This window comes from Paraburkholderia unamae (assembly GCF_003096875.1).
In the GTDB taxonomy this organism is placed as follows: domain Bacteria; phylum Pseudomonadota; class Gammaproteobacteria; order Burkholderiales; family Burkholderiaceae; genus Paraburkholderia; species Paraburkholderia unamae.
The window spans coordinates 396,985-450,523 of sequence record NZ_QEOB01000005.1 but is presented as its reverse complement, the minus strand read 5'-3'; the positions used below and the strand labels follow the sequence as shown (position 1 = coordinate 450,523).

The window sequence follows — 53,539 nt, the reverse complement described above, 5'->3', positions numbered from 1 at the left end:
CGCGCGGCGCGGCCAATGCCGCCGTACACCACGAGCGCATGCGGGTGCTCGGCCACTTCGGGGTCCAGATTATTCTGGATCATCCGGTAGGCGGCCTCCGCGAGCCAGGTCTTGCAGACTTTCTCCGGACCGCGCGGCGCGCGGATCGTGCGGGTCGGGTCGAGGCGGGGATCGGTGAAGTTCGGGTGGTTCATGGCGTTCGTTCGAGTCGGAATGGCTTAAAGGACGGCGCTCGCACCCGCGTATTGCCCCTGAGGCGATGAGCGCTGCAACGTGGGCTAAGTCTAACGCCGCCAAGTTGTATATACAACTCGTTTCGACCAAAGCAGGGTTAGTAGTTACCCTGGACGAATTTCGGGGATTTTCCCGGCTAACGCGATGCGTTTGGGAACATGACGCACGAAATCTTGACTAGACAAGAAAGCGCCAATCGAGCAAAGGCGTGACGAACCGCGCGCACGTGCGCGCGGGCTCAAGGGACGGGGGAATCGGGGAAGGGAAACGAAACGTTTCGCGCTACGCGGCGAAACGCCCGCCAGAGGCAGGAGGCAAAACGTGGATCGAGGCAACGAGCGGCGCGCGCGCCGTCAAACCGTGCCCGCCAGGTGAAACCGCGAAGCCGGATGCCACAGGCGCACCGACGTCGCCACATGACGCCCCACCCACGTGCGCCGCAGCAACAGCAGGCACGGCTCGCCGATCTCCATCTCCAGATATTGCCGCACCCGGGCGTCGGGCTTTTGGGCGTAGATGCGGAACTCCGCGCGCTGGATCGGCGCGAGTCGCACCATGTAGTGATTGGGCGTTTCGGCCGTGAAATCCTGCGCGAGATACTCCGGAAACACCTCGGGGTTCACATAGCGGTCTTCGTACTGGATCGGCTCGCCTTCTTCGCTATGCACGATACGCGAGTGAAACACCGGGCCCGTGCCCAGCTCCAGCGCGGCAATCGCGTTCGGATCGTCGCTCGCCTCCAGCGCCAGCACGCGCGCCGAGTGGCGATGGCCGCGCGCCGCGATTTCGTCGGCGATATTGCGGATTTGCAGCACGGTGGATTCGTATTGACGCGGCGCCACGTAGGTGCCCGAGCCGCGCACGCGGTTGAGCACGCCTTCGGCCATCAGTTCGCGCAGCGCGCGCGACACGGTCATGCGCGCCACGCCGAACTCCTTCACCAGCTCCGTTTCGGACGGCACCACGTCGCCGGGCCGCAAGGCGCCGCTTTCGATCTGCGCGAGCACGTGGCGCTTGATCTGCTCATAGGCCGGCATCGGGGCACTGCGGACCGTCTTCTTTTGCATGGTCTCGATCTTCGAATGAACGGGAAGTTGCCGAAGCGACGCCCGCCTGGCGCCGCGCGGCCGTCCGCCTTGGCGGCGGCCCACATTGTACCGCCCCTTAAAGCGCGTCCGGACCGGGGCCTTGCGCAGGTCACCCGTCACAGGCCGAGTCCGCCCCGATGCGGCGAACGCACAAGGCTCGCGCGTGAGCCTCGAAAACGGCGGCGCGCGCGACCTCGCCGTCATGCACGCGAGCACACCGCTTTCAGGCGGCCAAGCGCACGAACGGGTTCGGACTCGTGGGCATCGAAGCGGAATCGCAAGGCTATACCGCGGGAAAGGCACAGGTCGGCGTGAAGCAACGCGGATAGGCGCGTCGCACCGAAGCCCACACCGGGGCGCTCACGCCAGGGCCGCGGCCTCGGCAAGCGCGCCTTGCCAGCGCGCGAGCGCCACGCACGCGCGCACGCCCCGCCCATCCGCGCCGGGGCTCAGGCTCACCACGCCGCGATGCGACTGCGCGATCTCGCGCACGATCGCGAGGCCCAGGCCCGTGCCTTCGGTGTCGACGGCAGCGCGGAAAAACGGCTCGAACACGCGCGCGCGCGTTTCCGCGGGAATGCCGCGGCCGTTGTCGAGCACTTCGAGCGTGACCGCCTCGTCGCTCGCCCGCACCGACACCGTCACGTGGCCGCCGGCCGGCGTATAGCGCAGCGCGTTGTCCACGAGGTTGCTGACCATCGCGCGCAGCAGTTCGCGATGCCCCGCCACGACCGCCACGCCCTGCTCCTCCGGCAGTTCCGCACCGAGATCGATGCCGCGCGTCTGCGCGAGCAGCGCGAGCGCCTCGACCACTTCGCGCGCGAGTTGCGCCATATCGATGGGCGCGGCCGGCACGCGCGCCGGGTCGAGCGCTTCGGCCTGCGCGAGCAGCAGCAACTGGTTCGTGAGCGCGACCATCGAGCGGTTGCTCACATGCATGGCCGCCAGCACTTCGTCGAGCAGGGGATCGACGGCCTTTTGCTGGCGCGCGTACTGGAGTTGCGTGCCGAGCAGCGTGAGCGGCGTGCGTAGCTGGTGCGCGGCATCCGCGATAAAGCGGCGCTGCGCCGCCGCCTGCGCCGAGAGCCGCGCAATGCATTGATTGATGGCCTCCACCACGGGCCGCAGTTCGGCGTGCAGCCCTTCGGCGCGAACGGGTTCGAGGTGCGAAGGATCGCGGTCGGCCACGTCGTTCTTGAGCTTCATGAGCGGACGCAGCTCGAACGTCAGGCCGATGCACGCCAGCGCCACCGCGAGCATGACCATGCCGATCTGGCGCAGCAGTTGCGGGCGCCACAGCGCCGTGGCCATCGCGTCGCGCGAGCGCTCGGTCTTGCCCACCGACACGCGCACGCGCCATACGCGGCCGTTGTCGTACATGGAGCGCACCACGCTCCCGACGCGCACGGCCTGGTCGCGCAGCGCGGCGTCATACCACACGGGCGCATCGACGGCGGGCGGCGAGCCCACATGCGGGAAATCGGGCATGCCTGCGAGCAGCGAGCCACCCTCCACGCGCACGTTGTAGAACACCTGGTCCTGTTGCGGCGAGGCGAAGAGTTCGAGCGCCGCGGGCGGCACGTCGGCGCGCAACGCGCCGTCGGCCCATTGCACGGAACCGGCGATCATGCGCGCGGACGACAGCAGCAGCCCGTCCTGCACGAGATCGGCGGTATGGCGCGCAGCGCGATACTCGGAGGTCGCCGTGAAGCTCACATAGAGCGCGAGCGGCACGAGCATCCACCACAGCAGGCGAATCCGCAGGCTACCCGTCATGGCGGCACGCGCTCGTCGTCATAGCGTTTCGTCCTTGCGGCGCAAAAGATAACCCAGGCCGCGCAACGTGACGATCACGGCCGAACTGCCCTCCAGCTTCTTGCGCAGCCGCGAGACGTAGATCTCGATGGCGTCCTCGCTCGGTTCGTCGGCGAGCGTGAAGATCGCATCGACGAGCGCGGCCTTCGAAACCGTCTGCCCGAGGCGCAGCGCCAGCGTTTCGAGCACCGTGCGCTCGCGCGGCGTCACGTTCAGCGGCGCGCCCTTGAGCGCGAACTGGCGCGTGTTCAGATCGAACACGAGGTCGCCGCAACCGATTTCGTTCGCGCGCGCGGGAGTCTGCCGCCGGATCAGCACCTTGATGCGCGCCACCAGTTCGCGCACCTCGAAGGGCTTGACGAGATAGTCGTCGGCGCCCGCGCCGAGCAGTTCCACCTTCTCGTCGATCGAGCCGCTCGCCGTGAGCACCATCACGGGCGTCGCGTCGCCGCGCTGGCGCAGCCGGCGCAGCACGTTCTTGCCCGAGAGCTTCGGCAGATTGAGGTCGAGCAGCACAACGTCGTAACGACTGGCTTGCAGCAACTGGTCGGCGGCCTCGCCGTCCTGCACGGCGTCGAAGGCGAACGCCTGCTCCTCCAGCGTCTTGACGAGCCAGTGCGCGAGCGTGGGATTGTCTTCGATCAGCAGCAACTTCATGGGCGGTGCGCGGGGCCGGTGTGCGGCCAGTATGGGGCGAAGGTTTCGGGGAGTCGATTGTGCCGTCGCAAACGTGACGCCGCCCTGCGGGTTAACACGGACGATTTTGCAAGGTGTTAGAAGGCTGGCAGAAGGCTTACGGTTTTTATAATCGGCTCCATTCACCAAAAAGCGCCCGCATGCACGGCGCACCACCTTCAGGAGACTCCACCATGCCTACCCTGCGCCAGATCGCCGCTGTATCGAGTGTCGCGTTCGCCCTTGCCGCCGGTTCCACGGCCGCTCACGCGGAAAAGATCACGATCATGGTTGGCGGCGCCACCAAGATCATCTATCTCCCCGCCAAACTGACCGAACAGCTCGGCTACTTCAAGGACGAAGGCCTCGACGTCGAAATCCAGTCGCAGCCGGCCGGCGTGGACGCGGAGAACGAGCTGCTCGCGGGCGCGGTGCAAGGCGTGGTGGGCTTCTACGATCACACCATCGACCTTCAGAGCAAGGGCAAGGAAATCCAGACGCTCGTGGTGTTCGGCCAGGTGCCGGGCGAAGTGGAAATGGTGTCGAACGCGACGGCGGCCACGGTGAAGAGCATGGCCGACGTGAAGGGCAAGACGCTCGGCGTGACGGGCCTCGGCTCCTCCACGAGCTTCCTCACGCAATACCTCGCGCAGCGCGCGGGCGTGCCTTCGAACCAGTACACGCTGCTGCCCGTGGGCGCGGACAACACCTTTATCGCGGCGATCAAGCAGAACCGCATCGACGCGGGCATGACCACGGAGCCGACCGTCTCGCGCCTGCTGCAAACCGGCGACGCCAAGGTGCTCGTGGACATGCGCACGCTCGAAGGCACGCGCGCGGCGCTCGGCGGCACCTACCCCGCTTCGAGCTTCTACGTGCAGCGCGCCTGGGCGCAGTCGCACAAGGACGATGCGACGAAACTGGCGCACGCGTTCTCGCGCACGCTCAATTTCATCGCCACGCATAGCGCCGAGGAAATCGCCGCGAAGATGCCGAAGGACTACTACGGCAACAACAAGGATCTCTACGTGGCCGCGCTGAAGTCCTCGCTGCCGATGTTCACGAAGGACGGCCGCATGCCCGCGGACGGCCCGGATACGGTGCTCAAGGTGCTCTCGGCGTTCAATCCTTCGGTGAAGGGCAAGCACATCGACCTCGCCAAGACGTACTCGAACGACTACTTGCCGGCCGCGACCGCCACAGCGTCGAAGTAAGCATCTGGATCGGCCCCACGTTCAGCCCAACGAGACCATGACTTCCTCCTACACCCAAGGCACGCCGGCCATCGAGCTGCGCAACGTTTCGTGCCGCTTCATCTCGCCCGACGGCAAGGCGACCGTCGCCCTGCGCGACTTCAGCATGTCGGTCGCGCGCGGCGAGTTCGTCGCAATCGTCGGGCCCACGGGCTGCGGCAAATCCACCACGCTCAGCATGATCACGGGCCTGCTCAAACCCACCACGGGCGAAGTGCGTGTGATGGGCGCGCCCGTGAACGGCATCGACCCGCGCATCGGCTTCGTGTTCCAGGCCGATGCCGTGTTCCCGTGGCGTTCGGTTCTCGACAACGTGGCGGCCGGTCCGCTCTATCGCGGCCGCTCGAAGTCGGCGGCCTACGACGAAGCCAACGAATGGCTGCGCCGCGTGGGCCTCGCCAACTTCGGCAAGCATTATCCGCATCAGCTTTCGGGCGGCATGCGCAAGCGCGTGGCGCTCGCGCAGACCTTCATCAACAAGCCCGAAATCCTGTTGATGGACGAGCCGTTCTCGGCGCTCGACATGCAAACGCGCACGCTCATGCAGGACGAGTTGCTGCAACTGTGGGGCGGCACCGGGTCGGTCGTGTTCGTCACGCACGATCTCGAAGAAGCCATTGCGCTCGCCGACCGCGTGTTCGTCCTCACCGCGCGCCCGGCCACGCTCAAGAAGGTCTACGAGATCGATCTGCCGCGCCCGCGCGTGACGTCCGAAATCCGCTATGCACCGCACTTCGTCGAACTGTCGCGCCAGATCTGGCACGACCTGCGCGAAGAAGTGCAGATCGCCTGACACCGGAGTTGAATATGTCCACCCCGCAACAAACCTTGCCGCAAGGCCTCGATACCGCCTCGCTCGACGCCGTCGAGCGCGCCGCGCAAAAGCGCATTCGTCAGCGCAATCTGCTCGTCATCGCGCTGCGCATTCTCGTGCTCGTCGTCGTGCTCGGCGGCTGGGAACTCGCCGCGCGCCTCAAATGGATCGACCCGTTCTTCTTCTCGATGCCCACGGCCATCTTCGACCAGATCATCGACTGGTTCGTGAACGGCACCTCGCAAGGGCCGCTGCTCACGCAGGTGTGGGTCACGCTGGAGGAAACCGGCCTCGGCTTCATCATCGGTTCGGTGGCCGGCGTGTTCTGCGGCATCGTGCTCGGCCGCAACAAGCTGCTCTCCGACGTGTTCAGCCTCTACATCAAGATCGCCAACTCGATTCCGCGCGTGGTGCTCGGCTCGGTGTTCGTGATCGCGCTGGGTCTCGGCATGGCGTCGAAAGTGGCGCTCGCCGTGGTGATGGTGTTCTTCGTGGTGTTCGCCAATGCGTTCCAGGGCGTGCGCGAAGCCGACCGCTACATGATCGCCAATGCGCAGATTCTCGGCGCGTCGCGCCGCCAGGTGACCACTTCGGTCGTGATTCCCTCGGCGCTTTCGTGGATTCTCGCAAGCCTGCACGTGAGCTTCGGCTTCGCGCTGGTCGGCGCCGTGGTGGGCGAATTCCTCGGCTCGAAGCAAGGCATCGGACTCTTGATCTCGACGGCGCAAGGCGCGTTCAACGCGAGCGGCGTATTCGCCGCGATGATCGTGCTGGCCGTGGTCGCGCTCGCCGCCGACTATCTGCTCACGGCGCTCGAGCATCGTCTGCTCAAGTGGCGGCCCACGCCTTCGAACTGATTCAGCCGGCTTCCCCTGTCCGGACCGCGTGAGACGCGAGAGCTTGCCTGGTCCGTGATCCGCGGCGCACTGCCAGTGCGCCGCGTTTTTTTTGCCTGGCGCGCCAGAATTTACTTCGGCTGCTCGACCGTGCGCAGATACGGCTTGAGCGTCTTGAAGCCCTGCGGATACTTCTGCTTCGCCGCCTCGTCGGAAACCGAAGTCGGGATAATGACGTCGTCGCCCGGCTTCCAGTTCACCGGCGTCGCCACCGTGTGCTTCGCGGTGAGTTGCAACGAATCGAGCAGGCGCAGCACCTCGTCGAAGTTACGGCCCGAACTCATCGGGTAGACGAACATCGCCTTCACCTTCTTGTCCGGCCCGATGAGGAACACCGCACGTATCGTGGCGTTGTCGACCGCCGTGCGCGGGCTCGCGCCGCTCGCGTTCGGGTGAATCATGTCGTAGAGCTTGGCGACGTTCAGGTCCTTGTCCCCAATCATCGGATAGTTGACAGCGCTACCCTGCGTTTCCTCGATGTCCTTCGCCCACCTCGCATGATCGTCCACCGGGTCGATGCTCAGGCCGATGATCTTCGTGTTGCGCTTGTCGAATTCCGGCTTGAGCTTCGCCATATAGCCGAGTTCCGTCGTGCAGACGGGCGTGAAGTCTTTCGGGTGCGAAAACAGAATGGCCCAGTGGTCGCCAATCCATTCGTGGAAGTTGATCTTGCCTTCGGTGGTCTCCGCGGTGAAATCGGGTGCCTCTTCTCCAATTCGAATCGTCATCTTCAGTCTCCTGAATGCAGTGATTTACAGATCGAGAGGGTCTGCGTGCGTGCGAAAAGTGCGACTCGCTTTTGCATTTTAGGTAGTTCGCGTGAAGCTTTCGGTATTTCTTTCTGATTTCATAAAAATTACAAATATCATACATACCACCCTTATTTTCTGCGAAAAGGCCGGCATCGCCGCGCTATTGCATCCTTGACATCCACGGAGCATGAAGCGAATAATGCGTCGTTCGATAAACGAAACCGTGTTCGTGTATAGAACACGAGAATAATGAGAACGGGCTGGCCGTCCGAGCACGCAAGCTGCGCGCGAGGGCGTGATATGAACCCGCTGCGCCGGGGCGGCACCGCCTCTCGCACATGGAGGAGCGCCGCACCTGCCTTCCCGTGCCCTGCTCGAGCTGCCCGCCAGCCGCGCGACGCCGGGCGCATTCGCAAGCCACGCCTCCTGTCCGCTCCGGCCAGCCCGTAGCCGCACGCTACGAACACGCTGAAAGAGCATGAAAAGAGACCTCCAGAATCAAGCGCACGACTCCCGCCAGGGCGTCGTCGGCGCCCTCGTGTATGTGTTCGAACGGGTCATGCCCGACCCCTTCGTCCTGTCCATCTGCCTCACCTTCTTCGTTGCGGTGCTCGCGCTGCTGATCGCGCCGCACGGCAACATCCCCACGGTGCTCAGTTCCTGGTACGAGGGCACCTTCGGCATTCTCGGCTTCGCGCTGCAAATGATCCTGATCCTCGCCACCGGCTACGCCATTGCCGAGGCGCCCGTGATCCAGCGCGTGCTGCGCGCGCTCGCGGCCAAGGCGCAAACGCCGGCGCGCGCCGCGCTGCTGGTGTTTCCCGTGGTTGCCGTCGCCGCGTGGCTGAACTGGGGCCTGGGCCTGATCGTGGGCGCGCTGCTCTCGCGCGAAATCGCGCGGCGCGTGAACGTGGATTTCGCATGGCTCGTGGCGGGCAGCTATTCGGCGTGGTCGATCTGCAATAGCGGGCTCTCCAGCTCCATCGCCCTCTCGCAGGCTTCGCCCGGCAATGCGCTCAATCTCGTGGAAAAAGCCACCGGCCACGTGATCCCGCTCAGCCAGACCGTGTTCGCGCCGTTCGTCTTTATCCCCACCGTGCTCGTGGTGGTCGTGATGACGTTCATCTTCATCCGCATGCATCCGAAGCCGGAGCACGTGGCGGCCTTCAGCCAGGCGGCCGAAGCCGAAGCCAGCGACGCCGGCGCCGGCGACGACCCGCACGCGCGCATCGGCGACGGCTCGCCCTCGTTCGCCTCGCGCCTCGAACAATCGATGCTCGGCACGCTGTTGCTGATCGTGCTCGGCGCGGGCTACCTCGCGATGGAATGGAGCGAAAAGGGTTTCGATCTCGACATCAACACGACGATCCTGATCTTCCTGCTGATCGGCCTCGCGCTCCAGCGCACGCCCATCGCCTACGCGAACGCCATTCGCCGCGCCGCGCGCCAGACCGGCTCCATGCTGCTCCAGTACCCCGTGTACGGCGGCATCATGGGCATGATGAAGGGCACCGGCCTCGCCTCGATGATCGCCAAGGCCTTCGTGACGATCGCCACGCCGCTCTCGCTGCCGATCTGGAGCTATCTGAGCTCGCTCATCATCACGCTGCTGGTGCCGAGCGCGGGCGGCCACTGGGCCGTGCAGGGGCCGTTCGTGCTGCCCGCCGCGCTGAGCCTGCACGCCTCCGTGCCGCGCACCGCCATGGGCGTGGCGATGGCCGAGAACGTCTCGAACATGCTGCAACCGTTCTGGGCCGTGCCGATCGTCGCGATCGCGGGCATCCGCATTCAACGCGTAATGGGTTATACGGCCGTCACGTTCGCCGTTTCGCTCGTGATCTACGCCGTCGCGCTCTGGCTCGTGCCCTGAGCGTCCGCACATTCGCGATCGGGAAAGGCGCTGCTCAGGCAGCGCTTTTTTTTGCCCGGCACGCAACAGCGCACTAAGCTCGCGATTCACGAAGATCGGCGACAATGAGCGGGCCTCGACGGCGGCACGCCGCCCCGATTCTGTGTGCGATTCCAATCCGGAGACTGCCATGACCGCCAGCGCGCCGCCTTCCTCATCCTCTTCTTCGTCGTTTTCCGCATCGTCCGGAAGCGGCGGCGACGACGTCGATCCGCGCCTCGTCGAATTCGCGCGCCAGGTGTTCGACACCGCGCGCCGCGGCGAAGCGGCCACGCTCGCCACGCTCATCGACCAGGGCCTGCCGCCCAACCTGCGCAACGAAAAAGGCGACAGCCTCGTGATGCTCGCGAGCTATCACGGCCACGCCGCCGCCGTGCGCGCGCTCGTGCAGCGCGGCGCGGACCCCAACCTGCGCAACGACAACGGCCAGACGCCGCTCGCGGGCGCGGCGTTCAAGGGCTACGCCGAGGTGGTCGCCGCCCTGCTCGAAAACGGCGCCGATGTGGAAGGCGCCTCGCCCGACGGCCGCACGGCGCTGATGGTCGCCGCCATGTTCAATCGCGGCGACATCGTGGAACTGCTGCTCGCGCGAGGCGCGAACGCCGCGGCGCGCGACGCCTCGGGCAACAGCGCACTCGACGTGGCCCACGCCATGGGCGCGGCCGACACGGCCGACCGCCTCGCCCAACTCGCTGGCGGCAAAGGCGCGTAGTTCACACGCCCCTTCACACGCCCCTTCGCACGCCCCCGCGAACGCCCACCCGAACAGGGCGCGATCCGCGCCCTCGTTTCCGCAAAGCGCATAACAACGGGCGCCTTCCTGGTGTCACTCCTGGTTTGCATACGACGCGCCGCCAGGCGACTCTATTCATGCAGGTATGACTTGTGCGTGCAACGCCGCTGCGGGGCAGGCGGTTTTCCGCAAGGCGTGATATCGTTTTGTCATCGGATTCGAAGCCTGCGAGCACCCGTCAATCGAACTCTGTTACTTTCGCGAGCGTCGCCATGAGTGATGTACGCCACCATCTGAGTCCGCGCGATCGCGTGGAAATGCTTTGCTGGCTCACCTGCGGGAGCCTCGGAGCCTACTATCTGAACGAGTCCTGGCCCAACGCGGCCTTTCACGTGCAGGCCGCGCACAAGTGGCTGGACCGTCACGCGCGCGAGGCCGACTGGCTTGCGATCGCGCGGCTCGCGGCCATGGCGCAGGACATCGCGCAGCAGCACGCGTGGTTCGTCGACGCCGTGTGGGCGCGCGACGCGGTGGAAGAGATTCTCGACACCGACGACCTGAACTACCAGGCCAAGCTCGTCCTGCAAGTGCTCAAGGACTGCGAACGAGCGCTCGCCGACCGTCGCCCCGCCGACTAATCACGCAACCGGTCGCCGTCGGTCGCGTTCGATTGCATTCGTGAATAGCGCGCGCGCCGCTTTGAACCGGCGCACGTTTCTCCATCACTTGATGGATGCGGCGCGCGTTTCATCCGAACATACTTCCGCTTGCAGCGCTGGCGCTTTGCCGGCCGCTCGTCCATGCGGGAGAGTTACGATGACTCGTTACCACGCCCTGACGTTCGCCGCCGCGCTGCTTGCGTTCGCGTCGGCGAGCCCCGTCGCGCTGGCGCAAGCCGGTGGCCATGCAACCGCCCTCAATGCCGCCCGGCCCATGCAGATGCAGAAAGTCGCGAAGAGCAATCAAAAAGGTGTGCAAACCGCGAAAGCCACGAAACCGGCGCCGCAATCGCTGCGCTGGCTGCTCTCCGATACACCCTGAGGTTGCCTCTAAGTTGCCCCGAAGTTTCCCTGCCATTGCCATGAAGCGAACCGGCGCGCACGCGCCAGGCTCGCCCGCCGCCACTCCACCTCGCAACGAGGCCGCCGCGTCGTCAAGACTGCGGCGGCTTCGCGTTGTCCGCCGCGGGCGGCGGCGCCGGCGTCCAGCCGTAACCCAGCGCCTTGTAGAGGTTCACGATCTGCGCCAGCTCCTGGTCCTGGAGCGACGACTGCTGCAATTGCGCGTTGAAGAGACTGCGCTCGGCGTCGAGCACTTCCAGGTAGCTCGTATAGCCGCCCTCGTAGAGGTCGCGCGCCACCGATGAATATTCGGTGAGCGCCCCCACCTGGCGCGTCGTCGAGTCCAGTTGATCGCGTGTGCGCGCCACGCCCACGAGCGCGTTTTCGACATCGGCGAAGGCCTGCTGGATCGTCTGCTCGTAGCTGAAGAGGGCTTCCTGCTGCACCGCCTCCGCCTGATGGACGCCGCCCGCGATCGCGCCGCCCTGGAAAATCGGCTGCGTGATCGCGCCCGCGAACGACCAGACGCGCGCGGGACCGGTCCACAACCCGGAGAGCGCCGTGCTCGCCGCGCCGAACAGGCCCGTGAGCGAGATCTGCGGGAAATACAGCGCCCGCGCCGCGCCGATCGACGCATTGGCCGAGATGAGCGTTTGTTCGGCTTGCAGAATATCGGGGCGGCGCTCCAGCAAAGTCGAGGGCAGACCGGCCGGGATGGCGGGCGCGGTCAGTTCCGTGATCGACTTGCCGCGCGGAATCGGCCCCGGATTCTGCCCCAGCAGCAGCGAGATTGCGTCTTCCTGCGTCGCGATTTGCTGCTGGATCGAAAACACGGAAGTCTGCGCCGATTCGTACTCGGATTGCGCCTGGCTCACCTGGAGTCTCGACACGACGCCGCCTGCATAACGCTCGTTGAAGAGATCGAGCGCGCCCTTGCGGCTTTCGAGCGTGGCCTGCGCGATGAGGAGCTGGTTGTCGAAGTCGCGCAGTTGCAGATAGGACGTCGCCACGTTCGCAATGATGGCGATGCGCGTGGCCTGCTGCGCGGACTGCGTGGCCAGATAATCGGCGCGCGCGGCTTCCGTGAGGCGCCGCAGATGGCCGAACAGATCGAGCTCCCAGGACACCGCGCCGTTGAGTTGCACCTGGTTGCCGACCGATGGCGGATAACCCGGCGCGATGGCGCCCCGGCTGCGCGACGCGCCGAAATTCGCCGAGACCTGCGGGAACAGGCCCGCGCGCGTGACGACGTAACGCCCGTAGAACTCTTCGACGCGCGCGGCCGCGATGGCGAGATCCTTGTTCTGCGCGAGCGCCTTGGCAACGAGGTCGTTGAGCACCGGGTCGTTGAACTGCGTCCACCAGTCGAGCGAGGTGTCCACCGCCTCGGCTTGCGGCGAGGCGTAGCGGAACGACGAAGGCGTCTCGACCGCCGGGCGATGATAGTCGGGGCCGACCGCGCAGGCGCCAAGGAAGGCCGTGGCGGCGATCAGCGCGAGCGGGCGCAGCGTGCTGCAATGCAGACAGTTTTTCATCGCTTAGCCCTCCTGAGAAGGCGGCGCCGCGGGCGGCGTGCTGGCATCCGGCGTGGCGGCCGGCTTCTTGCGCGACGAAAGCGTTTCGAGTCCCCAGAAGAACATCGGGATAAAGAACAACGCGATCACGGTGGCGCCGAGCATGCCCGCGATCACCCCGGTGCCGAGCGAGCGCCGGCTCGCGGCGGAAGCGCCGCTGGCGATCGCAAGCGGCACGCAGCCCAGAATGAACGCGAGAGACGTCATGATAATCGGCCGCAGACGCAGCTTCGCCGCATGCAGCGCCGCTTCATACGGCGACATGTTCTCCTTCTCGCGCATCTCCACGGCGAACTCGAAGATCAGAATGGCGTTCTTCGCCGCGAGCGCGATCAGCACGGTCAAGCCGATCTGGAAATACACGTCGTTTTCCATGCCCCGCAACAAGATGCCCACCAGCGCCCCGAAAATCGCGAACGGCACGGCCAGCAGCACGCCAATCGGCAGCGACCACTTCTCGTACTGCGCCGCGAGAATGAGGAACACCATCAGCAGTGCAAAGCCGAACACGAGCGCCGCCGTCGAGCCGGCCTTCTTCTCTTCGTACGCCTGGCCGCTCCATTCGTAGCTGTAGCCTTCGCCCAGCACTTCCTTCGAAATGTCCTCCATCGCCGCGATGGCTTCGCCCGAGCTGTGGCCCGGTGCCGCGTCGCCGGTGATCTTCGCCGCCGGGAAGTTGTTGAAGCGGTTCACGATGTCAGGCCCCGGCACGAAGCGCGAGGTCGTCACGGCCTTGATCGGCACCATGTCGCCGCTGCGGTTGCGCACGTAGATCTGCTGGATATCGTCCGGGCTCAAGCGGTATTGCGGCTCCGCCTGGATGATCACCTGGAAGAGACGGCTGCCCTTCGGGAACTGGCTCACGTACAAGGACCCGAACATCGTCTGGAGTGCCGAATAGATGTCCTGAACCGGAACGCCGAGTGTTTCCGCGCGCTCGCGGTCCACTTCCACGAGCAACTGACGCGAACTCGTGTTGATGGTCGAATTCACGCCGCGCAGCGCCGGGTTCTGCCGCGCCTTCGCAACGACCTGGCGAACCTTGTCTTCGAGTTGCTGATAAGTGCCGTCGCCGGTGCTTTGCAACCAGAACTCGAAGCCGCCCGTCGTGCCGAGACCCGGAATGGATGGTGGATTGAGCGGCACGACCACGCCGTCCTTGAACTGGGAAAATGCCTTGGTGGCGTCCCGGATCAAGTCCTGCGCGGTGCCGTTCTCGCCGCGATCCTTGAAGCCCTTGAGCGTCACGAACAGCGTGCCCGCGTTCGACTTGTACTGCGAGTCGATCAGGCTGTAGCCGATCGGCGCCGCCACCGAACTCACGGCGGGCTGTTTCGCGAACCAGTCCTCAGCTTTCTTCGAGAGGTCGCCGGTGCGGTCCAGACTCGCCGCGTCCGGCAGCACGACCGCGCCGAACAGATAGCCCTGATCCTCCACGGGCAGGAATGACGAGGGAATATGTTTGAAGAGGCCAACCGTGGCGATCAGCATCACGACGATCAGGCCGATGGAGAGGATCACGCGGCGTATCGCCGTCTGCACCCAACTGCCATAACCGTTGGTGAGGCTCTCGAACTTCTCGTTGAACCAGCGGAAAAAGCGGTTCTTCTTCTGCTCGCCCGGCTTGAGCAGAATGGCCGCGAGCGCGGGCGAAAGCGTGAGCGCGACGATACCCGAGAGCACCACCGAGACCGCGATCGTCACGGCGAACTGCTTGTAGAGCTGCCCCGTGATGCCCGAGAGAAACGCCACGGGGATGAACACCGCGAGCAGCACCAGCACGATCGCCACCACCGGCCCGCTCACTTCGTCCATCGCGCGTTTGGCCGCCTCCTTAGGTGGCAGCTTGAACTCGCTCATGTTGCGCTCGACGTTTTCGATCACCACGATCGCGTCGTCCACCACGATACCGATCGCTAACACCATGCCGAACAAGGTGAGCATGTTGATCGAGAAGCCGAACGCCGACATGCCGATGAACGCGCCGATGATCGACACCGGCACCGCGAGCAGCGGCACGAGCGTCGCCCGGAAGCTCTGGAGGAAGATGTACACCACGATGATCACGAGAATCACCGCGTCGCGCAGCGTATGGACCACCTCGTTGATCGACTCGTGCACGAACTCGGTCGTATCGAGCGCGACTTCATACTTGAGGCCCGGCGGAAAGCTCTTGTTCAACTGCTCAAGGGTCTGACGCACCTGCTTGGCCACTTGCAGCGCGTTCGCGCCCGGCTGCTGGTACACGGCGAGCAGTGTGGCCGTCTTGCCGTTGTAGCGGCCGCGCAGCGTGTAGTCTTTCGAGCCCAGCTCCGCATGCCCGATGTCCTTGATGCGCACGATCGCCGCATCGCCCGACGCCGCCTTCAGGATGATGTTGTCGAATTCGGACGGCTCCGTGAGACGCCCTTTCGTGGCCACCGGGAAGGTCTGGTTGACCGGCGCGTTGGTGGGCGCCTGACCCAGTCGGCCCGCCGAGAACTGCTGGTTCTGCTGCGCGATCGCGTTCTGCACGTCGGACACGGTAATGCCGAGCTTCGCCATGCGGTCGGGCTTGAGCCACACGCGCATCGCATAGTCGGCAGAACCGAAGATCGACGCCTGGTTCGCGCCCGGAATGCGCTTGAGCGCGTCGAGCACGTAGACGTTCGCGTAGTTCGCCACGTAGGCCGCATCGTAGGAGTTATCGGGCGAATAGATCGCGATCACCATCATGAACGCCGACGAGCGCTTCTGCACCGACACGCCTTGCGCCGTCACCGCATCGGGCAGGAACGGCAGCGCGAGGTTCACGCGGTTTTGCACGTCCACCTGGGCGAGCGACGGATCGGTGCCGATATTGAAGTACACCGTGAGCGTCATATTGCCCGTCGAGGAGCTCGACGAGTTCATGTACATCATGTTGTCCGCGCCGTTGACCTGCTGTTCGATCGGTGCGGCCACGTTCTGCGCGACGATATCGGCGCTCGCGCCCGGATACGTGCCACTCACCGTGATGGTAGGCGGCGCGATGTCCGGGAACTGGGCGATCGGCAGGTTGAACATCGCCACGAGACCCGCGACGACGAGCACGATCGAGACCACCGACGCGAAAATCGGCCGGTCAATGAAGAAGTGGGAGAACTTCATCGTTCAGCCTCCCGCAGCGGGCGAGAACGTGACGTCCACGCGGCGGGATTTCTCCGGCGGATCGGATGCGACGATCTGCGCCGGTTTGCGCATCTCGATGCGCTCGGTTTTCACGCCGGCCACGACCAGCGCGGCGCGCACGGTCTCCGCCCGCGCCTTGGCGAGGCGCGCGTTCGCGGCCTGCGAGCCGCTCGAATCGGTGTAGCCGGAAATCACCACGCGCACGCCCGGCTCGTCGACGAGACGACGCGCCACGCCCGCGAGCGCATCCGCCGACTGGGCGTCGAGACTCGCGCTGCCCGTTGCGAAGTAAAGCGCGGTGTGCTCGCCCAGCACGTCGGGCGTGCCCGAAGCGGCGGCCGCTTGAGCACCGTTCGCGCCCGCCTTGGCTTGCGCGCCGGCCTGAGCGCCGGCTTGCGCATTCGCGTTCGCCGCCGCCGCGCCGGAAGCGCCAGCCGCGCCCGCTTGCGCCGCGCCGCCTGCGCCGCCGTCAGCCGCGCCGAGATTCACGGTCGCGGGGGGCGTCGCCACGAGATTCGCCTTGACCGGCACGCCGGGCATGAGCCGCAGCGTATTGTCGATGACGACCTGATCGCCCGCATGCAAGCCCGACTTGATCACCCAGGCATTGCCGTTCCACTCACCGGTCTCCACGGCGCGCTGCTGCGCCTTGTTGTCCTTGTCGACGGTCCACACATACGCGCCGCGCGGGCCCTGCTGCACCGCCGACTGCGGCACGGCCACGGCGGAAGCGCGCTGCGCGCCCAGCAGCTTGATGCGCACGAACTGGCCCGGCCGCAGCGCCCCGGTGGGGTTGGGCATGTCCGCGCGAATCAGGTACGTGCCCGTTTCCGAACTGAGCGAGGCGTCGGTGAACGAGATATGGCCGCGTTGCGGATAGATGCTGCCGTCGGCGAGCACGATCACCGCTTCGAGCTTGCCGACCGGCGGCAGCTTGAGCGTGCCGTTCTGCGTTTGCGTGCGCAGATCGAGCATCTCGTTCTCGGAGAGCGAGAAGTTGATCCACATGGGATCGAGCTTGGCGACGTAGGTCAGCAGGCTATTGGTTGCGTCGAGATACGAGCCGTCCTGCTTCTTCGCGAAGCTGGAGAGCCCGGTCACGGGCGCGACGATGGTCGTATAGCCCAGGTTGAGCGACGCGGTAATGACATTCGCGCGCGCGCCTTCCACGGCGGCGGCGGCCGCCTGCTCCTGGCCGACCGAATCGTCGAGATCCTTCTGGCTCAACGCGTTCTTCGCGACCAGCGGACGCACGCGGTTCAGGTTGGCCTGCGCGGTTTGAAGCCGCGCCTTCTGCTGCGCCAGCTCGGCCTTCGCGGCATCGAGCTGGGCCTCGAAAGGCTTGCGGTCCATGACGAACATGACGTCGCCCTGATGGACCAGCGTGCCTTCCTGATACACGCGCTTTTCCAAAAAGCCGTTCACGCGCGAGCGGACTTCGACCTGCTGCGAACTTTGCGTCTGCCCGACGTACTCGAATACCACCGGCACGTCGCGCAGTGCGACTTTGATGACGTCGACGTTCGCCGCCGGGCGCGCCGCAGCCTCAGGTTTGTTTTCATTACATCCCACAACCACTGCGAACATCCACAACGACAGGCACAGACGGACTACCCGGTTTCCGCGTGTCATGCTCTTCTCCGTTATCGACGATCTGCGCTGGACCGACGAAACCAAGCCAGGCGCGCGTGCGATGGCGTTCATCGCAATACTGACTTGGTGCTCGATCAGATACTACTGTTTTTCGAGACAACGCAGAATCAGTGTGGCCGGAAATTTGTACGCGATGAGACAGTCTGCGTGCGCCAGGCAACAGTCGGCCAATTCGTTTCGATATCCGAAATGGTGAATGACGAATCGTTCGCTAACGTTATTCGTCAGCGCGGCGTGGCGGGAGAAAACGAAGGGAAAAAAATGCAGCCGCCAGCGCGATGTGGCGGCTGCAAAAAAATCATGACCGCAGCGTGTCAGGCGGCGTTTCAGGCGACATTTCAGGCGGCGCGTTCGAGCCGGCGCATGGCGCCGAATTCCGCGCACGAGAGCGTGCGCATGAGCAACGCCATGGCCTCGGCCACGCGGCGGCGATCGAGTTCGACGTGCAGGCAGGCGAGATCGCTGCGGCGATCGATGTCGATCGTATGCACGCCGAGCGCGCCGCCAACGAGCGCATGCAGCGTGCATCGCGCGAGTTGCGCTTCGCGCGTCGGCACGCGCACGACCAGTTGCACGGTTGCGCGATGCGCCGTGGGTTGGCGCGCGTTGCGCAGGGAAAGAATGGGACGCGATTTGGGGGAATTCAGGGCGGCTTTCACGGCGGCTTTCACCTCGGAAGTCGCGCCGGAAGCCGCGGTAGTGCGGGAACCTCGGGAAGACGAGCCTTGCGGGACGAGTGACGGCATACGTGTGGTGCGAACGCCACCCTTTCGGGCGGCACGCTTGAGTGGGACACGAACCGATTCTAGGCAGCGCGGCGTAAACGGTTCATCAATAAACGCGGTGGCCGCGCTAAAAGTGCATAGCGAGTGCATAGCGGCCACCGCGTCGCGCCGTGAGGTCCCGCGACGGCCGCGCTCAGTCGAGCGGACGGCCCGCCGGCTCGCGAATGAGCGGCAGCGCGAGCAGCGAGACCGCCCCGCAGCCGATCAGATACCACGCGGGCGCGAGCGGGTTGTCGAGCAGCTTGATGAGCCAGGTAGCGAAGAACTGCGCGAAGCCGCCGAAGATCGACACACCCAAGCAATAGACGATGGACATGCCCGTCACGCGAATCGACTGAGGAAAGAGTTCGGGCAGCATCACGATGTTGGGCACCGCCGTGAACGCCACGATCGCGCCGAGCACGGCCACGACCGAGAGCACCGTCGCGACGGACGGCGCGGCGTGAATGATCATGAATGCCGGATAGATCACGGCGATCAGCGCCACGCGCGAAACGCCCATGACCCACTTGCGGCCCAGGCGGTCGGACAGCATGCCTGCGAACGGCGAGCACACGGCCGTGACGAGCGCCGCGACCAGCGCCGCGCTCATGCCGACCGACATCGGCAGACCGAGAATCTTGATCGCGTAGGTCGACATATAGAACAGCACGATATAGTTCGCCGCCGTGCCGCCGATCGTCGTGACGACGCCCGCCACGAGCGCCGTGCGGTGACGCCCGAAAATCTCGCGCAGCGGGCGCGCCATGTCGGCCACGGGCTCGGTGTCTTCCACATCGACGGGATGCGCAAGCGTTTCGTCGAGATGGCGGCGGATATACACGCCAACGGGCACGACCAGCATGCCGATCACGAACGGCACACGCCAGCCCCAGCTTTCGAGCGCCGCCTGCGAGAGCGTGGTGGAGAGCGCCACGCCGAGGAGCGCGCCGCACACCGTGTTGAGCCCCTGGCTCACGAACTGCCAGCTGCCATAGAAGCCGCGCGAGCGGTCGTCGGCGTATTCGAGCAGCAGCGAGGTCGCGGCGCCCACTTCGCCGCCCACCGCGAAGCCCTGCACGAGACGCGCGAACAGGATCAGCGCGGGCGCGGCCAGGCCGATCTGCGCGTAGGTGGGCGCGAACGCGATGAGCGCCGAGCCGAGCGCCATGAGCCAGAGCGTGAGCGTCATGGCGGCCTTGCGGCCCACGCGGTCGGCGAACGCGCCGATCACCACGCCGCCTATCGGGCGCACCACGAAGCCCACGCCGAAGCTACCCACGGCGAGCATCAACTGGTTCAGCGACCCGTGCACCGGAAAATACAGCGAGCCGATGATCGAGGCGAAGAAGCTGTAGACGGTAAAGTCGAAGAACTCCAGCCCGTTGCCGAGCGTGATCGCAAAGATCGCCTTCGCGCGCGAACGGCGCGTGGGTATGGGGGCCGCCGCGGCTTGCGCCTGTATCGAGCTGGCGTTCATCGTGTGTCTCCTCGTGTCTCTCTCGTAGCGTATGAATCCGTGGCGAAGCGCGGATGCGCGGGTTGCAACCGTCAGCCGCGCAGGAAACGCTCGGCGAGTTGCACCCAGTAGGCCGCGCCCGTGGCGAGGCAATCGTCGTTGAAGTCGTAACCGGGGTTGTGCACCATGCAACCGCCCTCCCCGTCGCCGTTGCCGATGATGAGGTAGCTGCCGGGGCAGCGCTCCAGCAGGAACGAAAAGTCCTCGCTGCCGGTGAGCGGGTCCATGTTGTGGATCAGGCCTTCGTCGCCCAGCCAGTCGCGCGCGACCTCCTGCGCGAACGCGGTCATGGCCTCGTCGTTCACGAGCACCGGATAGCGGCGCTGGTAGTCGATGCGGGCCGTCGCGCCATAAGCGCTTGCCTGCGCGTGCACGAGCGCCGTGATGCGCTCCTGCAACAGGTCGCGCACTTCGGGGCGCAGCGCGCGCACCGAGAGCCGCATTTGCGCGGTTTGCGGAATCACGTTGGGAGCGTCGCCCGAATGGATCGCGCCCACGGTGACGATCGCCATGTCGAGCGGCGGCACGTTGCGCGACACGATGGTCTGCAAGGCGAGCACGACGTTCGCGCACACCACGACCGGGTCGATCGCCTTGTGCGGCACCGCGCCATGGCCGCCGCGCCCGTCGATGTCGATGATGACGGTGTCCGACGACGCCATGAACGGCCCCGCGCGAAAACCGAGCTTGCCCGTGGGAAAGCCGGGCATGTTGTGCATCGCGAAAACCGCATCGCAGGGAAAACGCTCGAACAGGCCTTCGTCGAGCATGCGCTTCGCGCCGCCCAGACCTTCCTCGGCGGGCTGGAACAGCAGATGCAGCGTGCCGTTGAAGTTGCGCGACTGCGCAAGATGCTTCGCCGCCGCGAGCAGCATGGCGGTGTGACCATCGTGGCCGCACGCGTGCATCTTGCCGGGAATGCGGCTCTCGTAGTCGAGGCCGGTGGCCTCCTGAATGGGCAGCGCGTCCATGTCGGCGCGCAGGCCGAGACGGCGCGCGCCGTCGCCCACCTTGAGCGTGCCCACGACGCCCGTGCCGCCCAAACCGCGATGCACCTCGTAGCCCCATTCCTTGAGCCGCTGCGCGACGAGGTCGCTCGTGACGAACTCTTCGAAGCCCAGTTCGGGGTGCGCGTGGATCTCGTGGCGCAGCGCGATCATCTCTTCTTCGATCGCGGCGATTGCGGCCGGGATTGCCATCGTGTTCATGCATCGTCTCCAGAGCAAAAGGCAATATGCGGGATTGCCGAATCGCTTGAGGATAATGACGTCGCTTTTACACGGACAGCCCTAAAATGGTTGGCCCGCCAACCAGAAGTGCGCACTCGGGTTATCCCTTATGAAGTTCCACCAGTTCCGGGCGCTCGTCGCCATGGCCGATACCGGCAGCATTCGGGCGGCCGCGCGTCAGCTCGGCATCTCGCCCGCGGCGGCAACCAAGGCGGTGCGCGAACTGGAAGCCGAGCAGCAGATCGCGCTCGTCACGCGCAACGCGAACGGCATTGCGTTCACGGAAGCGGGCCAGGCGCTGCTCGTGCATGCGCGGCTGATCGTGCACCAGATGTCGCGTGCCCAGGACGAACTCGACGCGCGGCGTGGGCGCGGTGGCGGCAAGCTCGCGATCGGCGTGACGCCGTGGCTCGCGCTCTCCTTCCTGCCCGACGCCGTCACGCAGTTTCGCGAGCGCATGCCCGAGATGCAACTGGAGTTCTACGAAGGCTTGCTCAACATCGTGATGCCGCGCCTGCGCGACGGCTCGCTCGACTTCTCGCTGGGCAAGCCCGGCCCCGCCTCGCTGCATGCCGAGTTCACGCAAACGCCGATCTTCGCCACGGAATCGGCCGTGGTCGTGCGCAAGGACCACCCGCTCTCGCACGCCCAGTCGCTGCGCGAACTTCAGGATTGCGAATGGTTGCTCAACTGGGACCCCGCGAGCAAGGACATGATCGCCGACGATGTGTTCCGCCGCCACGGCCTGCCGCTACCGCACAACGTGCACCTCGCGCACTCGTTCGTGGTGGCTATGGGGCTTATCATGAATACGGACATGGTGAGTATCTTTCCGTGGCCGCTCGTGGAGACGCGCTTTGCGCGGGAGAACCTGCGAGCGCTCACGCTCCATGAGGAAGTGGATCGGACGGTGGTGAGCGTGGTCGCGCGGCGTGGTGTGCCGCTATCGGCCGCTGCCGAGTGCTTTCTCGACTGCCTCAAGGAGGCGATTCACGCCGGCGAGGCCTCGGAGAACCTCGAGCGGCGGCGGCTTTATCATTCGCTCGAATTGTTGATTTGAGTTTTGTTTGGATTGCTGGTGATTTCGTGTTTTCTTGTTTTCGTGTCGGTATGCCAGCGTTGCCCCTGTGCGGGGCGGCACCTACTTTTCTTTGCAGCGGCAAAGAAAAGTAGGCAAAAGAAAGCCGCTCACACCGCTAGCGCCAGCCACCGTTCACCCCGCACCGTATTTGTCAGTGGCTCCGGAGCGTCTGTCACCTCGCACCTTCATCGGTAGTGACAAAGGGCTCATCCTTCCGGTGGCGCTACGCGCCCCGAAGGGCATAACCAAAACCACCAACCCCGCGTGAAGCAAGGCGGGTTTCCCTTGCGGATCTTTCCGCAGCGCGCGAAGCGAGCAGCGGGAAGTATGACTGCCTTGTCACTACGTTCAAAGGTGCGAGATGACAGACGCTCCGGAGCCACTATCTGGGGTGGCGCGGGGTGAACGGTGGCCGGCACTAGCGGTTTGAGCGGCTTTCTTTTGCCTACTTTTCTTTGCCGCTGCAAAGAAAAGTAGGTGCCGCCCCGCACAGGGGCAACGCTGGCAGACCGACACGAAAACAAGGAAACACGAAAGCCCAAAAAACCACGATTCAAGCCTCAAACAACCACCTAGAACGACGTCCCAATCTGAAACTGAAACTTCTGATACTGGTCACCCGCATGTTTCACGATCGGGAAACCCAAGTCGAGCTTGAGCGGCCCGATCGGCGAGATCCACTCCAGACCCGCGCCATAGCTGTAACGCAGACCGTTCGCGCCAGTGCTGCTGCCCTCCGAGCCCCAGACGTTGCCGCCATCGACGAACGTAAACACACGCAGCGTGCGGTCGTACCCCGTACCGGGCAGCGGAAACGTCAGCTCGATATTACCGACCACCATTTTCGAGCCACCGATCGGATCGTTGGTCGTGGCATCGCGCGGGCCGAGCGAACCGGACTCGTAGCCACGCACCGAGCCGATGCCGCCCGCATAGTAGTTCTTGAAGATCGGATAAGGCTTGCCGTCAAGACCATTGCCATAGCCGCCCTGGAAGTTAAACCCCAGCACGAAGCCGCGCGCGAATGAATAGTAGTACTGCATTTGTGCATCTGCCTTGTAGTACTGCGTTCCCGCCGGCGTCCCGTATTCGGCATTCGCCTGGGCGTAATAACCGCGGCTCGGCACCAATGCGCTGTCGCGGTTGTCGCGCGACCAGCCCACCGTGAGCGGCACCGTATTCGAAACACGCCCGAAATCGTTGACATAATCCTTGTAGGTCTGCGGCGTGTTCGCGTCGATGTCGAGACGATCCTGCTCGATGCCAAGACCAAAGTACACCATGTCCGTTTCGGAAAACGGAATGCCGAACTTCATATCCGCACCGTACGAAATGATGCGAAAGCTCGTGTCGTTGGTGCTCGAATAGTAAAGCGGCTCGGTCGTGCGGTAATAGACATCGGTAATGCGCTTGATACCGTCCACGGTGAAATACGGATCGACCTGCGTCACCGAGAGCGTGCGATACGTCGAGGCCGTATTCACGTTGAGCGAGAGGCTGTTGCCCGAGCCGAACACGTTGTCCTGCGAAATGCCCGCCGAGATGATGGGCCCCTCACCCGAGCCATAGCCCACGCCGAGTGACAGCGTGCCGGTGGGCTTCTCGGCCACCTTCACGTTCACATCCACTTCGTCCTGGGTGCCCTCCACGGGCACCGTGGTCACGTCGACGTCGGTGAAGTAGCCGAGCCGGTTGATGCGGTCCTTCGAAAGCGCGAGGCGGTTCGAGTCGAACCACGCGCTTTCGAGCTGGCGCATTTCACGGCGAATCACTTCGTCGCGCGTGCGCGTGTTGCCGGTGATGTTCACGTGGCGCACGTACACGCGGCGGCTCGGGTCCACTTGCAGCGTGAGCGCGACCGTGTGATCCTTCTGGTCGATTTCGGGCAATGCGTTCACGGTGGCGAACGCGTAACCGTATTCGCCGAGCTTGTCGACGATCGCCTTGGTCGTGTCCTTGAGCTTCTGCGCCGAAAACCGCTGCCCCGGCTTGATGCCGACAAGCTTTCGCAACTCCGCTTCGCGGTCGAGCAGATTGCCGGCCATCTTGACGCTCGAAATCGTATAGGGCTCGCCTTCGTGTATCCCGACCGTGAGGTACATGTCCTTCTTGTCGGGCGAAAGCGATACCTGCGTCGAATCGATATTGAATTCCAGGTAACCGCGGTCGAGATAGTACGAGCGCACGTTCTCCAGGTCGCCGGTGAGCTTTTCCTTAGAGTAGAGATCGTTCTTCGTGTACCACGAGAACCAGTTCGGCGTGGAAAGCTGCATTTCGTCCAGCAGTGTGCCCTCGCTGAACGTGCTGTTGCCGATGAAGTTGATCTGGCGAATCTTCGCGCTCGGCCCCTCGACAACCGAGAACAGCAGGCCCACGCGGTCGCGGTCGATCGGCGTGACCGTCGTGGTGACTTCGGCCGCGTAGTAGCCGCGCGTGAGGTACTGGCGCTTGAGCTCCTGCTCCGCCTTGTCGACGAGCGCCTTGTCGAAGCTTTGCCCAGGCGCCAGGCCGACCGACTTGAGCGCCTTCGTGAGATTGTCCTTGTCGAACTCGTGAATGCCCGCGAAGTCGATCGTGCCGATGGCGGGACGCTCCTGCACCTGCACGACCACCGTGCGGCCTTGCGCGGATATTCTCACGTCGCTGAAGAAGCCCGTGGCATAGAGCGCGCGAATTGCATCGGAGGCCTTATCGTCGGTGAAAGTGTCGCCCTGCTTGATCGGCAGATACGCGAACACGGTGCCCGGCTCGATGCGCGTGAGCCCGTCGATGCGGATGTCCTGGACCACGAAGGGCTCGGTGGCGTGCGCCGCCGCGCTCACGCCGAGGCCAAGCCCGGCGAAGGTCAGCGCGCGGGCGTAGCGCGCGGTGTGAGTTGATGCCGTCATGCGGGAGGTTGAATGTGAGGCCAACGAGTGAGACCAACGATGGAAACCAGCGAATAACGCCGACGCAACCGCCGCGCAAGCTGCGCAGCCCGGCTGCGCGGCATCAGCCACGGAAGCAGGAGTGCAACAAATGCGGCTGAACGCGCGGCGAACGATCCGCGCCTATTGCATGCTGACGCCGCCGGGGCGGCGCAATTTCGCCAGCCCCGTGGCGAACGACATCACCTCGGTCATGTGAGCCGCTTGCGCGGGATGCAGCCGGAACGACAGTTCGGCGCCGCCCGGCAAGCGAAAGCTCACGACGAGATGCGGCACGTCGCCCGATTCGCGGCCGATCTCCCAGGCCTCACAAGGCATGGTGAATTTCACGCTTGCGGCTTTCTGGCGAATGCGCTCGGAGCGGCCAATCGCGTTCGAGAGCGCCGCGAGCAGTTCGTGCATCACCGAGCAATGCAGCGCGACGCTGTTCGGCTGATTGCCGTTCACCATCAGATACTGGCCGTCCGCAGTCAGCTCGAAATCGTGCAGGGAATGAATGGCGAGAGCCGGGGACGAAGACATGAGCAGCGCTCCGTGACAAATGCATCGGCGGAGTCTAGTGCCGCGGGCGCGGCGCGGGCGTTACCCACGCGTTACACGAATTACTTTCATCAATATTGCGTGCGGGTGGAATGCTGACGCTTCGGGCGCGCGCGGCTAATGCCGTACGCACGTGAAGCGGCTTACGACCGGCGGCCTTCGGTCCGATGAATGCGATGACGTGAAAATTTTTCGTAACCGGAGCGGTTACGCGTGCTTTCGATAAGCAGACAAGTTTCCTGACACTGTGCCGCTTCGACAGCGGCGCGCTACACGGTGAAATCCGCACGAAACGCCGAAACGGGGGCATGCACCGCAAGCGCTTGCACAGGAAAGCACTGCACGAGGCGAGCAAAATCGCGTTCGCGTTCGGCCTGGGCGAGCAACTTCGCAGCGCTGTCCTTGCGGACACACCCATGACGGTCGAGAAATTGCCCCCAGAGCGAAAGCGCGCGCAAACGGGCCACCGGTTGCGCGCTTGCCACATACACAGCAGGAAAGAGCCGCCGATACGCCGGCAGGTTGTAAAGCCACGATGTGCCGTGCACAAGCGGGTCGCGCGACGCGTCGCCGCTCTCATGCAGATGCGCGCGCAATTGATCGATCAGGCGGCGCAGTTCGTCGCGCCGCGCGTCGAAGCGCCGGATGTCTAGCGGCGACAGGCCGTTGTCGGCCTGGGCGTTGAAGTGCAGGCGCAGGCCGCCGTGCGGCTCGCGCGCGTAAGAAAAGCAGCCGAACGTTGCCACGACCGCCGGGCCCGCCCGGTGCGTCTCGTTCGCCTGGCAGCGCTGCACATGGCGCCAGGTCCACTCGCACTGCCCGGCCTCGCTTGCATACCTGTTGATGCCGCTGAGATAGGCTTCCCAGAGGGGATGCGCGGCGTCGAAACCCCGCCCCGCGCCAAAGCGCACGTACAGGTTCGTGCAATCGAGCAGCGCCGCGCCAAGCGGCATGTCCGCCAGGCGCGCCGCCGCGCGCGCGAAGCGCACCTGGAGGTCGTAGAACGCGCGTTCGGGTCTCACCGGGCCTCGTCTCCCTCGTCCACGATACAATGCGGTTGCGTCCGATCCGTCCCTCGCTGCCTCTATCCAACATGCAGAATTCTACCCGGGCCTTCCTTCTGGGCCCGTTGCTCAAAGGCGTTTCCCGTTCGTTCTACCTCACCATGCGCGTGCTGCCCGGCGGCATGCGCGACCCGGTGGGCGAAGCCTATCTGCTCGCGCGCGCCGCCGACACCATCGCCGACACCGCGCTCATTCCGCCACCACGGCGGCTCGCGCTGCTGCTCGCGCTGCGCGAGCGCGTGAACGGCACGACGAACGACGACAGCTTGCTCGCCGATCTCGCGGGCGAGGTCGCGGGCCAGCAAACGCAATCGGACGAGAAATTGCTGCTCGAGTCGCTGGGCGGCGCGCTCGACGTGCTCGCGCAACTCGACGACGCCGACCGCCAGGCCGTACGCGAGATCGTCACGACGCTCACCGAGGGCATGGAATTCGATCTGCGCACCTTCCCCGACGAGCGCTCGGGCCAGGTGGCCGCGCTGCACACGTGGGACGAACTGGACCGCTATACGTACCTCGTGGCGGGCTGCGTGGGCGAGTTCTGGACGAAGATGACTTACATGCATCTGCCCGGCACGCTCGCGCCCGCGCTGGAGCAAACCATGCACGCGCGCGGCATCCGCTTCGGCAAGGCCTTGCAGATGGTGAACGTGCTGCGCGACTGCGGCAAGGACCTGCGTATCGGGCGCTGCTACCTGCCCGCCTCGATGCTGGCCCAGGCCGGTCTCAGCGCGCCGGATCTGATGCAGCCCGGCGCCTCCGCACGCGCCCGGCCGATCATGCTCGAACTCGTGCGCATCGCGCTCGATCACTTCCGCGCGGCCATCGACTATACGTTCGCGCTGCCGCGCCTTTCGGTGCGCCTGCGGCTCGCGTGCCTCTGGCCCATCCTGATCGGCCTCGAAACGCTCGATCGGCTCGTGGACAACCACGACTGGCTCGATCCCGCGAAAACCTCCAAGGTCACGCGCAACGACGTCTACCGCATCCTGGCCTGCTCGACGGCGCTCGCGCCTTCAAACGCACTGCTCGGTGTCTGGTTCAAACGCCTGATCACGCGCATCGAGGTGCGCCTGAAGGCCTGAGCGACTGAGCACGCGCCCATAAAAAAGGCGCGCCACGCGGCGCGCCTTGTGCGACTCACAACGACACTCAGCCCTTTTCGCCGCGATAGAGCTTGATGATCGCGGAAAAGTCGAGCTTGCCGTCGCCACGGCTGCTCATGGCCTGGTAAAGCTGCTGCGCGAGCGCGCCCATGTAGGCGGGCTGATGCACGCCCTTCGCGGCGTCGGTGGCGAGGCCGAGATCCTTGAGCATGAGATCGGTGCCGAAGCCGCCCGTATAGCCACGCGTGGAAGGCGCGGTCTCGATCACGCCGGGGAACGGGTTATACGTGTCCGAACTCCAGCAGCGCCCCGTGGACGTGTTCATGATGCCGCCCAGCACCTTGGGGTCGATGCCGAGCGACTCACCCAGCGCCATCGCCTCGGCCACGCCCGCCATCGTGATGCCCAGCACGAGGTTGTTGCAGATCTTCGCGACCTGCCCCGTGCCCGTCTCGCCGCAATGGACGATGTTCTTGCCCATGCCCGTGAGCACGGGCTTCACGCTCTCGTAGTCCGCCGCGCTGCCGCCCACCATGAACGTGAGCGTGCCCGCCGCCGCGCCGCCCGTGCCGCCCGAAACGGGCGCGTCGACGAACGCGTTGCCCTGAGCCGCGGCCAGCTTCGCGAACGCCTTCACGCTCGCCGGGTCGATCGTGCTCGAATCGATGATCGTCACGCCCTTCGCGATGCCCGCGAACACGCCGTCCTCGGCGGTGAGCGCGCTGTGCACGTGCGCGGCCGCGGGCAGCATGGTGATGACGCACTCGGCGCCGCTCGCCGCCGCCTTCGCCGACGCGGCCTTCTGCGCGCCCGCATCGGCGAGCGCCTGCATGGCGCTTGCGCTCAGGTCGAACACCGACACCGCATGTCCCGCCTTGAGCAGATTGAGCGCCATCGGCGCGCCCATGTGGCCCAACCCGATGAATCCGATTTTCATGCGCCTGTCTCCGTTATTGTTCAGGATCCCAAATCTTCATCAGGGCCGTATCTCAGCGCAGGCTGATCGTGGTGTTCACGCCATCGCTCACGGTCGCGTCGTCGAACCAGCGCGCCGTGACCGTCTTGGTCTGCGTGTAGAACTGCACGACCTGCTTGCCGTAGGGCCCAAGGTCGCCGAGCTTCGAGCCGCGCGAGCCCGTGAAGCTGAAATACGGCACCGGCACCGGAATCGGAATGTTGATGCCGACCTGGCCGATGTCGATTTCGCTCTGGAACTTGCGCGCCGCCGCGCCGCTTTGCGTGAAGAGGCCCACGCCGTTGCCGAACGGATTCGCGTTGACGAGCGCGATGGCCTCGTCGAGCGTGTTCGCCGTGAGCACCACGAGCACCGGCCCGAAGATCTCGTTCGTGTAGATGTCCATGTCGGTCTTCACGTCCGTGAACACCGTGGGGCCGACGAAGTTGCCGCTCTCGTAGCCCGGCACCTTCACGTCGCGGCCGTCGAGCGCAAGCGTCGCGCCCTGCTTCACGCCCGATTCGATCAGGCTGAGAATACGCGTCTTCGCCGTGCGCGAAACCACGGGCCCGACGTCCGTCTTCGGTTCGTGGCCCGCGTTGACCTTGAGCGTTTTCGCCTTTTCCACGAGTTCGTCCACCCACTGCTGCGCGGAGCCCACGAACACGGCCACCGACGTCGCCATGCAGCGCTGGCCCGCCGCGCCGAACGCCGCGCCGACCAGCGCGTTGAGCGCCTGCTCGCGATTTGCATCGGGCAGCACGACAGCGTGGTTCTTCGCGCCCATCATCGACTGCACGCGCTTGCCGTGCTCGCTGCCCAGACGGTAGACGTGCGTGCCCACGGCGGTCGAGCCGACGAACGAAATGGCCTTCACATGTTCGTGCGTGCAGATCGCGTCGACGACTTCCTTGCCGCCGTGCACCACGTTGAGCACACCCTTCGGAATGCCGGCTTCGATTGCGAGCTCAACGAGTTGCATCGTCGAAAGCGGGTCCTGCTCCGAAGGCTTGAGCACGAAGGTGTTGCCGCACACGATCGCCATCGGGAACATCCACAGCGGAATCATGGCCGGGAAATTGAACGGCGTGATGCCGGCGCACACGCCCAGCGGCTGTTGCAGCGTGTAGGTGTCCACGCCGCCCGCCACGTTCTCGGCAAAGCCGCCCTGTTGGAGCGTGCCGATCGAGCACGCGTGCTCGACCACTTCGAGGCCGCGGAAGATGTCGCCTTCGGCGTCGGGCAGCGTCTTGCCCTGCTCGGCGGTGAGCGTCTGCGCGATGCGCGGCATGTTCTCGCGAATCAGCGCCTGCAACTTGAGCATGATGCGCAGACGCGTGCCGATGGACGTGTTCTTCCACGTCGCGAACGCAGCGTGCGCGGCCTTCACGGCGCGGTCCACTTCCTCGACGGTCGCGAACGGCACGCGCGCCAGCACTTCCTGGGTGGCCGGGTTGACGATGTCGCGCCATTCGCTGGTTTTGGACTCCACGAACTCGCCGTCGATCAGAAGCTTGACGGTCGAGACATGAGCATTGGATGCCTGGGTCACTGCATTCATCTTGAACTCTCCCTGATGGATTCGAACGGGCCGGCCTGGGCCGGACAAAACGGAATAACCGAAATCTTCAATGGCGGCGCGCACGAGCGCCTGCACACGAAGACAGGCGCGGCGTGCGTCACAGGAATGGAGGCGTGCGAGGGAACGAAAGTCGCGTTGAAGGCGAGCGTGTTGCGCTGCCGCCGGGCGTGGCGGTCGACTGCATGGGCATCGTCTGTCTCCATCCTTGTTGTACGTGACCGTATATGTTGCGGTCTGCAACGAGTATAGTTACTCGAATATCCACGGCATATAGATGAAAAAGCCCATCCGATATGCAAAAAAACACAACGAGCAAAATGGAGACACTGAACTGGGACGATTTGCGCTACTTCCTCGAAGTCGCGCGCACGCAACGCGCGAGCGGGGCGGCAAAGCGCCTGGGCGTGGATCACACCACGGTCGCGCGCCGGGTGCGTGAGCTGGAGGCGGCGCTCGGCACGGTCCTGTTCGACAAGTCGCGCTCAGGCGGCTTCGTGCTGACGGCCGAAGGCCAGCGCCTGCTGGCCTATGCCGACGCAGTGGAAACCACAGTGCAGTCGGCCAGCGAGCAGTTCGCGCTGGGCGCGCAGTCGCTCTCGGGCCATGTGCGCGTGGGCTCGACGGAGGGGTTCGGCTGCTTTTTTCTCGCGCCGCAACTGGCGCGCTTCACGGGCCAGCATCCCGACATGTCGATCGACCTGTTGCCGGTGCCGCATTTCGTGAGCCTGTCAAAGCGCGAGGCCGATCTCGCGATCATGCTGGAGCGGCCCGAGCGCGGGCAGTATGTCTACACGAAGCTGTGCGACTACCGGTTGCGCCTGTACGGCACGCCGGCCTATCTGGAACGCCACGAGCGCATCCGTTCGCCCGTTGACCTGCGCAATCACGCGTTTATCAGCTATGTCGCCGATCTGGCGTTCAGCCACGAACTGCTCTATCTCGAACGAACGGCGCCGAACGTGACGGCGAACCTGTGCAGCACCAGCGTGATCGCGCAATACCATGCTGCATTGCAGGGTAGCGCGCTCGCCATCCTGCCTTGCTTCATGGCGGAGCCCGACCCGCGCCTGGTGGCCATCCTGCCCGACGAGATCGTCGTAACGCGGCGCTTCTGGCTGTGCAGCCGCGAGGACCTGCGCAAGTTGCGGCGCATCACGTCGCTGTGGGACTACCTGCGCGCGGCGGCCGACGCCAACCGTCCGCTGCTGATGGGCGAATCGCCGCACATGCACTACGTAGAGCCCTGACCCGCCCTAACGCACCCTGAGCCGCCCTGAGCCGCGCCCGGCGGGCAATAAAAAAGCCGCACATGCCATCCACCAGGGGATGGCATGTGCGGCCTTCGGGACGAACCCGGAGCTTATCGGTTCCGGCGCCGCCTCCCGCACCTTCAGGGGCGCGAGGCGAGTGCCGGCACGCGATACGCGGATCGATCAGGTCCCAACCGGGCGGATCGTCAGCGCGTTGCGCACCGACGTCACGCCTTGAACGCCCTTGGCGACGTCCGTTGCGCGATCGACCTGCGACTGCTCGGGCACCGTGCCTTGCAGGATGACGGCGCCGTCTTTCGCGCGCACGGTGATGTTGGAGACGCTGATTTGCTTGTCACGGGCGAGGGCCGAGCGGACCTTGCGGCCGAGCGCGCGGTTGGCGGCGCGGGCTTGCTTCAGCGCAGCCTTCGACTGGTTGACGTTGTGCTGGGCGGCAGCGGTCGGACCGCTGGCCGTGGCGGCTGCCGCGGGCGCTGCGGGTGCGGAGGCCGCATCTTGTGCGTAGACCTGGAACGAAGCCGCCACGAGAACCGTGGTTGCCGCCAGCTTGAATACCTGAATTGCCTTCATGCAGTTTCTCCTGTTGTCACAGTCTTATTGCTGACCCGGAACGGGTCGGTTCACTACACACATTCACCACAAAACATTCGCGCGCCAAAACGCGTTGGGGAGTAACAATACTCCAACAATTTCATTCTTGATGCGAAGCGTGCCAGATCCGTGATTCCACGCCACACTCTGGCATTCTTTTCAGCAGACAAATCGCTTTCCATGTTCGAATGGGGCGTTTGACCTGTTTGCCCAAATAGTGAAGCGCGTTGCGTAAATGCATTTGTAAAGCGTTCAAGCGTCATTTCGCCGGCGCTGCATTGCATCCAACATTGCGGCTATTAAGCATTTCGGCGCAATGCGTTAAAGCGTGTTCCGCCTTGGTGCATGCCACATGAATACGGACGCTAATGGCGCTTTGCGGCGTATTCGGCCTCTCTATTGAACGAGCAACGCGCATCGCACTCGCAGCGTTGACAACGCGAGCACAGGTTTACCCCGAATAGCCAATTGGCAATGCGAGTGCATGGCCGCTTCAATTGGCCAATTGCGCCTTGATCCATCGATAGAACTGCTGGATGGCCGCTTCGCGTGGATGCCCTTCGCGCCATGTGAAGTAATAGTCGAGCGACGCGGGAATGCGCACCTGGCCGAGTTGCACCAGGGCGCCGCGCTCGATGAAACCGCGCGCCAGTTGCAGGCGCGCCGTGGCCGCGCCCTGCCCGGCCACCGTGGCTTGCAGCAGCAAGCCCGCGTCGTCGAACACGGGGCCCCGCTCGGGCTCCTCGCCCGCCACACCCGCGGCGTCGAAGAAGTCGCGCCACGAACGGCGCGAAAAGCGCAGCAGCGGCATCTTCGCGAGATCCTCCATGCGAAAGTCCGGATAGCGGGCAAGCAAGGCCGGGCTGCAAACGGCCACGACCTGGTCGTCCAGCAGCTTGCGGATCTGGAAACCGGGTTCCTCGACCCGGCGGTGCCAGATGCCCATGTCGAACGGATACGGATCGGGCGGCGTGATGTCGGCGTGCATGCGCAACGACAGATCGACCATCGGATAGCGGTCGTAGAAGTCGCCGAGCCGCGGAATCAGCCAGACGGACGCAAAATCGGACATCACGCTCAGTTCGAGCCGCGTCACGCCGCTCACGCCGGGGCGCGTGGCGTCGAGCGCCTCGCGCAGGTCGTCGAGACTGCGGCGCACGCGCTCGGCGAGTTGCGCGCCCGCCGCCGTGGGAATCATGCGGCTGCCGGTGCGCCGGAACAGTGCAACGCCAAGCTCCGTTTCGAGCGCACGCAGATGGTGGCTCACGGCGCTGTGCGTCAAATGCAATTCTTCCGCGGCGCGGCTGAAACTGCGCCGCCGCGCGGCGGCTTCTAGGGCGCGCAGCGCCTGCAAGGGTGGGAGGGATCGGGCCATGACGTCAAATTCTACTCACAATGCCGTTTGAAATCTCTCTCTGGCCTCATGCACCACAATCGCCAATAATCGAGCCCAGGCATTCAATCCGCTTTCGGGCTTCACCCGTACCATGACCTCACTCAGACTGCGCGTATTCGCCGTATTCGCGCTCGGCTACTTCATTTCGTACCTGTTTCGGGGCGTGAATCTCGGCTTTGCGCCTTTTCTCTCGCACGAACTGGGCTTTACCGCCACCGACCTCGGCACACTCACGAGCGTCTATTTCCTCGGCTTCGCGGGTGCCCAGATTCCGGGCGGCGTGCTGCTCGACCACTATGGGCCGCGCCGCGTCACCGCGTGCGTCATGCTCGTGGCCGCGGCGGGCGCGGTGATTTTCGGGGTTTCGCACAACCTGGCCGCGATGATGGTCGGCCGCCTGCTGATCGGCGTGGGCGTCTCGGTGTGCCTGGGCGGCGCGTTCAAGGCCACGGCGCAGCACTTTCCCGTCGCGCAGCTCACGCTCGTGAACGGCCTCGTGATGGCCGTGGGGGGCCTGGGCGGCGTAGCCGTGGGCGCGCCGCTCTCGTGGCTGCTCTCCATTGCGCCGTGGCGCGCGGTGAGCCTCGGCCTGGCCGTGCTCACGGCCGTCGTGGCCGCCATCATCTGGATGGGCGGGCCGCGCACGCGCGACACCCACCACCAGGCGAGCGTGCTCGAACAGTTCAAGGGCACCGCCCACATCCTGCGCAGCCGGGCGTTCTGGAAAACGGCGACCTTCTCCAGCCTCACCCAGGCGGTGTTCTACGCCATGCAGTCGCTGTGGGTGGGCGCGTTCCTGCGCGATGTCGTGCCGGCCGGCACCGCCGATATCGGCACGCGCGCGGCCTCGCTCGTTTCCGTGCTGGGCGGCGCGTTCATTGCCGGCAACATCGGCTTCGGCGCGCTCGCACGCGGCTTCGAGCGGCGCGGCGTGAGCGTGCACCTTTTCTCCGGCGTGACGATGGCGCTCTTCGTGCTCGTGCAGGCCCTGCTCGCGGCGCGCGCGCCGCTGCCCGCCACGCTGCTGTGGGCGGCATATGGCGCGCTCGGCGGCACCGGCATCCTCACTTATGCGGTGCTCGCCGAATACTTTCCGCCACGCCTGATCGGCCGCGTGAACACCACCTTCACGCTCGTCATCTTCATCGGCATTTTCGTGTTGCAGATCGCGATCGGCGCCGCGCTCGCGCACTGGCCCGCACTCGACGGCCATTACCCCGCCGTCGCGCATCAAACCGTGTGGGCCATCCTTGTGGTGCTGCAAGTGCTGTGCGCGGTGTGGTACTTCATGCCCTCGCGGCGCACCAGCGCGGCGCGCCACGCGATCGAAACGCAATAAAGCGCCTGCGTGGCGCGGCTTTGCGCCCGCGTTCATTTCGATAGCACGATTTCTTCCTTTGACGCGCGCCGTGCTCCACTAACATGGATGCGCGAGCGTCGCGCGCTGTACTCGTGCGATACAACATCCCGGTCGAGAAAAGCAAATCTCGATTCATTGGTTGTCCTGATCGCCGGGTCCGGAAAAGAATGACCCACGGGCAACGACGGCCAGCCACGGCTCGCTGGAGTGCCCCTCGCTTTGTCACTCCTGTCCGAACCTGCCCATGCGTTCCTATCGCGTCTTGCAGTACCTGCTTTGCGCCGCGCTTTCGCTCGCGTCGCTGCACGCCGCCGCCGATCGGCCCAGCGTGATCCGTATCGGCGTCGCGCAGCAAGGCGCAGGCGATCCGCCCACCTTCGGCGGCTCCCCGGCCGCCACCGTGCAAAACCAGCAGTTGCTGGAAAAGGCCTTCGCCGCCGACGGCATCAAGGTCGAATGGCTGTTCTTCAAAGGCGCGGGCCCGGCCGTGAACGAGGCCATTGCCAACAATGCGCTCGACTTCGCGTTTCAGGGCGACCTGCCCGCCGTGCTCGCGCGCGCCAACGGGCTCAAGACCCGCATCCTGCTCGAATCCGGCGTGCGCTCGGGCGTGAAGATAGGCGTGCCGCCCGACTCGGACATCCATTCGATCAAGGACCTCAAGGGCCGTCGCGTCGCCATTTTTCGCGGCACGAATCTGCAACTCGTGGCCGACAATTCGCTCGCCGCCAACCAGCTCGACGAGCACGCGCTTCGCGTGATCAACCTCGACACCGCCAGCTCGCTCGCCGCGCTCGCCTCGAAGGGCATCGACGCTTCGGTGAACGACTATCACCTCTACCGGCTGCGCGACCAGGGGCTCGCGCGCATCGTCTACGAGTCGCAGCGTGATGGCCCGCAGTTCACGCGTCAGTCGCATCTGCTTGTGCTCGACGGCTTCGAGAAAGCGCACCCCGACATCGTGCAGCGCGTGGTGGACGTGTTCGTGCAGGCGGCGCAATGGTCGTCCGACGAAGCGAATCGCGACGCGCTTTTCAAGCTCTGGGCGAAAAGCGGCGTGAGCTACGCGTCGTGGCAAGCCGAATTCGCCGACCAGCGTTTGAAAGACCGCAATTCGCCGCTCATCGATCCGTTCATCGTGGCGCGCTACAAGGCCGTCGCGCAGGACGCACTGCGCCTGAAGCTCATTCGCCAGCCCGTGGACGTGGATTCGTGGTTCGAGCCGCGCTACCTGGACAACGCACTGCATGCGCAAAAGCTCGATCACTACTGGCCCCGCTACGACGCGGCGGGCAAGCCGCTCGGCTGAGCACGCAAGGAAACAGGCGAGATGACCGACACCGCGATCACGATCTCATCCGACACGCCACGGGCCGTCGCTTCGCGCAGCGACGCGACCGCTCCGCACGCGTATGCGAACTCGCGCTGGCGCAGCGCGCTGCGTGCCTGCGCGTGGCGTCTCGCGCCCTGGCTGCTGCCCGCACTGCTATTCCTGCTCTGGAGCGTGGGCAGCGCGCGCGGCTGGATCGCGCCGCAAATCCTGCCGGCGCCGCAGCGCGTGTATGAAACGCTCGTCGATCTCGCCCAAAGCGGCGAACTCGCGCGCAACACGCTGATCAGCCTGCAACGGGTATTGCTCGGCTTCGCGGGCGGCGCGTTGCTGGGATTCGCGATCGGCGCGGCGCTCGGACTCTCGCGCACGCTCGAAGCGTGGGTGCTGCCGAGCTTCAATGCGATCGTGCAGATTCCCGTGCTGGGCTGGCTGCCGTTTTTGCTGTTGCTGGTGGGCGTGGACGAGCCGCTCAAGTATCTGCTCATCGGCCACGCGGCGCTCGTGCCCGTGACGCTCAGCACGATGCAGGGCTTTCGGCAAACGCCCGCGGCGCTCGACGAAGTCGCGCGCGTGCTTGCCTATACGCGCTGGCAACGCATCGTGAAGGTCGTGCTGCCGGCCGCCGTGCCAACGCTCGCAACCGGTGTGCGCCTCGCGTTTACCAAGGCATGGCTCGCACTCGTCGTGGTCGAGCTCGTCGCGTCGTCCGAAGGGCTCGGTTATCTGATCGTGTACGGGCGGCAACTTTTTCAGCTCGACCTCGTGATGGCCTCGGTGGTCGTGGTGGGCGCGGTCGGCTTTGTCATCAACCGGTTGCTCGACGCGCTGGAAAAGCGCTTGCGGCGCGGCACGCCCTCGGCGTTTCGCGGCTGATTGCCTTCGCTGCGCATGGTCGAAAGGAGAAATCGTCATGAGATTTTCGCTCGCGCGCAAAGACGCGCCCCCCGTTTGCTCCTGTGAAGCGACAGTCGAAACGCCACGGCGTCGCGTCGATTTTCGCGGCGCGGCACTGCCCGTCGCGGCCATTGCGCTGTGGTGGGCCGTGAGCGCCGCGCATCTCGTGAAGAGCGGCCTGCTCGTGAGTCCCGCCGACGTATTTCGCACTGCTTTGGAACAGATCGAGAGCGGCGCGCTGATCCGCGCGCTGTCGGCCTCGCTCGCCCGCGAAGCGTGCGGGTTCGCCATCGGCGCTTCGGCAGGCTTGCTGCTGGGCGGCGCGCTCGGGCTTTCGCGCGTTGCCGCGCGCATCGTGGGTCCGAGCTTCGACACCTTCAAGCAGGTCTCGCTGTTCGCGTGGATTCCGCTCATCTCCGTGTGGTTCGGACTGGGCGACGCCGCCAAGGTCGTCTTTCTTTCGCTCGCGGCCTTGCTGCCGGTCGCCGCGCACACCTGCGACGGCATTCACGCGGTGCCGCGCAAATATGTGGAACTCGCGCACGCGCTGCGCTATTCGCGAGTCCAGTTGATCCGCTACGTTCTGCTGCCCGCCGCGCTGCCCTCCATTTTCACGGGCCTCTATCTCGCGCTCATCTATTCGTGGCTCGCCACGCTCGGCGCGGAATATCTGCTCGTGGCGGGCAGCGGCATCGGCAATCTGCTGATCGACGGCAGCGAGCAGTTCCGCATGGACCTCGTGCTGTTCGGCATCGTCGTGGTGGGCGTCACGGGCTGGGCGCTCAACGCGCTCGCGCGGTTCGTGGAACGCGCCGTGCTGGCCCGCCTTCACGTCACCATTCAATGATTCGTACTGCCATTCAATTGATCCTGAGAGAGACCGCCCGATGAGTACCCTGGAACCCGAAGGAATCGACATCCTTCACGTGAGCAAACGCTATGGTGCGGGCGACTCGGCGCTCGTCGTGCTCGACGACGTGACGCTGCACGTGCGCCCCGGCGAATTCGTGAGCGTGCTCGGCGCGAGCGGTTGCGGCAAGTCCACGCTGCTGCGCCTCATAGCGGGCCTCGACGCCGGTTACAGCGGCGCGATCATGATGGGCGGCGAGCGCGTGCGCGACACGTCGCTCGAACGCGGCATCGTGTTTCAGGATCACCGGCTGTTCCCGTGGCTCACGGCCGCGCAGAACATCCTCGCGGCGCTTCGCAATGCGCCGCTGTCCGCGCGCCAGAAGGACCAGGCGGTGGCCGAACACATCGCGCTCGTGGGGCTTAACGGTTTCGAACATGCGTATCCGCATCAGCTTTCAGGCGGCATGGCGCAGCGCGTGGCGATCGCGCGCGGACTCGTGAACCGGCCGCGCGTGCTCCTGCTCGACGAGCCGTTCGGTGCACTCGACGCGCTTACGCGCGGCCGCCTGCAAAACGAGCTGCTGCGTATCTGGGAGCGCGAGCGCATCACGATGATCCTCGTCACACACGATGTCGACGAAGCGATTTACCTGGGCGACCGGGTCGTCACGATGGCGCCGCGTCCGGGCCGCATCCGGCGCATCGTGGAGGTCGGTTTGCCGCGCCCGCGCGAGCGCGCCGATCCGCGTTTCGCGCGGCTGCGCAACGAGATACTTGCCGAATTCTCCGAAGCGACGACGCTCGCCGGTAGCGAGACGGCTTCCAACCCCGCCATCCCCCCGGAACCGTGGCGCATGGCGTGGTGAGCGCACCGACCGACTGGCCGGTCGTGGCTTGCCCGTGACTCATGATCATGATGCCGGTTCAACCGGCGACACCCCGAATGTGCCAATCGCGCGCGGCGTGAGAAAATGCGTCTTCGAACGGAAACGCATGTTGCGCCCGCGCTTCACGCTCCAGCCCACTTTCCCGTGCTTTGCGGCTTTTTCGGCCTGTTTGCCAACATATCCCGTCGGTTCGACGAATGGAGTGTGGGCGAGCCGGTGTCTCGCGTGGTGCGGCTGGCAGTTTTCCGATCCGCAAGGGGTCGCCTCAGCGTAAACTCACGCTGTTGCCATTCGATAGTGTCGATTCATGATAAAGAGAGAAACATCCATGCCAGACCACACTCATTCGCACGACGATCACTCCGACTCGTGCGGCTGCGATTTGCTACATCTGCTCGACGGCGTGGACGAATTCACTCATCACGTGTTCCCGGGCAACAAGGAGCTGTTTCACAGCCTCGCCCATAGCCAGGCGCCGCACACGCTGTTCATCACCTGCGCCGACTCGCGCGTCTCGCCGGAAATGATCACGCAGGCCAAGCCCGGCGACCTGTTCGTCTGCCGCAACATCGGCAATATCGTGCCGGCTTACGGCGAAATGCTGGGCGGCGTTTCCGCGGTCGTGGAGTTCGCGGTGCTCGCGCTCAACGTGAAGCAGATCGTGCTGTGCGGCCATACCGATTGCGGCGCGATGAAGGGGCTCGCCTCGGGCGCCGAAGCGACCGCCGACATGCCCACCGTGCAAGCCTGGCTGCGCAACGCCGAAGCCGCGCGCAGCGTGGTGAAAACGCGCGGGCTGGATGACGGCCAGGTCGTCCAGGCGCTCGTCGAAGAAAACGTCCGCCTGCAACTCACGCACTTGCGCACGCACCCCGCGGTGGCCGCGCGCGTGGCCCAGGGCCAGCTCGAACTGCAAGGCTGGGTGTACGACATCGGACACGGCAAGGTCACCGTGCTGGACGAAGCGCACGGAAAATTCGAATCGCTCGGCCAGGCGCGCACGCGCCTGCGCAAGCGCGTCGAGGAATGACCGGGCGCTGACGCGCCCAATCATCACGGCGCCCTCACGGGGCGTCGCCGGGGCGGCGGTTCTCGCCGCCCTGCCAATCCCTCTTTTATGCATTGCGCATGAATTGAAGCGCGTTCAACGGCGCGGCTCGCGCATTGCCGCGCGATTTTCTCAATTAAGGCAACAATTCTTTTCATTTTAGGGGTTTTACCTAGGTGAAAACCCGAGTACACTTCCGCCCGTACTACATGCGGCGTCCTGCCGCACAAGAAAAATAATTCCGGAGGTTGGTCGCTCATGCCGTACGTTGCCACGCCGTATCCGCTACGCCACACGTCTCATCCCGGTTTCACCCGTACCACCCGTACTACCGACGCTTCACGTCGTACCGCGCTGCGCTAGTTCTGCACGCGTGTCCTGTCGTCGCGCACACGCGATGGCAGGCAAACCCAAGGCCCACTCCGCGTCATCGCCGTTTTCATGTCACCACTCGTGTGGCGTCAGACGGCGCGCGCCCTTGCGCGTATGGACGCCCGGTAATGGGCACTTCACCCGTCACGGGCCGAACGCCCGATTACCGAAGGAGCAAGTCCATGGAGTCCGCACAGAAGTCGCACGGCAAAATCGAAGTGAAGCTGTTCCTGCATCCGAACGATCATCACCGCGCGATGGTCGCCGCGAAGGCGCTCAATCTCGCCGAACGCGAGTTCTACGCGCTGGCGCTGCATCTGGGCTCGAACCAGATCCTGCGCCAGGCCGAAGACGTCTGAGCGCGCCTCGCCGCCAAATACGCTGCGCGAGGCGCGCCCCGACGGCATCACACGGGCGAGGGATTGCGCTCCGCGAAACCTTCCTGATGCCAGTACGGGTAGGCCGGGCGCACCGCGCTCGCGGCATCGAGCTTCGCCACCTGCTCAGGCGTGAGATTCCAGCCCACCGCTCCGAGGTTCTGGCGCAACTGCGCCTCGTCGCGCGCGCCGATCAGCACCGTCGCGACCGTCGGGCGTTGCAGCAGCCAGTTCAGCGCGATCTGCGGCACGGTCTTGCCGGTTTCCTTCGCGATGTCGTCGATGGCGTCGATCACGCGAAAGAGGTATTCGTCCGGCACTGGCGGCCCCTGATCGGCGGTCTTGTGCAGGCGGCTTGTCCCGGGCAGCGGCTGGCCGCGCCGGATCTTGCCCGTGAGACGCCCCCAGCCCAGCGGGCTCCACACCACCGCGCCCACGCCCTGGTCGAGCCCGAGCGGCATCAGCTCCCATTCGTAGTCGCGCCCGATCAGCGAGTAGTAGGTCTGGTTCGCGACGTAGCGCGGGTAGCCGTAACGATCGGCCACGGCCTGCGATTTCATGAGATGCCAGCCCGAGAAGTTCGACACCCCGGTGTAGAGAATCTTGCCCGCGCGCACGAGTTCGTCGAGCGTGGACAGCACCTCTTCGGCCGGCGTCCTCGCGTCGAAGCCATGTAGCTGGAACAGGTCGATGTAATCGGTTTGCAGGCGCTTGAGCGCCGCGTCCACCGCTCGCTTCAAATGGAAGCGCGACGAGCCCACGTTGTTGGGTTCGTCGTCGAAGCGGAAGGTCGCCTTCGTGGAGATGATCACCTTGTCGCGGCGGCCCTTGAGCGCTTCGCCGAGCACCGACTCCGACGCCCCGCCCGAATAAATGTCGGCGCTATCGAACATCGTGACGCCGGCTTCGAGACAGATATCGATCAGGCGGCGCGCCTCGGCGACATCGGTCGCCCCCCACGCCTCGAAAAACTCGCCCTTGCCGCCAAACGTGCCCGTGCCGAAGCTCAGCACCGGCACCTTGAATCCCGACGCGCCCAGAAAACGGTGTTCCATTTCCGATTCTCCACATAGAGAGAGGTTGACGATGAAATGCAGTCAGCCGACGAGTCTACGCGCATCGATTCGAGCGTGGCGGCAGCCCCGCACCGCGCCCCCGCACAGCATCGCGGCTGTACATAAGCGTTTGCGTAACGGAAACTGTTGCCTTTGCGCGCGCGCTTTCTGCTTCACTATCCGGTCCGTCATGTTCCGATCGGCAACAAGCACTGCTCACTGCAAATGATCCTCTCCCCTTCGCACCGCCCACGCTCCCCCGTCACCCTTGCCCGCCGCGCGGGCGCGGAGGTCCGATGACCGCTCCCGCGCAACGCTCCGGCGGCATCGGCTGGCTGCCGTACGTCGTCGCCGCCACCTTCTTCATGGAGTATCTGGACACGACCGTCATCGCCACGGCGCTGCCGCAGATGGCGCGCTCGTTCGGCGTCGGCCCGAACAGCCTGAGTCTGGGCGTGACCGCCTACATGCTCGCGCTCGCCATTTTCATTCCGGCCAGCGGCTGGGTGGCGGACCGCTGCGGCTCGCGCACGGTTTTTTTCGGCGCCGTGGTCACGTTCACGCTGGCGTCCGTGTTGTGCGGGATCGCGCAGAACCTCGATGAGTTCGTGGCCGCGCGCATCCTGCAAGGCATAGGCGGCGCGATGATGGTGCCGGTCGGGCGCATGGTGGTCGTGCGCAGCACCGAGAAAAGCAAGCTCATGCAGGCGATCTCCACGATCACCTGGCCCGCCATTGCCGCGCCCGTGGTGGGGCCGCCCATTGGCGGTTTCATCACGACCTATGCGTCGTGGCGCTGGATCTTTCTGCTGAACGTGCCTTTCGGGCTCGCCGTGCTCGCGGCCATCGCCGCGCTGGTGCCGAACCTGCGCGGCGAGCAGCGCCGTCCGCTCGACGTGACGGGCCTCGTGCTGAGCGGCGCGTCGCTCACCGCGATCCTCTACGGGGCCGAGCGCGCCAGCCAGCCGGGCGAGAATCCGTGGGTCGCGGTGGCGATCGTGGCGGCGGGCATCGCGATCGGCGTGATCGCGTTTGCGCATGCGAAACGCCATCCGCATCCGCTCATCGATGTGTCCACGCTGAAAATCCCGACGTTTTCCGTGACGGTCGTAACCGGCTCGGTCACGCGCATCGGCATCGGCGCCGCGCCTTATCTGATGCCGCTGCTGTTCCAGATCGGCTTCGGGCTCTCGGCGTTCAAGTCCGGCCTGCTGCTGCTCGCGAGCGCGCTCGGCAACCTCGGCATGAAGGCGCTGACCACGCGCATCCTGGAACGCTGGGGCTTCCGGCTCGTTTCGGTCGTCGACGTGACGATTGCCGGCGTCTCGCTGATCGCATGCGGCCTGCTCACGCCCGGCACGCCGATCGCCATCGTGCTGATCGTCGTGTTCGTTTATGGCATGACGCGCTCGATGCAGTTTTCCACGCTGGCCACACTCGCCTACGCCGATGTCGCGCAGCCGCAGATGAGCGCCGCCAGCACGCTCTGGAGCGCGGCGGCGCAGATGACCATTGGTCTCGGCATTGCGTTCGGCGCGCTCGCGCTGCGCGTGGCGGCGACGGCCAACGGCGAAACGACCGGCCACGTGTTCACGCTCGACGACTTCCGCCTGGCGTTCCTCGGCGCAGGCGTGCTCACGCTGCTTTCGGTGTGGGGTTATGCAAGGATGGCGCGCGATGCCGGCCAGAATGTGGGCGGCGGCTCGCGCAGTCAGCGCGCGTAGCGAGACGCGCGCGGCGAGGGAAAGAAGCGCCGGGCATCAGGCGAGGCCCGGCGCGGCGCAGCGTTATTTGGAAAGGCTCGCGCGCACGGTGTATTCCTCGTCGTTGCCCGCTTCGAGCGCCTCGGCATCGGCATAGGCGTGCGCGGCATGGAACTCGGTGGAGAGCGGCTCGACCGGATAGCCGTGGCGCTCCCAGGCGTCGAGACCGCCCCGCAGCGCGCGCGCGTGATAGATGTGCTTGTTGCGCAACTGGCTGACGATACGCTTGGCCGTCGCTTCGTTCGGGCACACGCAATACACCACGATCGGTCGCGAGAGCAACTCGGGCGAGAGTTCCTCGCTCGATTCGAGGTTGAGCGGGCGCGCGCCGGGAATGCGATACGACTCCTTCTCACGCACGGTTTGCGGGCGCGCGTCCAGCACGATGGGCGGCGCGCTCGACTTCATCATTTCGTCGAGCTGGTCGGGCGAAATACGGTGGGTGGCGAGCCAGTGGCGAAACTGCATGCGCCGCAGCAAGCGCCAGGCGAGGAACACCACGCCCGCCACGGCCAGCACGTCGAAAATGGTCATGCCGTTGGCGCGCACGAACGCCGCGAAGCGCACGATTTCCGCATGGAGCGCCGCGCCGCCGAGCAGCCAGGTGCCCGCCCACAGGGCCGCGCCAATCGAATCCCACAGCAGGAAAACATGCACGGCCACCGTGGTCGTGCCGAGCAGCGGCGCGGAAATGAGGCCGAGCCCCGGCACGAACTTGGCCACGGAGAGAATCGGTGCGCCGTAACGCTCGAAGACGTTGCGCGCGATCCGGATCGTCGTGTCGAGCGACAGGGAAAAACGCACGAGGCCGTTCAGCAGACGCCGGCCACGCATGCGGCCCGCCGCAAACCAGAGCGAATCGGCGAGCAGCGTGGCGATCACCGCCGCCGCCAGCAGGCTCGCATACGACGTTTCCCCGCCGGCCGCCATCGTGCCCGCGAGAATCAGCACCGGCGCGGCCGGCACGGGCACGCCCAGTTGCGTGACGAGCACGCTGAGAAAGACCGCTCCGGCGCCGAAATCGGGTGGAATCGCGGTGGGGAGCGTCAACATTTCGAGATATCCTGCGCGCAGCGTGGGTCAGGTAAGGAAACATGGCGCGCACGCGCCAGCCGAGGGTGGAGATTACAGCAAGGCGGGTTTCCTTGCTCACCTCGACGCCTGGGCAACGGCGGCATGGGGCCCGGCGATCCGGCCCCGCCGTTGCCGCTTTCGCGCCGATGCGAAACGGTGCTACTCTCGTGGAAGTTGCTTTTTTCAGCCGCTTTCCGTTAAGAAACATGCGTTACTGGCATCTCGACCGACCGAGGCAGGCGGGTCAATTCGACCTCTCGCGCGTCACCAGCCTCGTTTCCGCCATCGGACGCGACGACGCCAACGCGCTCGCCGCCGAAGTGCTCAACATGCTCGGCCCGGCCACGTCGGTCACGCAGTGCACGGTGTTCGCCTACGAATTCGGCAACCGGCCACGCACGGTATCCGTGGCCGACCATCGCGGCGGGCGCTTCCTGCGCGATGTCGCGGACACCTACGCCCGCCTCTTCTACGCACTCGACGGCAACCAGCAGATCGTCACCGGCGGCTCGGCCGACAAGCCCGGCTCGTCGTCGCTCGTGCTGCACTGGCAAAGCAGCGCGGACATCGCGCACGACGGCTACCGCGCCGCGTGCTACGCCGCCCCCAACGTCTCCGACCGGCTTTCGCTGCTCTTGCAGCCCGCCGCGGACATCTGGCTTTCGGTGAACCTCTACCGCGAAAGCGACGCGGGCAATTTCCAGCCTGCGGAAGTCGAACTGGTCGAATCGCTCGCCCCGTTGATCGGCGAGTCGGCGCGCCATCACTACACGATCCGCGGCCAGAGCCAGCTCGGCATTCCGCAGTTGATGCTCGCGCGGCTGCGAGGGCTGTGCCCCACGCTGTCCAAGCGCGAACTCGACGCCCTGCGCGGCGTGCTCGAAGGGCGCAGCGCGGTGGAAATCGCCGAGTGCATGGGCGTGAAGCCCAGCAGCGTCGTGACGTACCAGAAGCGCGCGTATCAGCGACTCGGCATTTCGAGCCAGCGGCAGCTTTTTGCGTTGTGCCTCGCGACCGATCAGGGCTAAGCGCCCGAGCGGCGCGAACAACCCCGTCCGCACGCCCCCTCTCCCCGCCGTAAGCCCGCTGTACCCAAATTGAGGACAGCGGACCTCCCTGCTCGCTCCATACTGCCTCCATCGCCAGCGCTTTCCCAACGCCGCCGGCGCAGGCCCACGCACGGCATGCACGCCGCCCTGGGCCATCAAAAACAAGACTTTCGTATCGGAGACGCATTTCCCCATGCCCCCCTTCGCCCTTTCTTCTGAGGCCGGCGCACGCGCAGGCCGCGACAGGAACACACGATGAGCGCCGAATTCACCCCGTATCCGTTCGAGGCGAAGCAGTACGCCGCCCGCTTGCCCCAACTCGAAGGCGGCCGCGACATGGAGCGCCACGCCGTGACGATCGTCGGCGGCGGCCCGGTCGGCTTCGCCATTGCGCTCGGCCTTGCAAAGCACGGCGTGCGCTCGGTGCTGATCGAGGCGGACGAATCGGTCTGCTACGGCAGCCGTGCGATCTGCATTTCGCGGCGCAGCCTGGAGATCATCGAGCGCCTCGGCGCGCTCGACGGCTTCCTCTCGAAGGGTCTGCCGTGGACGGGGGGCCGCAGCTTCTATCGCGACGACGAAGTGCTGCACTTCACGATGCCGCAGGACGAAAACCAGAAGCTGCCGCCGATGGTCAATCTCGCGCAATACCACATCGAGCAGTTCCTGCTCGACGCAGCCGAGCGCCACGCCGATCTCATCGACATCCGCTGGCGCACGAAGGTGACGGCCGTGCAGCATGACGCGCACGGCGCGACGCTCGCGCTCTCCACGCCCGAAGGCGACTACACGGCGCAAACCGGCTGGCTCATCGCCGCCGACGGTGGCCGCAGCACGGTGCGCGAAGCGCTGGGCCTCAAGCTCCAGGGCACGAGCTACGAAGGCCGTTACGTGATCGTCGACATCCTGCTCGACAGCCCGCGGCCCACGGAGCGCCTGGCGTATTTCGACCCGGCGTCGAATCCCGGCTCGACCGTGCTTGTCCACAAGCAGCCCGACAACGTGTGGCGCATCGACTATCAACTGCGCGACGGCGAGGACGCCGACGAGGCGATCAAGCCCGAGAACGTCATGCCGCGCGTGCAGAGCCTGCTCGACATGATGGGCGAAAAGGCGTCGTGGTCGCCCATCTGGATCACGATCTACAAGGCCAATGCGCTCACGCTCGAACGCTATCGCCACGGCCGCGTGCTGTTCGCGGGCGACGCGGCGCACCTCGTGCCGATCTTCGGCGTGCGTGGCGCGAACTCGGGCATCGACGACGCCGACAACCTCGCGTGGAAAGTCGCGTTCGTCGTGAAGGGGCTCGCGAACGAGGCCTTGCTCGACAGCTATTCCGACGAGCGTGTTTTCGCGGCCCACGAGAACCTGAGCTACGGCACGAAGAGCACGGAGTTCATGGCGCCGCCGTCGTTCGCGTTCGACCTCATGCGCACCGCCGTGCTGAGCCTCGCGCGCGAGCACGCCGCCGTGCGCTCGCTGATCAATCCGCGGCAGACTTCGGCCATCGCTTATACGACCTCACCGATCAATGCCGTTTCCGATGCGCTCGCGCTCGGTCCCACGCCGGGCACGGTGCTGCCCGAATGTCCGCTGATGATCGTCGATCGGGAGGGCGCACGCGAAGGTCACGTGACCGATCTGCTCGCGCCGCGCTTCACGGCGCTCTACTTCAGCGAAGACGGCGCGACGCCCGCCCCCCTCGCCGCGCTGGAAGCGCAGCTTGGCCAGTGCGGTCTGCCGTTCGCGCTCGTGCCGCTCGTACCGCTCGCGCCGCGCCAGCCCGCCGACGCGCAGCGCCCGATCGGCTGGGATCATACGGGGCGCCTCTTCCCCCTGTACGGCGCGCAGCCAGGCACGCTGTATCTCGTGCGCCCTGACGGCCACGTGCTCGGCCGCTGGCACGGCGACGCCGCCCGTGCGGCCGAACAGGCGCTCGCCGCCCTCGACCACGCGCTGCGCACCTGAGCGCGGGCCCATCACGTTCATCTGGAGAAAGCCATGACCGACAGCGAACTCGACACTGTCTACACGCAACTGTGCAGGACCATGACGGGACTGGGCGAAGCCAACGGCCCGCTCTTTCTCGCGCGCTTCGCGCTGCTCGCGATCGAGCGCATCGGCGACGCGCAAACCTGCCTGGGTTTGATCGAAGCCGCTGGCGCAAACATCGCCGCGCCGCAGCCGGAATAAAAGGAGGCGCTTCGTCCGCCTGCGCGGCGGCCGAAGCGCGCGTCAGCGCTGCGCCGACTGCACGAGCCGCGCGAGGCGCGAGCGGTTGCTGACGCCGAGTTTCTGAAACGAACGATCGAGATGCGTGCGCACGGTCGTATAGGAAATGCCCAACCGCTCGGCAATCTCCTTGTCGAGCAGCCCCTCCACCACCAGCGCCACCACGTCGCGCTCGCGACGCGTCAGGCGGCTGAAGGCTTCGCTCTCCCCGGCCGAGGCCTCGCCGGAATCCACCGGCGCATGCGCGCGCGAGCGCGCCAGCGCAGCCGCGAAAGCCGGACGCACCAGATCGAACAAAGCCAGTTCGCGCCCGGAAAGATGCTCGCGCTGCTTGCCGCGCCGGATGCGCAGATCGGCCAGATCCGCCTCGCCCGACCAGACAAATAGTTCCACGCCCGCATGCAGGCCGTCGGCGCACAAGAGGTCGAGCAGGCGCCGGCCTACTTCGAGACGCAACACGTCCTCAGGCAAGGGATGATCGGCCAGCAGTCTGAAGACGTCGGCGATCTGCGCAAGTTCGCTGCTCGTCAGGTCCATGCGGCTTGGGGCGATGAGATGTTGGCGGGCGCGCCGGGCTCCTGGCGCAATCGTCAGAGCTTAATGATCTCGTCTGACGAACTCAATATGAAACGCTGATGCCGAAAAGAAAATGGGGCGGCAAACGCCGCCCCAACAAAAACACACGCCGGCAAAGGGCTGTCTTCCGCCGGAAGTTGCATACTACGCGATGAAAAACGAAGCTGCATCCCCAGAATTGAGGACAAACAATCATCACATGCAAACTTTCACAGCCTTACAGGACGTTGCCGATGCGAAACGCATGGCCGTCATTCGCGGCGCAAGGTTTCGTGCCGGCGGCGCGCTTTAAGGGATCACGCGCGACACGCCACGGCCGCGCGGATCGGAAACCGCTTCGGGCGTCTCGCCTTCGACACGGATAGCCTGAATATCGCCGCTGATGTCCTGCCCCTTGAGCACATAGCCCTTCGCCTCCAGGGCTTTCGCGAGATCGCCTGTGATCGGGTGCGTCGGCTCCCAGAAAATCGTGTTCGGCGGCAGCAGTTGATGGTGGAATCGCATCGCCGCGACCGCGTCGGGCAACGGCATCCTGAAGTCATAGAGATTGGTGATGACCTGGAAGGTCATGGTGAAAATGCGCGAGCCGCCCGGCGTGCCCACCGCGAGCGCCACCTTGCCGTCCTTCGTCAGGATGGTCGGCGACATCGAGGAAAGCGGGCGTTTCTTCGGCGCAATCGCATTCGCGTCGCTGCCCACCACGCCGAACATGTTCGGCACGCCGGGCTTCGACGAGAAGTCGTCCATTTCGTCGTTGAGCACGATGCCCGCGCCCGGCACGACCACGCCCGACCCGAAGTAACCGTTGATCGTGTAGGTGTTCGAAACGGCGTTGCCCCATTTGTCGACCACCGAGAAGTGCGTCGTTTCCGCTTTCTCGGGCATCGAGGTGCCGAGTCCGGGCTGCACGCTCTTCGTGTCCGAAGGCTTGTCGGGATCGACTTCGGCGGCGCGCTTCGCGAGGTAGGCGTCGTCGGTCAGTTGGGCGACCGGCACCTTGTAGAAGTCGGGGTCGCCGAGGTACTGCGCGCGATCCGCGAACACGCGTTTCTCGATCTCCGCGATCAGATGGATGTACTGCGCCGAATTGAGCGGCACGTCCTTGAACTGCGGCGCGAGCATCGCCTTCATCTTGAGCAGTTGCACGAGGCCGACACCGCCCGAACTCGGTGGCGGCGCAGTGATGACGTCGTAGCCGTTCCACTTCGCTTCCACGGGCTGACGCCACACCGCCTTGTATTCCCGCAGATCGCGCTTCGTCATGAGGCCGTGGTCCTTCTGCATGAGCGTAGCGATGAGATCGGCGGTCTTGCCTTCGTAGAAGCCCTTCGGTCCTTGATTCGCAATGCGCGTGAGCGCGTCGGCAAGTTCGGGCTGTTTGAACGTCTCGCCTTCTTTGAGGTTGCCGAAGTACTCGTCGAAGTTGGTCTTGCCCGCGAAGTCCTTCTGCGCGGCCTCACGGCGCTTCTGGAGTTGTTCGTCCACGACGAAGCCGTTGCGCGCGTATTCGATGGCGGGCGCGAGCACCTGCTTCCACGGCAGCTTGCCGAAGCGCTTGTGCGCTTCCCACATGCCCGCCACCGTTCCCGGCACGCCCACCGCATCCACGCCGTACAGGCTCTTGCCGGGAATCACGTCGCCCTTCTCGTCGAGGTACATCGTGCGCGTGGCCGCGAGCGGCGCGCGTTCGCGATAGTCGAGAAAGTACGGCTTGCCGTTCATGTAGAGCGTCATGAAACCGCCGCCGCCGATATTGCCGGCTTCCGGGTAGGTCACGGCCAGCGAAAATGCGATCGCCACGCTCGCATCGACCGCGTTGCCGCCTTCCTTGAAGATGCGTTCGGCCGTGTCAGCCGCGTATTGATCGGCAACGGCCACCGCCGATGCATTCAGAACCGCCGGGCGATGCTGAGTGTCTTTCGCGAAGGCCGGCGTGGCTTCGAGAAAACCCGTGGAAAACGTGCAAAGCGAGAATAGTGCGAGAGCCGCAGCGGAAACTTTTGTTTTTTCTACCAGCGCCATTGAGTGCACCCCCATGATTCGGTTTATCGGCCATGGCTGCACGCCTGCGCGTGCGTAGCGTTGAAGTCACGCCTTGCCACGCCGGCCACGCGCAATTTCCTCTCCCGCATTCGCGGGCAGGCGCATCGTCACCGGAATCGACGCCACCGAAAACAGCCCGACCACGAGGAACGCCGGCCAGAAGTCGGACCAGACGATGGACGAGTGCCCTTGTACCCGATGTGAAATTTGCAGCACGAGGCCCGCGATCGTCACGCCAAGACCGAGCGACACTTGCTGGATCACGCTCGCCACACTCGTGGCACGGCCGATGTCGCGCGTCGGAATATCGGCATAGGCGAGTGAATTGAGGCCGGTAAATTGCAGCGAAGGAAAGATCCCGCCCGCAAGCACGATGAGCCAGATCAGCCACACCGGCATGCCCGGCGAGAACGAACCGCAGATCGCGATGGCCGCGCCCGCAATCGCCGCGTTCACGACCAGCGTGCGGCGAAAGCCGTAGCGCCCGAGCACGCGCGAGACGATCGCCTTCATGAAGATCGAGCCGAACGCCGAGGCGCACGTGATGGCGCCCGAAGCGAACGCGGTCATCCCCAGGCCTTCCTGAAGCGTGAGCGGTAACAAGAACGGCACGGCACCGAGCCCGATGCGAAAGAGCGACCCGCCCGCGACGCTCGCGTTGAAGGTGGGAATGCGCAAGAACTTCAGGTCGAGCACGGGCCGCTCGACTCGTTGCGCATACAACCAGTAGGCCGCCAGCAGCAATGCGCCGATCACGCACATCGTCACGGCTTTACCGTTCGAAACGAGTTCGCCGCCCACGAGCGAGAGGCCAAGCATGAAGAGCGACGCCCCGCCCGCCGACAGCACGAAGCCCACCCAGTCGAGCCGCCCCGGATGCTCCTCGTGCATGTTCGCGATATGCCGGTTGGCGAGCCAGATGCCGAGCACGCCGATCGGAATATTGATGAAGAAAATCAACCGCCAGTGCAAATACGTGGTGATGAAACCGCCCAGCGGCGGCCCGACGACCGGCCCTAGCAGCGCGGGCACGGTGAGATAGTTAACCGCTCGGATGAAGTCCGACTTCGGCAGCGAGCGAAAGATGATGATGCGGCCCACCGGCACCATCATCGCGCCGCCGATGCCCTGCACGAAGCGCGCGGCCACGAACATGCCGAGCGAGGTGGAGGCCGCGCACAGCAGCGAGCCCGCCATGAAGATGCCGATGGCCGTGCGAAACACGTTGCGCGAGCCGAAGCGATCGGCCACCCAGCCGCAGATCGGAATGAACACGCCCAGACCGATCACGTAGCTCGTGACGGCCAGCTTGAGTGTGATGGGGTCCTGGCCGAGATCGCGGGCCAGCGCGGGAAGCGAGGTGACGATGACCGTCCCGTCCACGTTCTCCATGAACATCGAGCACGCGACAATGAGCGGAACGATGAATGTGCCTAGGGCTAATGGCATGGGCAGAAACGGCGATCAGCGTGGCTGATGGCGTAAAGCTGCCATTATGGACCGTGTTGCGGAAAACAGGAACCCGGCAACAGATGAAGCCGCGCACGCATTTGCGCGGGCTGCAAAAGCGAAGGCCGCGCAGGCCGCCGCCGCGCATGCGCGGCGGCGGGCCTCGCGGCCTCGTCATGCAAAACCCGACGCGTCGATCAGACTGCCGTCTGCTTCATGCGGCTCACCACCGGACGCAGTTGCGGCAGCACCTGTTCGGCGGCGCGCGTCACGTCATTGGGAAAGTCGATCTCGATCCACGGCGCGCCGGTCACGTCGGCCGTCTCGAACTCGTTGCCGCGTTCGAGCAGCAAGTCACGCAGCGCCTCTTCGTGCGGCAGGTTCGCGCGGCCCGTATCGACGTAGCCCTCGACGATCTGCGCGAAGCGCTTCGCCGTCGCCTCGTTCAGACGGAAGAAGCCCACCGACTCGCCGATCGTGTCGTATTGCAGGCCGACCGCGAGTTGCTTGCGCAGCTCGACCGGCACGCCTTCGCGCAGGCACAGCTTCACGGGCTCGTCGCCGGCTTCGAAGTCGCGGTCGATCAGGAGACGATTGGCCGGCGCCTCGCCTGCCACGAGCGGGGCGAACACGCGCTCGTCGTAAAGCACGTCGGCGTCCATGAGCAGCACGTCGCCGCCGCGCGTGAGCGCCTCGGCCGTGCGATGCACCGTGAGCACGCTGCCCAGATCGAAGCGCGGATTCATCACGACCTCGACCTTGTGCGGCCAGCCGATGCGCTTGAGTTCGGCCTCGACCAGCTCAGGCTGGAAACCGAGCGCGAGCACGACCTCCGTGACGCCCGCCTCATCCAGCAGTTGCAGATGGCGTTCGAGCAGCGTCACGCCCTCGAATTGCAGCAGACATTTCGGAAACTGTTCTCCAGCGCGTTGCTGAAGGCGCAGGCCAAGGCCTGCCGCGAGAATGATGGCGCGCATGCGCAAGCGTTCCTTGGGAGAAAAAAGGTCAATCGGCGACTTCGACAGCGGGCACGCTCACGGCGCGCCGGCGTTGCCAGCTACGTTCGCTGAAATGCAGATACAGCAGGCCCGGCAAGCCGAGCAGGATTTCGCGCGCGCGCTTGGCGAGCGAGAGCGCGAGCGCCGCCTCGGGCGGCAGGCCCACGAGCGGCGCGAGCAGCAGATAGCCGCCCTCCTGCACGCCCAGCGAGCCGGGAATGGCGAAGGCCGCGCCACGAATGGCCTGGCCGATGCTCTCTAGCAGCAGCGCGTCGATCCAGTCCACGGGATGGCCGAGAAAGTGCAGCGCGAGCCACACTTCCGCGGTGCCCACGAGCCAGCCCGCGAGACTCAGCGCGAAGCTGGCCGCCGCGCGGCCGCGCTGGTCGTAGAGCGACTTGACGGCGGCGTCGACGGCGTCGGCGCGCGTGGCAAGCGAAGACCAGTCGTGCTTGCCGAACACCTTCGAAGCGAGGCGCATCGCACGGCCGAACAGGCCGCGGCGCTGCGCGACATAAAACAAGGCGATCAGGCCGCCCAGAACG

Annotated in this window: 45 protein-coding genes and 1 pseudogene (1 of these 46 cut by a window edge); 21 read left to right on the top strand and 25 right to left on the bottom strand. The window is 65.3% G+C overall.

The window, feature by feature from the left end; genetic code table 11:
* The 4 genes and pseudogenes from C7402_RS13760 to C7402_RS13745 form a co-directional block, all read right to left on the bottom strand.
* Nucleotides 1–194 (bottom strand): annotated as a pseudogene (locus C7402_RS13760) (urocanate hydratase); the annotation flags it as partial.
* A 393-nt stretch (nt 195–587) separates the two neighbouring features.
* Entirely contained in the window at nt 588–1,301 is a 714-nt protein-coding gene (gene hutC / locus C7402_RS13755; protein WP_224039368.1) for a histidine utilization repressor, read from the bottom strand.
* Nucleotides 1,302–1,682: 381 nt separating this feature from the next.
* Complete coding sequence (locus tag C7402_RS13750) at nt 1,683–3,098, bottom strand: sensor histidine kinase (RefSeq protein WP_116611047.1); 1,416 nt, start codon at nt 3,096–3,098, stop codon at nt 1,683–1,685.
* Between the two features lie 18 nt (nt 3,099–3,116).
* On the bottom strand, nt 3,117–3,794 hold the full coding sequence (locus tag C7402_RS13745; RefSeq protein ID WP_112177004.1) for a response regulator: 678 nt from the start codon (nt 3,792–3,794) through the stop codon (nt 3,117–3,119).
* A gap of 212 nt (nt 3,795–4,006) precedes the next feature.
* On the opposite strand from C7402_RS13745, the gene C7402_RS13740 reads away from it, so the two are divergent.
* From C7402_RS13740 to C7402_RS13730, 3 genes are read left to right on the top strand one after another with little or no spacing between them, the layout of a single operon-like run.
* The gene (locus C7402_RS13740) at nt 4,007–5,026 is read left to right on the top strand and encodes an ABC transporter substrate-binding protein (protein WP_116611046.1); all 1,020 of its coding nucleotides are present in this window, start codon (nt 4,007–4,009) and stop codon (nt 5,024–5,026) included.
* A 37-nt stretch (nt 5,027–5,063) separates the two neighbouring features.
* Complete coding sequence (locus C7402_RS13735) at nt 5,064–5,858, top strand: ABC transporter ATP-binding protein (RefSeq protein WP_112177006.1); 795 nt, start codon at nt 5,064–5,066, stop codon at nt 5,856–5,858.
* Between the two features lie 14 nt (nt 5,859–5,872).
* The gene (locus C7402_RS13730) at nt 5,873–6,736 is read left to right on the top strand and encodes an ABC transporter permease (RefSeq protein ID WP_112177007.1); all 864 of its coding nucleotides are present in this window, start codon (nt 5,873–5,875) and stop codon (nt 6,734–6,736) included.
* 110 nt (nt 6,737–6,846) lie between these two features.
* On the opposite strand, the gene C7402_RS13725 is transcribed toward C7402_RS13730, so the two are convergent.
* Nucleotides 6,847–7,503 carry a peroxiredoxin gene (locus C7402_RS13725; RefSeq protein WP_112177008.1) on the bottom strand — a complete coding sequence of 219 codons (657 nt, stop codon included), beginning with the start codon at nt 7,501–7,503 and terminating at the stop codon, nt 6,847–6,849.
* A 502-nt stretch (nt 7,504–8,005) separates the two neighbouring features.
* Between C7402_RS13725 and C7402_RS13720 the strand changes: the two genes are divergently transcribed.
* The 4 genes from C7402_RS13720 to C7402_RS13705 all read left to right on the top strand — a co-directional run bounded on the left by C7402_RS13720 (nt 8,006) and on the right by C7402_RS13705 (nt 11,210).
* Entirely contained in the window at nt 8,006–9,397 is a 1,392-nt protein-coding gene (locus C7402_RS13720) for a short-chain fatty acid transporter (RefSeq protein WP_112177009.1), read from the top strand.
* A 169-nt stretch (nt 9,398–9,566) separates the two neighbouring features.
* Nucleotides 9,567–10,148 (top strand): ankyrin repeat domain-containing protein, encoded by a 582-nt coding sequence (locus C7402_RS13715; protein ID WP_116611045.1) that lies wholly within the window; start codon nt 9,567–9,569, stop codon nt 10,146–10,148.
* Nucleotides 10,149–10,441: 293 nt separating this feature from the next.
* Nucleotides 10,442–10,807 carry a hypothetical protein gene (locus tag C7402_RS13710; RefSeq protein ID WP_112177011.1) on the top strand — a complete coding sequence of 122 codons (366 nt, stop codon included), beginning with the start codon at nt 10,442–10,444 and terminating at the stop codon, nt 10,805–10,807.
* A gap of 178 nt (nt 10,808–10,985) precedes the next feature.
* Entirely contained in the window at nt 10,986–11,210 is a 225-nt protein-coding gene (locus C7402_RS13705; RefSeq protein ID WP_112177012.1) for a hypothetical protein, read from the top strand.
* Nucleotides 11,211–11,322: 112 nt separating this feature from the next.
* Here the strand turns inward: C7402_RS13705 and C7402_RS13700 are convergent, their stop codons facing one another.
* The 6 genes from C7402_RS13700 to C7402_RS13675 all read right to left on the bottom strand — a co-directional run bounded on the left by C7402_RS13700 (nt 11,323) and on the right by C7402_RS13675 (nt 21,098).
* Complete coding sequence (locus C7402_RS13700; protein ID WP_181565786.1) at nt 11,323–12,765, bottom strand: efflux transporter outer membrane subunit; 1,443 nt, start codon at nt 12,763–12,765, stop codon at nt 11,323–11,325.
* Between the two features lie 3 nt (nt 12,766–12,768).
* Nucleotides 12,769–15,933 carry an efflux RND transporter permease subunit gene (locus C7402_RS13695; protein WP_116611044.1) on the bottom strand — a complete coding sequence of 1,055 codons (3,165 nt, stop codon included), beginning with the start codon at nt 15,931–15,933 and terminating at the stop codon, nt 12,769–12,771.
* Between the two features lie 3 nt (nt 15,934–15,936).
* Nucleotides 15,937–17,586: an efflux RND transporter periplasmic adaptor subunit gene (locus C7402_RS13690; RefSeq protein ID WP_116611072.1), complete on the bottom strand. Its 1,650-nt coding sequence runs from the start codon at nt 17,584–17,586 to the stop codon at nt 15,937–15,939.
* Between the two features lie 359 nt (nt 17,587–17,945).
* Nucleotides 17,946–18,266: a hypothetical protein gene (locus C7402_RS13685; RefSeq protein ID WP_133254490.1), complete on the bottom strand. Its 321-nt coding sequence runs from the start codon at nt 18,264–18,266 to the stop codon at nt 17,946–17,948.
* A 259-nt stretch (nt 18,267–18,525) separates the two neighbouring features.
* Complete coding sequence (locus C7402_RS13680) at nt 18,526–19,851, bottom strand: MFS transporter (RefSeq protein ID WP_116611042.1); 1,326 nt, start codon at nt 19,849–19,851, stop codon at nt 18,526–18,528.
* 71 nt (nt 19,852–19,922) lie between these two features.
* Nucleotides 19,923–21,098 (bottom strand): M20 aminoacylase family protein, encoded by a 1,176-nt coding sequence (locus tag C7402_RS13675; RefSeq protein ID WP_112177017.1) that lies wholly within the window; start codon nt 21,096–21,098, stop codon nt 19,923–19,925.
* Nucleotides 21,099–21,228: 130 nt separating this feature from the next.
* Here C7402_RS13675 and C7402_RS13670 point away from each other — a divergent pair, with 130 nt between their 5' ends.
* A complete protein-coding gene (locus tag C7402_RS13670) occupies nt 21,229–22,179 on the top strand; it encodes a LysR substrate-binding domain-containing protein (RefSeq protein WP_116611041.1) in 951 nt (316 codons plus the stop codon).
* A gap of 593 nt (nt 22,180–22,772) precedes the next feature.
* On the opposite strand, the gene bamA is transcribed toward C7402_RS13670, so the two are convergent.
* The 3 genes from bamA to C7402_RS13655 form a co-directional block, all read right to left on the bottom strand.
* Nucleotides 22,773–25,088, bottom strand: coding sequence for an outer membrane protein assembly factor BamA (gene bamA / locus C7402_RS13665; RefSeq protein ID WP_116611040.1), 2,316 nt, complete (start codon nt 25,086–25,088; stop codon nt 22,773–22,775).
* Nucleotides 25,089–25,250: 162 nt separating this feature from the next.
* A complete protein-coding gene (locus C7402_RS13660; protein WP_116611039.1) occupies nt 25,251–25,649 on the bottom strand; it encodes a hypothetical protein in 399 nt (132 codons plus the stop codon).
* Nucleotides 25,650–25,936: 287 nt separating this feature from the next.
* The gene (locus C7402_RS13655; protein ID WP_116611038.1) at nt 25,937–26,689 is read right to left on the bottom strand and encodes a hypothetical protein; all 753 of its coding nucleotides are present in this window, start codon (nt 26,687–26,689) and stop codon (nt 25,937–25,939) included.
* A 71-nt stretch (nt 26,690–26,760) separates the two neighbouring features.
* Between C7402_RS13655 and C7402_RS13650 the strand changes: the two genes are divergently transcribed.
* A complete protein-coding gene (locus C7402_RS13650) occupies nt 26,761–27,816 on the top strand; it encodes a phytoene/squalene synthase family protein (RefSeq protein ID WP_116611037.1) in 1,056 nt (351 codons plus the stop codon).
* 67 nt (nt 27,817–27,883) lie between these two features.
* Here the strand turns inward: C7402_RS13650 and mmsB are convergent, their stop codons facing one another.
* Together mmsB and C7402_RS13640 are read right to left on the bottom strand one after the other, a co-directional pair.
* On the bottom strand, nt 27,884–28,774 hold the full coding sequence (gene mmsB, locus C7402_RS13645; protein WP_116611036.1) for a 3-hydroxyisobutyrate dehydrogenase: 891 nt from the start codon (nt 28,772–28,774) through the stop codon (nt 27,884–27,886).
* 52 nt (nt 28,775–28,826) lie between these two features.
* Entirely contained in the window at nt 28,827–30,353 is a 1,527-nt protein-coding gene (locus tag C7402_RS13640; protein WP_112177023.1) for a CoA-acylating methylmalonate-semialdehyde dehydrogenase, read from the bottom strand.
* Between the two features lie 314 nt (nt 30,354–30,667).
* Between C7402_RS13640 and C7402_RS13635 the strand changes: the two genes are divergently transcribed.
* Nucleotides 30,668–31,621: a LysR family transcriptional regulator gene (locus C7402_RS13635; protein ID WP_116611035.1), complete on the top strand. Its 954-nt coding sequence runs from the start codon at nt 30,668–30,670 to the stop codon at nt 31,619–31,621.
* 186 nt (nt 31,622–31,807) lie between these two features.
* Here the strand turns inward: C7402_RS13635 and C7402_RS13630 are convergent, their stop codons facing one another.
* Together C7402_RS13630 and C7402_RS13625 are read right to left on the bottom strand one after the other, a co-directional pair.
* Complete coding sequence (locus tag C7402_RS13630) at nt 31,808–32,215, bottom strand: BON domain-containing protein (protein ID WP_116611034.1); 408 nt, start codon at nt 32,213–32,215, stop codon at nt 31,808–31,810.
* 514 nt (nt 32,216–32,729) lie between these two features.
* Nucleotides 32,730–33,611, bottom strand: coding sequence for a LysR substrate-binding domain-containing protein (locus C7402_RS13625; protein WP_112177026.1), 882 nt, complete (start codon nt 33,609–33,611; stop codon nt 32,730–32,732).
* Nucleotides 33,612–33,723: 112 nt separating this feature from the next.
* On the opposite strand from C7402_RS13625, the gene C7402_RS13620 reads away from it, so the two are divergent.
* The 7 genes from C7402_RS13620 to C7402_RS46925 all read left to right on the top strand — a co-directional run bounded on the left by C7402_RS13620 (nt 33,724) and on the right by C7402_RS46925 (nt 40,737).
* A complete protein-coding gene (locus C7402_RS13620) occupies nt 33,724–34,971 on the top strand; it encodes an MFS transporter (protein WP_116611033.1) in 1,248 nt (415 codons plus the stop codon).
* Nucleotides 34,972–35,236: 265 nt separating this feature from the next.
* A complete protein-coding gene (locus C7402_RS13615) occupies nt 35,237–36,301 on the top strand; it encodes an ABC transporter substrate-binding protein (protein ID WP_116611032.1) in 1,065 nt (354 codons plus the stop codon).
* A 21-nt stretch (nt 36,302–36,322) separates the two neighbouring features.
* Nucleotides 36,323–37,198, top strand: a complete 876-nt coding sequence (locus tag C7402_RS13610; protein WP_116611031.1) for an ABC transporter permease — start codon at nt 36,323–36,325, stop codon at nt 37,196–37,198.
* A gap of 37 nt (nt 37,199–37,235) precedes the next feature.
* Nucleotides 37,236–38,066: an ABC transporter permease gene (locus tag C7402_RS13605; protein ID WP_116611030.1), complete on the top strand. Its 831-nt coding sequence runs from the start codon at nt 37,236–37,238 to the stop codon at nt 38,064–38,066.
* A gap of 40 nt (nt 38,067–38,106) precedes the next feature.
* Nucleotides 38,107–38,937, top strand: a complete 831-nt coding sequence (locus tag C7402_RS13600; RefSeq protein WP_116611029.1) for an ABC transporter ATP-binding protein — start codon at nt 38,107–38,109, stop codon at nt 38,935–38,937.
* 349 nt (nt 38,938–39,286) lie between these two features.
* Nucleotides 39,287–39,988, top strand: coding sequence for a carbonic anhydrase (locus tag C7402_RS13595; RefSeq protein WP_112177032.1), 702 nt, complete (start codon nt 39,287–39,289; stop codon nt 39,986–39,988).
* A 572-nt stretch (nt 39,989–40,560) separates the two neighbouring features.
* Complete coding sequence (locus C7402_RS46925) at nt 40,561–40,737, top strand: hypothetical protein (protein WP_165841885.1); 177 nt, start codon at nt 40,561–40,563, stop codon at nt 40,735–40,737.
* A gap of 47 nt (nt 40,738–40,784) precedes the next feature.
* On the opposite strand, the gene C7402_RS13590 is transcribed toward C7402_RS46925, so the two are convergent.
* On the bottom strand, nt 40,785–41,810 hold the full coding sequence (locus C7402_RS13590) for an aldo/keto reductase (RefSeq protein ID WP_116611028.1): 1,026 nt from the start codon (nt 41,808–41,810) through the stop codon (nt 40,785–40,787).
* Nucleotides 41,811–42,106: 296 nt separating this feature from the next.
* On the opposite strand from C7402_RS13590, the gene C7402_RS13585 reads away from it, so the two are divergent.
* On the top strand, nt 42,107–43,534 hold the full coding sequence (locus C7402_RS13585; RefSeq protein WP_116611027.1) for a DHA2 family efflux MFS transporter permease subunit: 1,428 nt from the start codon (nt 42,107–42,109) through the stop codon (nt 43,532–43,534).
* Nucleotides 43,535–43,597: 63 nt separating this feature from the next.
* Here C7402_RS13585 and C7402_RS13580 read toward each other — a convergent pair whose 3' ends face one another.
* Nucleotides 43,598–44,626: a VTT domain-containing protein gene (locus tag C7402_RS13580; RefSeq protein ID WP_112177035.1), complete on the bottom strand. Its 1,029-nt coding sequence runs from the start codon at nt 44,624–44,626 to the stop codon at nt 43,598–43,600.
* Between the two features lie 227 nt (nt 44,627–44,853).
* Between C7402_RS13580 and C7402_RS13575 the strand changes: the two genes are divergently transcribed.
* The 3 genes from C7402_RS13575 (at nt 44,854) to C7402_RS13565 (ending at nt 47,889) form a co-directional block, all read left to right on the top strand.
* Complete coding sequence (locus C7402_RS13575) at nt 44,854–45,675, top strand: helix-turn-helix transcriptional regulator (protein WP_112177036.1); 822 nt, start codon at nt 44,854–44,856, stop codon at nt 45,673–45,675.
* A 276-nt stretch (nt 45,676–45,951) separates the two neighbouring features.
* A complete protein-coding gene (locus C7402_RS13570) occupies nt 45,952–47,664 on the top strand; it encodes an FAD-dependent oxidoreductase (RefSeq protein ID WP_116611026.1) in 1,713 nt (570 codons plus the stop codon).
* A 33-nt stretch (nt 47,665–47,697) separates the two neighbouring features.
* Nucleotides 47,698–47,889: a hypothetical protein gene (locus C7402_RS13565; RefSeq protein WP_116611025.1), complete on the top strand. Its 192-nt coding sequence runs from the start codon at nt 47,698–47,700 to the stop codon at nt 47,887–47,889.
* 42 nt (nt 47,890–47,931) lie between these two features.
* Here C7402_RS13565 and C7402_RS47995 read toward each other — a convergent pair whose 3' ends face one another.
* The 5 genes from C7402_RS47995 to C7402_RS13540 form a co-directional block, all read right to left on the bottom strand.
* Complete coding sequence (locus C7402_RS47995; protein ID WP_116611024.1) at nt 47,932–48,465, bottom strand: helix-turn-helix transcriptional regulator; 534 nt, start codon at nt 48,463–48,465, stop codon at nt 47,932–47,934.
* A 327-nt stretch (nt 48,466–48,792) separates the two neighbouring features.
* Nucleotides 48,793–50,526, bottom strand: a complete 1,734-nt coding sequence (ggt, locus tag C7402_RS13555) for a gamma-glutamyltransferase (protein WP_116611023.1) — start codon at nt 50,524–50,526, stop codon at nt 48,793–48,795.
* Nucleotides 50,527–50,592: 66 nt separating this feature from the next.
* Nucleotides 50,593–51,996 (bottom strand): MFS transporter, encoded by a 1,404-nt coding sequence (locus C7402_RS13550; protein ID WP_112177041.1) that lies wholly within the window; start codon nt 51,994–51,996, stop codon nt 50,593–50,595.
* A gap of 197 nt (nt 51,997–52,193) precedes the next feature.
* Entirely contained in the window at nt 52,194–52,973 is a 780-nt protein-coding gene (locus C7402_RS13545) for a phosphocholine cytidylyltransferase family protein (protein ID WP_112177042.1), read from the bottom strand.
* Nucleotides 52,974–53,001: 28 nt separating this feature from the next.
* A protein-coding gene (locus C7402_RS13540; RefSeq protein WP_112177043.1) for a flippase-like domain-containing protein crosses the window boundary here: on the bottom strand, nt 53,002–53,539 show its 3' portion. The gene runs 473 nt beyond the window's last position; the window shows 538 of its 1,011 coding nt (coding positions 474–1,011); its start codon lies off the right edge, out of view; its stop codon occupies nt 53,002–53,004.

Excerpts from the sequence above, each read along its gene's own strand:
- C7402_RS13635 (WP_116611035.1), top strand. The coding sequence starts at position 30,668 with ATGCAAAAAAACACAACGAGCAAAATGGAGACACTGAACTGGGACGAT.
- C7402_RS13625 (WP_112177026.1), bottom strand. The coding sequence starts at position 33,611 with ATGGCCCGATCCCTCCCACCCTTGCAGGCGCTGCGCGCCCTAGAAGCC.
- C7402_RS13640 (WP_112177023.1), bottom strand. The coding sequence starts at position 30,353 with ATGAATGCAGTGACCCAGGCATCCAATGCTCATGTCTCGACCGTCAAG.
- C7402_RS13650 (WP_116611037.1), top strand. The coding sequence starts at position 26,761 with ATGCAGAATTCTACCCGGGCCTTCCTTCTGGGCCCGTTGCTCAAAGGC.
- C7402_RS46925 (WP_165841885.1), top strand. The coding sequence starts at position 40,561 with ATGGAGTCCGCACAGAAGTCGCACGGCAAAATCGAAGTGAAGCTGTTC.
- hutC (WP_224039368.1), bottom strand. The coding sequence starts at position 1,301 with ATGCAAAAGAAGACGGTCCGCAGTGCCCCGATGCCGGCCTATGAGCAG.
- C7402_RS13730 (WP_112177007.1), top strand. The coding sequence starts at position 5,873 with ATGTCCACCCCGCAACAAACCTTGCCGCAAGGCCTCGATACCGCCTCG.
- C7402_RS13575 (WP_112177036.1), top strand. The coding sequence starts at position 44,854 with ATGCGTTACTGGCATCTCGACCGACCGAGGCAGGCGGGTCAATTCGAC.
- C7402_RS13740 (WP_116611046.1), top strand. The coding sequence starts at position 4,007 with ATGCCTACCCTGCGCCAGATCGCCGCTGTATCGAGTGTCGCGTTCGCC.
- C7402_RS13695 (WP_116611044.1), bottom strand. The coding sequence starts at position 15,933 with ATGAAGTTCTCCCACTTCTTCATTGACCGGCCGATTTTCGCGTCGGTG.
- C7402_RS13565 (WP_116611025.1), top strand. The coding sequence starts at position 47,698 with ATGACCGACAGCGAACTCGACACTGTCTACACGCAACTGTGCAGGACC.
- C7402_RS13585 (WP_116611027.1), top strand. The coding sequence starts at position 42,107 with ATGACCGCTCCCGCGCAACGCTCCGGCGGCATCGGCTGGCTGCCGTAC.
- C7402_RS13630 (WP_116611034.1), bottom strand. The coding sequence starts at position 32,215 with ATGAAGGCAATTCAGGTATTCAAGCTGGCGGCAACCACGGTTCTCGTG.
- C7402_RS13670 (WP_116611041.1), top strand. The coding sequence starts at position 21,229 with ATGAAGTTCCACCAGTTCCGGGCGCTCGTCGCCATGGCCGATACCGGC.
- C7402_RS13700 (WP_181565786.1), bottom strand. The coding sequence starts at position 12,765 with ATGAAAAACTGTCTGCATTGCAGCACGCTGCGCCCGCTCGCGCTGATC.
- C7402_RS13580 (WP_112177035.1), bottom strand. The coding sequence starts at position 44,626 with ATGTTGACGCTCCCCACCGCGATTCCACCCGATTTCGGCGCCGGAGCG.
- C7402_RS13590 (WP_116611028.1), bottom strand. The coding sequence starts at position 41,810 with ATGGAACACCGTTTTCTGGGCGCGTCGGGATTCAAGGTGCCGGTGCTG.
- C7402_RS13750 (WP_116611047.1), bottom strand. The coding sequence starts at position 3,098 with ATGACGGGTAGCCTGCGGATTCGCCTGCTGTGGTGGATGCTCGTGCCG.
- C7402_RS13675 (WP_112177017.1), bottom strand. The coding sequence starts at position 21,098 with ATGAACACGATGGCAATCCCGGCCGCAATCGCCGCGATCGAAGAAGAG.
- C7402_RS13725 (WP_112177008.1), bottom strand. The coding sequence starts at position 7,503 with ATGACGATTCGAATTGGAGAAGAGGCACCCGATTTCACCGCGGAGACC.
- C7402_RS13595 (WP_112177032.1), top strand. The coding sequence starts at position 39,287 with ATGCCAGACCACACTCATTCGCACGACGATCACTCCGACTCGTGCGGC.
- C7402_RS13660 (WP_116611039.1), bottom strand. The coding sequence starts at position 25,649 with ATGTCTTCGTCCCCGGCTCTCGCCATTCATTCCCTGCACGATTTCGAG.
- C7402_RS13570 (WP_116611026.1), top strand. The coding sequence starts at position 45,952 with ATGAGCGCCGAATTCACCCCGTATCCGTTCGAGGCGAAGCAGTACGCC.
- mmsB (WP_116611036.1), bottom strand. The coding sequence starts at position 28,774 with ATGAAAATCGGATTCATCGGGTTGGGCCACATGGGCGCGCCGATGGCG.
- C7402_RS13600 (WP_116611029.1), top strand. The coding sequence starts at position 38,107 with ATGAGTACCCTGGAACCCGAAGGAATCGACATCCTTCACGTGAGCAAA.
- C7402_RS13690 (WP_116611072.1), bottom strand. The coding sequence starts at position 17,586 with ATGACACGCGGAAACCGGGTAGTCCGTCTGTGCCTGTCGTTGTGGATG.
- C7402_RS13680 (WP_116611042.1), bottom strand. The coding sequence starts at position 19,851 with ATGAACGCCAGCTCGATACAGGCGCAAGCCGCGGCGGCCCCCATACCC.
- C7402_RS13705 (WP_112177012.1), top strand. The coding sequence starts at position 10,986 with ATGACTCGTTACCACGCCCTGACGTTCGCCGCCGCGCTGCTTGCGTTC.
- C7402_RS13605 (WP_116611030.1), top strand. The coding sequence starts at position 37,236 with ATGAGATTTTCGCTCGCGCGCAAAGACGCGCCCCCCGTTTGCTCCTGT.
- C7402_RS47995 (WP_116611024.1), bottom strand. The coding sequence starts at position 48,465 with ATGGACCTGACGAGCAGCGAACTTGCGCAGATCGCCGACGTCTTCAGA.
- C7402_RS13545 (WP_112177042.1), bottom strand. The coding sequence starts at position 52,973 with ATGCGCGCCATCATTCTCGCGGCAGGCCTTGGCCTGCGCCTTCAGCAA.
- C7402_RS13735 (WP_112177006.1), top strand. The coding sequence starts at position 5,064 with ATGACTTCCTCCTACACCCAAGGCACGCCGGCCATCGAGCTGCGCAAC.
- C7402_RS13615 (WP_116611032.1), top strand. The coding sequence starts at position 35,237 with ATGCGTTCCTATCGCGTCTTGCAGTACCTGCTTTGCGCCGCGCTTTCG.
- C7402_RS13620 (WP_116611033.1), top strand. The coding sequence starts at position 33,724 with ATGACCTCACTCAGACTGCGCGTATTCGCCGTATTCGCGCTCGGCTAC.
- C7402_RS13720 (WP_112177009.1), top strand. The coding sequence starts at position 8,006 with ATGAAAAGAGACCTCCAGAATCAAGCGCACGACTCCCGCCAGGGCGTC.
- ggt (WP_116611023.1), bottom strand. The coding sequence starts at position 50,526 with ATGGCGCTGGTAGAAAAAACAAAAGTTTCCGCTGCGGCTCTCGCACTA.
- C7402_RS13610 (WP_116611031.1), top strand. The coding sequence starts at position 36,323 with ATGACCGACACCGCGATCACGATCTCATCCGACACGCCACGGGCCGTC.
- C7402_RS13745 (WP_112177004.1), bottom strand. The coding sequence starts at position 3,794 with ATGAAGTTGCTGCTGATCGAAGACAATCCCACGCTCGCGCACTGGCTC.
- bamA (WP_116611040.1), bottom strand. The coding sequence starts at position 25,088 with ATGACGGCATCAACTCACACCGCGCGCTACGCCCGCGCGCTGACCTTC.
- C7402_RS13710 (WP_112177011.1), top strand. The coding sequence starts at position 10,442 with ATGAGTGATGTACGCCACCATCTGAGTCCGCGCGATCGCGTGGAAATG.
- C7402_RS13715 (WP_116611045.1), top strand. The coding sequence starts at position 9,567 with ATGACCGCCAGCGCGCCGCCTTCCTCATCCTCTTCTTCGTCGTTTTCC.
- C7402_RS13550 (WP_112177041.1), bottom strand. The coding sequence starts at position 51,996 with ATGCCATTAGCCCTAGGCACATTCATCGTTCCGCTCATTGTCGCGTGC.